At 64.8% G+C, this 57,402-nt stretch carries 53 protein-coding genes (1 of these 53 only partly in view); 30 read left to right on the top strand and 23 right to left on the bottom strand.

Annotated features, from left to right (window positions below; translation table 11 throughout):
- The 3 genes from minD to DW2_RS15480 all read right to left on the bottom strand — a co-directional run.
- Positions 1 to 138, bottom strand: the beginning of a protein-coding gene (gene minD, locus DW2_RS15490) for a septum site-determining protein MinD (RefSeq protein WP_038147983.1). The gene continues 705 nt to the left of window position 1, outside the view; 138 of the gene's 843 nt are visible here — the first part of the coding sequence; the start codon lies at positions 136 to 138; its stop codon lies off the left edge, out of view.
- Positions 135 to 881, bottom strand: a complete 747-nt coding sequence (minC, locus tag DW2_RS15485) for a septum site-determining protein MinC (protein ID WP_038147982.1) — start codon at positions 879 to 881, stop codon at positions 135 to 137. The genes minD and minC overlap by 4 nt, the downstream gene beginning before the upstream one ends.
- A 303-nt stretch (positions 882 to 1,184) precedes the next feature.
- A complete protein-coding gene (locus tag DW2_RS15480) occupies positions 1,185 to 1,628 on the bottom strand; it encodes a YtoQ family protein (protein ID WP_038148057.1) in 444 nt (147 codons plus the stop codon).
- A gap of 218 nt (positions 1,629 to 1,846) precedes the next feature.
- On the opposite strand from DW2_RS15480, the gene nthA reads away from it, so the two are divergent.
- From nthA to DW2_RS15460, 4 genes are all read left to right on the top strand, one after another.
- Positions 1,847 to 2,458 (top strand): nitrile hydratase subunit alpha, encoded by a 612-nt coding sequence (gene nthA, locus DW2_RS15475; protein ID WP_038147981.1) that lies wholly within the window; start codon positions 1,847 to 1,849, stop codon positions 2,456 to 2,458.
- Positions 2,455 to 3,111 (top strand): nitrile hydratase subunit beta, encoded by a 657-nt coding sequence (gene nthB / locus DW2_RS15470; protein ID WP_038147980.1) that lies wholly within the window; start codon positions 2,455 to 2,457, stop codon positions 3,109 to 3,111. Before nthA ends, nthB begins: the two co-directional genes overlap by 4 nt.
- A complete protein-coding gene (locus DW2_RS15465) occupies positions 3,098 to 3,397 on the top strand; it encodes a nitrile hydratase accessory protein (protein WP_238321345.1) in 300 nt (99 codons plus the stop codon). Before nthB ends, DW2_RS15465 begins: the two co-directional genes overlap by 14 nt.
- Before the next feature lie 152 nt (positions 3,398 to 3,549).
- Entirely contained in the window at positions 3,550 to 4,260 is a 711-nt protein-coding gene (locus DW2_RS15460) for a response regulator transcription factor (RefSeq protein WP_038147979.1), read from the top strand.
- Here the strand turns inward: DW2_RS15460 and DW2_RS15455 are convergent.
- A complete protein-coding gene (locus DW2_RS15455; protein WP_038147978.1) occupies positions 4,235 to 6,190 on the bottom strand; it encodes an ATP-binding protein in 1,956 nt (651 codons plus the stop codon). The two genes, DW2_RS15460 and DW2_RS15455, sit on opposite strands and share 26 nt — an antisense overlap.
- A gap of 259 nt (positions 6,191 to 6,449) precedes the next feature.
- Between DW2_RS15455 and DW2_RS15450 the strand changes: the two genes are divergently transcribed.
- From DW2_RS15450 to DW2_RS15440, 3 genes are all read left to right on the top strand, one after another.
- Positions 6,450 to 6,977, top strand: a complete 528-nt coding sequence (locus DW2_RS15450; protein WP_038148054.1) for a universal stress protein — start codon at positions 6,450 to 6,452, stop codon at positions 6,975 to 6,977.
- A gap of 69 nt (positions 6,978 to 7,046) precedes the next feature.
- Positions 7,047 to 7,328, top strand: coding sequence for a glycine zipper 2TM domain-containing protein (locus tag DW2_RS15445; protein ID WP_081875019.1), 282 nt, complete (start codon positions 7,047 to 7,049; stop codon positions 7,326 to 7,328).
- 13 nt (positions 7,329 to 7,341) lie between these two features.
- Positions 7,342 to 7,890, top strand: a complete 549-nt coding sequence (locus DW2_RS15440) for an HPF/RaiA family ribosome-associated protein (RefSeq protein WP_038147977.1) — start codon at positions 7,342 to 7,344, stop codon at positions 7,888 to 7,890.
- A gap of 65 nt (positions 7,891 to 7,955) precedes the next feature.
- Here the strand turns inward: DW2_RS15440 and DW2_RS15435 are convergent, their stop codons facing one another.
- Both DW2_RS15435 and DW2_RS15430 read right to left on the bottom strand, forming a co-directional pair.
- Positions 7,956 to 8,846 (bottom strand): Crp/Fnr family transcriptional regulator, encoded by an 891-nt coding sequence (locus DW2_RS15435; protein WP_038147976.1) that lies wholly within the window; start codon positions 8,844 to 8,846, stop codon positions 7,956 to 7,958.
- Positions 8,847 to 9,001: 155 nt separating this feature from the next.
- Entirely contained in the window at positions 9,002 to 9,982 is a 981-nt protein-coding gene (locus DW2_RS15430; protein ID WP_156102991.1) for a ribose-phosphate diphosphokinase, read from the bottom strand.
- Between the two features lie 100 nt (positions 9,983 to 10,082).
- On the opposite strand from DW2_RS15430, the gene DW2_RS15425 reads away from it, so the two are divergent.
- Both DW2_RS15425 and DW2_RS15420 read left to right on the top strand, forming a co-directional pair.
- Entirely contained in the window at positions 10,083 to 11,135 is a 1,053-nt protein-coding gene (locus tag DW2_RS15425) for a hypothetical protein (protein ID WP_051856211.1), read from the top strand.
- Between the two features lie 82 nt (positions 11,136 to 11,217).
- A complete protein-coding gene (locus tag DW2_RS15420) occupies positions 11,218 to 11,637 on the top strand; it encodes a CBS domain-containing protein (protein ID WP_038147975.1) in 420 nt (139 codons plus the stop codon).
- Between the two features lie 162 nt (positions 11,638 to 11,799).
- Here the strand turns inward: DW2_RS15420 and DW2_RS15415 are convergent, their stop codons facing one another.
- The 3 genes from DW2_RS15415 to DW2_RS15405 all read right to left on the bottom strand — a co-directional run bounded on the left by DW2_RS15415 (position 11,800) and on the right by DW2_RS15405 (position 13,681).
- Positions 11,800 to 12,225 (bottom strand): DUF2267 domain-containing protein, encoded by a 426-nt coding sequence (locus tag DW2_RS15415; protein ID WP_038147974.1) that lies wholly within the window; start codon positions 12,223 to 12,225, stop codon positions 11,800 to 11,802.
- Position 12,226: 1 nt separating this feature from the next.
- Positions 12,227 to 12,865 carry a nitroreductase family protein gene (locus DW2_RS15410; protein WP_051856207.1) on the bottom strand — a complete coding sequence of 213 codons (639 nt, stop codon included), beginning with the start codon at positions 12,863 to 12,865 and terminating at the stop codon, positions 12,227 to 12,229.
- A gap of 366 nt (positions 12,866 to 13,231) precedes the next feature.
- Complete coding sequence (locus tag DW2_RS15405; protein ID WP_051856204.1) at positions 13,232 to 13,681, bottom strand: Hsp20/alpha crystallin family protein; 450 nt, start codon at positions 13,679 to 13,681, stop codon at positions 13,232 to 13,234.
- A gap of 240 nt (positions 13,682 to 13,921) precedes the next feature.
- Between DW2_RS15405 and DW2_RS15400 the strand changes: the two genes are divergently transcribed.
- From DW2_RS15400 to DW2_RS15345, 12 genes are all read left to right on the top strand, one after another.
- Complete coding sequence (locus DW2_RS15400) at positions 13,922 to 14,761, top strand: universal stress protein (protein WP_038147972.1); 840 nt, start codon at positions 13,922 to 13,924, stop codon at positions 14,759 to 14,761.
- An 11-nt stretch (positions 14,762 to 14,772) separates the two neighbouring features.
- A complete protein-coding gene (locus DW2_RS19155; protein WP_051856200.1) occupies positions 14,773 to 15,231 on the top strand; it encodes a host attachment protein in 459 nt (152 codons plus the stop codon).
- Between the two features lie 762 nt (positions 15,232 to 15,993).
- Entirely contained in the window at positions 15,994 to 18,096 is a 2,103-nt protein-coding gene (locus DW2_RS15390) for a catalase (RefSeq protein WP_038147971.1), read from the top strand.
- 220 nt (positions 18,097 to 18,316) lie between these two features.
- Entirely contained in the window at positions 18,317 to 18,985 is a 669-nt protein-coding gene (locus tag DW2_RS15385) for a GntR family transcriptional regulator (RefSeq protein ID WP_038147970.1), read from the top strand.
- Positions 18,986 to 19,069: 84 nt separating this feature from the next.
- On the top strand, positions 19,070 to 19,627 hold the full coding sequence (locus tag DW2_RS15380) for a biotin transporter BioY (RefSeq protein ID WP_038147969.1): 558 nt from the start codon (positions 19,070 to 19,072) through the stop codon (positions 19,625 to 19,627).
- Positions 19,624 to 20,580 (top strand): biotin synthase BioB, encoded by a 957-nt coding sequence (gene bioB / locus DW2_RS15375; protein ID WP_038147968.1) that lies wholly within the window; start codon positions 19,624 to 19,626, stop codon positions 20,578 to 20,580. The genes DW2_RS15380 and bioB overlap by 4 nt, the downstream gene beginning before the upstream one ends.
- Positions 20,581 to 20,845: 265 nt before the next feature.
- Positions 20,846 to 21,496 (top strand): ABC transporter permease, encoded by a 651-nt coding sequence (locus DW2_RS15370; RefSeq protein WP_038147967.1) that lies wholly within the window; start codon positions 20,846 to 20,848, stop codon positions 21,494 to 21,496.
- Between the two features lie 33 nt (positions 21,497 to 21,529).
- Complete coding sequence (locus tag DW2_RS15365; RefSeq protein WP_038147966.1) at positions 21,530 to 22,657, top strand: osmoprotectant ABC transporter ATP-binding protein OsmV; 1,128 nt, start codon at positions 21,530 to 21,532, stop codon at positions 22,655 to 22,657.
- 11 nt (positions 22,658 to 22,668) lie between these two features.
- On the top strand, positions 22,669 to 23,394 hold the full coding sequence (locus DW2_RS15360; protein WP_038148046.1) for an ABC transporter permease: 726 nt from the start codon (positions 22,669 to 22,671) through the stop codon (positions 23,392 to 23,394).
- Between the two features lie 56 nt (positions 23,395 to 23,450).
- Positions 23,451 to 24,335 carry a glycine betaine ABC transporter substrate-binding protein gene (locus tag DW2_RS15355; protein WP_038147965.1) on the top strand — a complete coding sequence of 295 codons (885 nt, stop codon included), beginning with the start codon at positions 23,451 to 23,453 and terminating at the stop codon, positions 24,333 to 24,335.
- Positions 24,336 to 24,392: 57 nt separating this feature from the next.
- A complete protein-coding gene (locus tag DW2_RS15350) occupies positions 24,393 to 25,271 on the top strand; it encodes a nitrilase-related carbon-nitrogen hydrolase (protein WP_038147964.1) in 879 nt (292 codons plus the stop codon).
- Positions 25,272 to 25,307: 36 nt separating this feature from the next.
- The gene (locus DW2_RS15345) at positions 25,308 to 26,660 is read left to right on the top strand and encodes an MmgE/PrpD family protein (protein WP_038147963.1); all 1,353 of its coding nucleotides are present in this window, start codon (positions 25,308 to 25,310) and stop codon (positions 26,658 to 26,660) included.
- Here the strand turns inward: DW2_RS15345 and DW2_RS15340 are convergent.
- The 5 genes from DW2_RS15340 to DW2_RS15320 form a co-directional block, all read right to left on the bottom strand.
- Positions 26,649 to 27,575 (bottom strand): GlxA family transcriptional regulator, encoded by a 927-nt coding sequence (locus DW2_RS15340; RefSeq protein ID WP_202900124.1) that lies wholly within the window; start codon positions 27,573 to 27,575, stop codon positions 26,649 to 26,651. The two genes, DW2_RS15345 and DW2_RS15340, sit on opposite strands and share 12 nt — an antisense overlap.
- Positions 27,576 to 27,698: 123 nt before the next feature.
- Positions 27,699 to 30,734 (bottom strand): D-2-hydroxyglutarate dehydrogenase YdiJ, encoded by a 3,036-nt coding sequence (ydiJ, locus tag DW2_RS15335; protein ID WP_038147962.1) that lies wholly within the window; start codon positions 30,732 to 30,734, stop codon positions 27,699 to 27,701.
- A gap of 57 nt (positions 30,735 to 30,791) precedes the next feature.
- Positions 30,792 to 31,772, bottom strand: coding sequence for an alpha/beta fold hydrolase (locus tag DW2_RS15330; protein ID WP_038147961.1), 981 nt, complete (start codon positions 31,770 to 31,772; stop codon positions 30,792 to 30,794).
- A gap of 10 nt (positions 31,773 to 31,782) precedes the next feature.
- Positions 31,783 to 32,685 carry an amidohydrolase family protein gene (locus tag DW2_RS15325; RefSeq protein ID WP_038147960.1) on the bottom strand — a complete coding sequence of 301 codons (903 nt, stop codon included), beginning with the start codon at positions 32,683 to 32,685 and terminating at the stop codon, positions 31,783 to 31,785.
- A gap of 431 nt (positions 32,686 to 33,116) precedes the next feature.
- Positions 33,117 to 34,217, bottom strand: coding sequence for a LacI family DNA-binding transcriptional regulator (locus tag DW2_RS15320; RefSeq protein WP_051856197.1), 1,101 nt, complete (start codon positions 34,215 to 34,217; stop codon positions 33,117 to 33,119).
- 239 nt (positions 34,218 to 34,456) lie between these two features.
- Between DW2_RS15320 and DW2_RS15315 the strand changes: the two genes are divergently transcribed.
- The 9 genes from DW2_RS15315 (at position 34,457) to DW2_RS15270 (ending at position 47,960) form a co-directional block, all read left to right on the top strand.
- Positions 34,457 to 35,713 (top strand): ABC transporter substrate-binding protein, encoded by a 1,257-nt coding sequence (locus DW2_RS15315; RefSeq protein WP_038147959.1) that lies wholly within the window; start codon positions 34,457 to 34,459, stop codon positions 35,711 to 35,713.
- 63 nt (positions 35,714 to 35,776) lie between these two features.
- On the top strand, positions 35,777 to 36,685 hold the full coding sequence (locus DW2_RS15310; RefSeq protein WP_038147958.1) for a carbohydrate ABC transporter permease: 909 nt from the start codon (positions 35,777 to 35,779) through the stop codon (positions 36,683 to 36,685).
- Complete coding sequence (locus tag DW2_RS15305; RefSeq protein ID WP_038147957.1) at positions 36,682 to 37,512, top strand: carbohydrate ABC transporter permease; 831 nt, start codon at positions 36,682 to 36,684, stop codon at positions 37,510 to 37,512. The genes DW2_RS15310 and DW2_RS15305 overlap by 4 nt, the downstream gene beginning before the upstream one ends.
- Before the next feature lie 30 nt (positions 37,513 to 37,542).
- Positions 37,543 to 38,535: an ABC transporter ATP-binding protein gene (locus tag DW2_RS15300; RefSeq protein WP_038147956.1), complete on the top strand. Its 993-nt coding sequence runs from the start codon at positions 37,543 to 37,545 to the stop codon at positions 38,533 to 38,535.
- A 36-nt stretch (positions 38,536 to 38,571) separates the two neighbouring features.
- Positions 38,572 to 40,956, top strand: a complete 2,385-nt coding sequence (locus tag DW2_RS15295) for a glycoside hydrolase family 3 N-terminal domain-containing protein (protein WP_038147955.1) — start codon at positions 38,572 to 38,574, stop codon at positions 40,954 to 40,956.
- 30 nt (positions 40,957 to 40,986) lie between these two features.
- Positions 40,987 to 42,294, top strand: a complete 1,308-nt coding sequence (xylA, locus tag DW2_RS15290) for a xylose isomerase (RefSeq protein ID WP_038147954.1) — start codon at positions 40,987 to 40,989, stop codon at positions 42,292 to 42,294.
- Positions 42,295 to 42,661: 367 nt separating this feature from the next.
- Complete coding sequence (locus DW2_RS15285) at positions 42,662 to 43,807, top strand: alpha/beta fold hydrolase (protein WP_038147953.1); 1,146 nt, start codon at positions 42,662 to 42,664, stop codon at positions 43,805 to 43,807.
- On the top strand, positions 43,788 to 46,199 hold the full coding sequence (locus DW2_RS15280) for a plasma-membrane proton-efflux P-type ATPase (RefSeq protein WP_051856190.1): 2,412 nt from the start codon (positions 43,788 to 43,790) through the stop codon (positions 46,197 to 46,199). Before DW2_RS15285 ends, DW2_RS15280 begins: the two co-directional genes overlap by 20 nt.
- Before the next feature lie 381 nt (positions 46,200 to 46,580).
- The gene (locus DW2_RS15270) at positions 46,581 to 47,960 is read left to right on the top strand and encodes a serine hydrolase domain-containing protein (protein WP_202900123.1); all 1,380 of its coding nucleotides are present in this window, start codon (positions 46,581 to 46,583) and stop codon (positions 47,958 to 47,960) included.
- Between the two features lie 147 nt (positions 47,961 to 48,107).
- Here DW2_RS15270 and DW2_RS15265 read toward each other — a convergent pair whose 3' ends face one another.
- The 9 genes from DW2_RS15265 to DW2_RS15225 all read right to left on the bottom strand — a co-directional run.
- On the bottom strand, positions 48,108 to 49,382 hold the full coding sequence (locus DW2_RS15265) for a D-tagatose-bisphosphate aldolase, class II, non-catalytic subunit (RefSeq protein ID WP_051856252.1): 1,275 nt from the start codon (positions 49,380 to 49,382) through the stop codon (positions 48,108 to 48,110).
- 25 nt (positions 49,383 to 49,407) lie between these two features.
- Positions 49,408 to 50,487, bottom strand: a complete 1,080-nt coding sequence (locus tag DW2_RS15260; protein WP_038147951.1) for an AgaS family sugar isomerase — start codon at positions 50,485 to 50,487, stop codon at positions 49,408 to 49,410.
- 75 nt (positions 50,488 to 50,562) lie between these two features.
- Positions 50,563 to 51,618, bottom strand: coding sequence for an ABC transporter ATP-binding protein (locus tag DW2_RS15255; protein ID WP_038147950.1), 1,056 nt, complete (start codon positions 51,616 to 51,618; stop codon positions 50,563 to 50,565).
- Between the two features lie 112 nt (positions 51,619 to 51,730).
- Positions 51,731 to 52,609, bottom strand: coding sequence for a carbohydrate ABC transporter permease (locus DW2_RS15250; RefSeq protein ID WP_051856188.1), 879 nt, complete (start codon positions 52,607 to 52,609; stop codon positions 51,731 to 51,733).
- A complete protein-coding gene (locus DW2_RS15245) occupies positions 52,609 to 53,517 on the bottom strand; it encodes a carbohydrate ABC transporter permease (protein ID WP_038147949.1) in 909 nt (302 codons plus the stop codon). The genes DW2_RS15250 and DW2_RS15245 overlap by 1 nt, the downstream gene beginning before the upstream one ends.
- Before the next feature lie 17 nt (positions 53,518 to 53,534).
- Positions 53,535 to 54,788: an extracellular solute-binding protein gene (locus DW2_RS15240; RefSeq protein ID WP_038147948.1), complete on the bottom strand. Its 1,254-nt coding sequence runs from the start codon at positions 54,786 to 54,788 to the stop codon at positions 53,535 to 53,537.
- Entirely contained in the window at positions 54,785 to 55,759 is a 975-nt protein-coding gene (locus tag DW2_RS15235) for an N-acetylglucosamine kinase (RefSeq protein ID WP_038147947.1), read from the bottom strand. The genes DW2_RS15240 and DW2_RS15235 overlap by 4 nt, the downstream gene beginning before the upstream one ends.
- Before the next feature lie 2 nt (positions 55,760 to 55,761).
- Positions 55,762 to 56,550, bottom strand: a complete 789-nt coding sequence (locus tag DW2_RS15230; RefSeq protein WP_038147946.1) for a DeoR/GlpR family DNA-binding transcription regulator — start codon at positions 56,548 to 56,550, stop codon at positions 55,762 to 55,764.
- Positions 56,551 to 57,155: 605 nt separating this feature from the next.
- A partial coding sequence (locus DW2_RS15225; RefSeq protein ID WP_038147945.1) for an SDR family oxidoreductase occupies positions 57,156 to 57,402 on the bottom strand: 247 nt, incomplete at its 5' end.

Raw genomic sequence — 57,402 nt, 5'->3', positions numbered from 1 at the left:
GATCACGACGGTCCGGTAGCCCCGTTTCGCCAGTCCGGCGGAGATCGCCGCCGCCGAGGTGGTCTTGCCCACACCGCCCTTGCCGGAAGTGATCACGATCACCTTCCCGAGTGGCGTATTGTCCTTGAGTTGCGTCATTCGAACGCCTCCACGCATAGTGTTTCGTCATCGAGAAAGACCTGAATGCTCCGGCGCCGCAAATCGTCCCTGATGGTCTCGCTCGTCTTGTAAAGGCCCGCGATGGCGAGCAATTCCGCTTCGAGGCTCTGGCAGAAGATGCGGGCGGTCTCGTCGCCATGCGCACCGGCCATCGCGCGTCCGCGCAGCGTGCCGTAGACATGGATGCTGCCCGCGGCGACCAGTTCGGCCCCCGAGGCCACCGACCCGACCACGGTGAGATCGCCATGCTCGGCCACCACCATCTGCCCCGAGCGCACCGGGCTCGTGATGATCTTGTTGGCCGGCGCGGCGGCACGCGTCTCGCGGCTGCGCGATGCCGCCTGAGGTTTCGGCATGGCGGTGTCCCGGCCGACCTTGATCGGGATCAGCCCCTGGCCCTGCACCGCCTCGAGCTGCGCGTCATTGACGCTCTGTGCGCCGAAGACCAGAAGGTTTCTGTGCCGCAGGTTATGGATCAGATCTTCGATCCGGCCCCGATCGGTGAACTCCGGCACGAGGCCGAAATCGAGGACGACGGGCGCATCGTAGAGAAGCTGGGGCGTCTCGTTCAGCTGCCGGTCGAGGGCGGTGTAAAAGGTCTCATCGGGGAAAGATGTCTCGATCCTGAGCGCAACTGCGGTCAGGAAACGGCCGCGAAAATGGAACGGCCGAACCGTCGCCGGGCCACGCGCGCGCCGGCTTTGAGTGTCGTGATCGTGCACGAGAAAACTCTGCTCCTGCTCTGGATTGTCCGGGCGACGAAATCCCGCCTCTTTTCTCTCGTTTTTATTGCCTTCGACGCGGGACGCCACCCGCTACAGGAGAGCGGCGAGTAAATGGGCAAGAACTTGCTGTCAACCGGCAAACTTCCACCGATCGACGAGAGATTTTCGGCAAATTGCAGCACGCTGAAGCCGGAGCTCGGCGGGACCGGGACGGCGCCCCATTCGCACACGAATTCGTGATGCAGGAAGACACAGGTCAAGCCCCGCCACCGCCTCGCGAGCGCGGCCCCGGCCCTGCGATCAGAGCTTGGCTGTGGTGACGTAGCGCAGGGCGCGGGCCACCTGTTCGGGGGTGCGTGCCACCGCATTCGCCGCCGCGTCGACTTCCTTGAGCGCGTGGTCATGCTCGGGCGGCTGAAGCACGATGATCGGCTTGCCCAGAGCCGCCGCATAGCCCGCATCGAAAGCCGCATTCCACTGCTTGTACTTCTCGCCGAAGCACACGACGAGCACGTCGCAACGCTCGATCCCGGTGCGGATGCGGATCGCGTTCAGAGACGCGCCCTTGCGGTCATGCCAGAACTTGTCCTGCTCGGCGCCGAAGATCTCGACGCCGCAATCGTCCGACGCGCCGTGGTCGGTCACCGGCCCCGACCACTCGATATCGAGCCCCTCGCAGGCCGCGATGACCGTCTCGCGCCAATCGGTGTGAATCTCGCCCGCCAGATACACGTTCAGTTTCATCGCATCCTCGTCGTTCTCATCTGCCCTTCCGAAGTTCCCGATACGCTCGGGCCCCGCCAATCCGCGCGGATCATCGACGACGGGGCGCAGCTTTGCAACCGGCCCGCTTTTGCCGGTCTGGTTGCCGTGCGGGGGTTCGCTTGCCATAGTGAGGGAGACGGCTCCGACGGCCTCCAGGAAACCGGCCGGAGTGACGCTTCTTTCAGGAGAGTTCGCAGATGCATGACGATCCCCACCATGACAATTCCCTCGACGAGATGACCGCACGGGCGCGCGCGCTCGAGACCATTCTCGTCGAGAAGGGGCTCGTCGATCCCGCCGCGGTGGATGCGATCATCGACACCTACGAACACAAGGTCGGACCGCGCAATGGCGCCGCGGTCGTGGCGCGCGCCTGGAGCGATCCCGAATTCGCCCGGTGGCTGCGCGAGGATGCAACCGCGGCCATCGCCTCGATGGGGTTCATGGGGCGCCAGGGCGAACATATGGTTGCGGTCTTCAACACGCCCGACGAGCACAACATGGTCGTGTGCACCTTGTGCTCCTGTTATCCGTGGCCGGTGCTCGGCCTGCCGCCGACCTGGTACAAGGCCCCGGCCTACCGGGCGCGCGCCGTTCGCGAGCCGCGTGCGGTGCTGAAGGAATTCGGCGTGTCCCTTCCCGAGACCACCAGGATCCACGTCTGGGACTCGACCGCCGAGATCCGCTATCTCGTCATTCCCGAGCGCCCCGCGGGCACGGAGGACTTGGATGCAGGGGCGCTAGCGGCGCTGGTGACCCGCGACAGCATGATCGGTTGTGGCCAGCCCCGCCGGCCGGAGGCCTCGTGAACGGGCCGCAGGATGTCGGCGGGCGGCACGGCTTCGGCGCGGTGCACCCGGAGGATGAGACCGAGCGCTTTCACGCGGAATGGGAAAAGCGCGTGCTCGGGATCACCCTTGCCTCGGGCGCGCTCGGCCACTGGAATCTCGATGCGTCGCGTCATGCGCGCGAAAGCCTCGCCCCGGCTGTCTACTACAACGCCAGCTATTACGAGATCTGGCTGCGCGGGCTCGAAACGCTGCTCGAACGCGCCGGTGAGATCTCGCAAGAGGAGCTTGCCGAAGGCCATGCGCTGCGCCCCGGCCTTCGTGCCGAGCGGCGGGTCGGTGCCGCCGCCGTGCCAGAGGTGCTCGCAAAAGGCGGACCGACCGAGCGTCCGGGCCCCGCTCCCGTTTTCGCCATCGGCGACCGGGTGCGGACCCGCAATCATCAGCCCACGGGCCATACCCGGCTGCCCGGATATGCGCGCGGCCAATGTGGCACCGTCACCGCAATTCATGGCGCACATGTCTATCCCGACAGCAACGCGCATTTCGAAGGCGAAAACCCCCGCCCGCTCTACACCGTGCGCTTCACCGCCGCGGAGCTGTTCGGCGCGGGTGCGGACCCGACCCTCTCGGTCAGCATCGACGCATGGGAGCCCTATCTTGAGCACGCCTGACGCCCCTTTCGAGGAACCCTGGCAGGCCCAGGTCTTCGCCCTGACCGTCGCGCTCAACGAGGCGGGGCATTTTTCCTGGTCCGAGTGGACGGCCCTCTTCGGCCCGCGTGTGCAGCAGGCCGAGGAGCAGGACTATTGGCGGATCTGGTCCGAGACACTGATTGCCTTGCTCGAGCGGTCCGGCGTTGCGGGGGCCGGCGAGGTCCAGGCGCTCACCGAACGCTGGCAGGCCGCAGCGCGCGCCACGCCGCACGGCAAGCCGATCACGCTTTCCGCGGCGGGCTGAGCACTCTGGGGGCGAGAATGCCCGGGCGCGAAAGATGGCCGTTTGCCGCCCGGGTGGGGATACGCCCTCTTACCGCGCGCGCATGTTTCGCGCTATCGTGATCCGGGGCGGTCTCCTTTTTTGGGTGATTGTTGAGGGTGTTGTTCTTGGAAATGAAAACCATTCTTGTCGTTGATGACGAAGCTCCCGTGCGCCATGCGCTGCGGGCCGTGCTCGAAGCCGAAGGCTGGAGGGTGCGCGAAGCCGCCGACATCCGGGAGATGGCCTCGCAGATCGAACTCGGAGATGTCGATCTCGTCACGCTCGATCTCGGCCTCGGTGGCACCGATACGCTCCGGCTCGCCCGCGACCTGCGCACGAGGGAGAACCTTCCGGTGGTCGTCATCTCGGGACGCGCCGCGCCGTTCGAGCGCGCGAAATGGCTCGAAGCGGGGGCCGATGACTACGTCGTGAAGCCTTTCGACAATCGCGAGGTCGCAATCCGGATCCGGCGGGTCCTCGAGCATGCCCACTCGCAGCCGAACCTTTCGAAACGAATGAGCTTCGATCACAGCAGCGTCGACCTGAACCGCCGGGTCATCGTCCATCGCGACGGGCGCAAGGAGGAGCTGACCGGGATCGAGACGAGATTGCTCGAACTCTTTCTGAACCATCCCGCCCAGGTCCTCAGCCGCAACGACATCAATCAGGCGCTGTATGGCCGCGACTGGTCCCCCTATGACCGCACCATCGACAGCCACGTCGCGCGCCTGCGCCGTAAGATCGAGCCCGAGAACATCGAAGCGCCGACCATGATCCGCTCGGTGCGCGGGGTCGGCTATGTCTTCACCGCTGACGTCATGCCCGTGACCGAGCCGCTTTGAGCGCGCGCGCGACCGACGCGGCGAGCGCGGCGATCGAATAGGGCTTCTGGAGAAGCTCGATCTCGGGGTCCTGATCGGATCTGCGCACGAGATGGCGCGAGGTATGGCCGGAGGTGAGCAGAACCGGAATTTCGGGATGGGACAGATGCAGTTGGCAGGCTAGGTCGTATCCCGACCGCTCGCCCGGCAGCACGACGTCGGAGAACACCATATCCACCGGCTCGCCCTGCTCGATGATGGAGAGCGCCTGGGTGACGTCTCCGGCCTCGAGCACCGCGTAGCCCAGCGCCTCGAGCCGGTCGAGCACCGTCTCGCGCACCAGCGGATCATCCTCGACGACGAGGATCAGCTCGCCATCCCCCAGCGTCATGGATGCGGCCGACGGCGAACCCGGCCTGCGGGCGGCAGCCGCGACACGCGGCAGGAAAAGCGTCACCTTCGTGCCGCGATCGGCCTCGGAGTCGATTTTCATGAACCCTTGCGAACGCGCGAGCGTCACCGCCACGCTCGTCAAGCCCAGTCCGGTGCCGTGATCGGAGGACTTGGTCGTGAAGAACGGCTCTATCGCCTGATCGACCACCTCCGGCGCCATGCCCTTCCCGGTATCGGCAACCGTCATCCAGACGAATTCGCCCGGCTGCACGGTCTCCTGGGCCGCGACATCCTCTCGCTTGAGATGCGTGATGCCCGTGGTGATGGAGATCTCGCCGCTCCGTCCCATCGCCTCGCGCGAATTGACGACGAGGTTCAGAAGCGCCCCGTCCAGTTCGCTCTGGTCCATGAACACGATCCCTCCGCTGGCGCCGGGGATCAACTGGGTGTGGACGCTTTCCCCGAGCACCCGTTCGATCACGCTCCAGGTCTCGACGAGATGTTCGTCGAGCGAGAAAGCCATGGGCCGCCTCTCGCGAGAGGCCGCGAGGGCGAGCAGGCGATGTCCGAAACTCGCGCCGAGCTTGGTCGCCTCGATCGCACGCTCGATATGGTCGCGCGCGATGTCGTCGGGATTGGTGCGCGTGGCGAGTTCGAGATTGGACAGGATCACGGTGAGGAGATTGTTGAAATCATGCGCGATCATCCCCGCCATCCGCCCGACCGTCTCGAGCCGCTGCGCATGCGCGAGCGCGTCGGTCAGCCGCGCCTGATCGGTTCGGTCGAACACGACACCGATCGTCTGCTTGGCCCGCTTGTCCTCGCCCTCTCCCTCGAAGAGCACCTTGCCCTGAAGCTCGAACGTCTTGCGCTCGCCCTCCACGACCGGGTGGAAATCGACGGCGAAGATCCCGCCCCCCTTCGGGTCAAGCGAACTTGCCCGCGCGGCGATGAATTTCTCCCGCTCCGATGGGTCGACGAAGGCGAGCCAATCTTCGAACTCGCGCGGAAGCGGGTTCGTCTTGAGAAAATCGAGGATCGTCGGGGAGAAATAGGTTTCACCGGTGACATGGTCCTTCTCGAAGAGCCCGATCCCGGCGGCCTCGATCCCGTGCCGCAGGCGCAGCTCGCTGACCTCCAGACGCTGCTCGATTTCCTTGCGCTCGGTGATGTCCTCGCACAGAAGCACGAGCCCTCCGACCACGCCCTCATTGGAAAAGAAGGGGCTCATCACCCATCGCTGCCTTGTGACGCCTCCCTCGGGCGAAGGCGCGCAATACTCCTTCGAGCTTTCCATCCCCTCGGAGAGGCTCTTGCGATGCGCTTCGCGATGCGCTTGCGGCAGCCAGGGACAGGCGTCGTAAAGGCTCGTGCCGATCAGGTTCTTTCCGTCCAGACCCAGCGTCGAAAGCCACGCATCCGAGACCCCGACAAGGCGCATGCGTTGATCGCACAAGGCGATCGGCGCGGGAATTCTGGCGATCACATTCCCGGCGCAGCGTCGCAGCACGTCCAGAGGATCGAGCTCCTGTCGCTCAAGGTCGGTGGCGTCTTCCATGGAACCCCCTCGGGTCTGGATACTGGCACGGCACACGCGCGGTTCGCAGAATAACCCTCATCCTACACTGTTCCGGGCAATCGTGCAGCGCGCATGACCTTCAACAGATGCGAAAAAGCGTGCTCGCCCCGGGACCGCATTGACGGTGAACAACGCCCACCGTTCCCGGCGCTCGAAGCTCGCCCGCAATGTCGGTGCGCAATGCGCAGCCCTCGCAAGGCCGCATCATCGGAGGCGAAACCTGCGAAAGGGGATGGCCGTGAAAAAGCTCATTCTGGTGGCGACCGACGGTTCGGACATGGCGACCAAGGCGGTCGATATCGCGGCGCGGCTGTCCCGCGCGCTCGAGCTCGATCTGTGCATCATGCATGTGCTGATGCATGATGCCTCCGGCGAGCAGTGGATGCGCATGGCCGAAATCGAGCATCTGGTGGAGAACGTCGGACCGGAAGCTGGGCTCGCGCCCGGCGCGTCGCGAACCATGATCGCGGATTTTCTCGGCCGCGCGCGCAAGGACGCGATCGCCGCTCAGGCGGTGAACGCTTTGGGCGAGGAAATCCTCGAACACGCGCGCGAACGCGCCGTGAAGGCCGGTGCGCGCAATATCACGACCCGGTTCTGCGCCGGCGATTACGCCGATGAAATCCTCGACCTCGCGGAGGCCGAACTGCCCGAGTTCATCGTGATCGGGAGCCGGGGATTGGGCCGGGTGCGCGGCGCGCTTCTGGGGAGCGTGTCGCAGAAGGTCGTGCATTACGCGCCCTGCCCGGTGGTCGTCGCGCGTTGACCGCTGGCAATGAGAGCGTCGCCGAGTGCGGATATCGTTTGCTTTGATCCAAGGAAAGAGGAGCCTGCCATGTTCAACCACCTGTTCCGCGTCGCCCTGCTCGCAAGTTGCGCCGCGCTCCCGGCCTGCGAAAACCTGACCCCGCAACAGCGCACCGTGGTCGGGGTGACCGCAGGGGCCGCGGCCGGGCTCATCACGGCCGAGGCGCTCGAGGCAGACAGCCACTGGCGGCTGATCGCGGCGCTCGCGGGAGCCGCGGCCGGAACGATCGTCGCCCAGAACAGCGCGACCCAGCAATGCGCCTATGCGCGCGGCGACGGAACCTACTACGTCATGCCCTGTCCTCGCTGAGTGAGGTGTCGAGATGCAGATCGAACCGATCATTTCCTACCGCAACATCGAGCCTTCGGAGGCGGTCACCACGCTCGTGAAGCGCCGCATCTCGGTGCTCGAGCGTCTTCATGACCGGATCACCGGCTGCGAGGTCGTCCTCGACGCGCCGCAAAAACGCAAGGTGAGCGGGCGGGTCTTCGAGGCGCGGCTGACCTTGCACATTCCGGGCGAGGATTTCCACGCCGAGCGGTCCGTCGCGCAAGGCAGCGCCCGCGACGACCTGCTGCTGGCGGTGAACCGGACCTTTTCGGCCGCGGAGAAGCATCTCAAGCGGCAGAAGAAGAAGATGGGACAGGTGGAGGTGAAACATCATCCCCCTGTCCTGCACGGCGAGGTGACGCTTCTGGAGCGGGAACTGGGTTACGGCTATCTGCGTGCCGATGACGGGCGCGAGGTCTATTTCCAGCGCGACGGGCTCACCGCCGATTTCTGGGACGAGCTCGAGACCGGATCGCGCCTGAGGTTTCGGGAAATGGAGGGCGAAAAAGGGCCTTTCGCGGCCTCCGTCACCTTGGCCTGACCCAGAAGCTTCGGGTTGCCGCGCAAACGATGCGTGACCGCTAGAGGGGCGGTCACGCCTGTGGGTTACGCGCTTCGGACCCCCGCCCGATCGGGTGCCGCTTTTGTGCCGGGACGCCGGGCCGCAGGCCTTTTCGGCATCTCCACCGGCTTCGTTCCATTGAGACGATCCGCCGCCGTGGCGTTCCATTGCGTTCGCGGGGTGGGGGTGTCGGTCTGCGCCAGGGCCGCGCTCACGGCCTCTTCCTGGCATTTCGCCGCGCGCCGCAGTTTCGCGAGATCGTCGATCTCCACCAGATCCGGCGAGACGAGGCGAAGGACGTGGCGCTTGTGCAACCGATGAAGGGCGCGGCAAAGCGTTTCTGCCGTCATGTCGAGCAATGACGCGAGATCGCGGCGTGACAGGGCGATCCGGATACGGGCGCGGTCGCCGCCATGGGCATTGGGCGCCTGCTCGAGCAGCCAGAAGGCGACGCGCTGCGCCGTGTCGCGCCCGCGCAAGCGGACAACACCGCGCTGAAGATCCTGCATCTGGGACGCCATCGTCGCGACATAGGCCTGGAAATGCAGCGGACGGTCCTGGAGGAACGCCTCCCAGGCCCCTCGCGGCACCCAGCAGATCGTCGTATCGGTCGCCGCCTCATAGGAGAACTCGGAAACCGCCTGTAGGGGTGCACCGACGAGTTGCCCGCGATGCAGCACCTGCAGGATGAATTCGTCTCCGCTCTCGGTGACGTTCACGATCCGCACCAGTCCCGAGGCGATCACGCCGATCTGCTCGGACGCCTCACCCTGGCCGGCGATTTCGGCATCCCGTCTGAAATGGACCCGATGCGCATGGCTCGAGAACTCGGCGAGCGTGTCCCTGTCGAATGCGCCGCAAAACCCACACGTCTTGGCACTACAGGCACGGCAAAAATCCCCCGCCGCCGGGCGCGGTGAAATCTGGTTCAACATGTTCCCCCCCTTCACACCTGCGGCCGCACGCGATCACGGCCGAGGTGGAAACTGTTTGTTGCGACCTTCGAAAAACTTACCCGGCCACGGCGCGCGCTGTCAGTTCGGGAATTGTGCAGATTTGTTGCGCGAGGGGCGTCCGGAGCCACCGAAAATCAACCGATAGGTGTACGCGGAGCCTCCGGGTCCCGGTGGAACCGTTCGATCGTTTCGGCCAGAAGCCCAGCGACCGAAATCAGCTCGAATCGCGAGCCGAGCAGCGCTGCCGCCGCGCCCGGCATCCCTGAGGCATCGGAGAGATAGACCCGCGTGATCAACGGATCCGCCAATCGCTGGATCGCGGTCTTGTCCATCATCGCATGCGTCGCCACGAGGTTGATCTCGGCCGCCCCGCGCTCGGCACAGGCATGTGCCGCGCGCAACATCGTCCCGCCGCCGACGATCATGTCGTCGAGGATCCAGACCGCGCGGTCGCGAACCTCGCCCGCGAAGAGCGTCCCCGAGACCACATCCTGCACCCGCCGCTTCTCGACGATGGCGAGCCCGGCTTCGGGCAGCCCCGCCTCGACACAGGCCTCGCGCAAAAGCTGCGCGCGCTTGATGCCGCCCGCATCGGGCGAGACGATCACGATATCCTGCCTATCCTGAGCTTCGCATCTGCTCCTGATCGCGGCGGCGACGAGGTCGCGGATATGAAGATTGAGCGCCGGGATCCGGAAGGCATTCTCGAAAGCCTGCAGATTGTGACTGTCGATCGTCACCACCGCATCCGGTCCCATCGCCTCGAGCGCCTGCGCGACATAGCGGCTGCCGAGCGGGTCGTGAGGCTGCGTGCGCCGATCCTTGCGCGCATAGGCCAGAGAGGGCACCAGCGCCGTGATGCGCGCCGCGCCATGATCGCGGCAGGTGGCGAGAAAGAACATCAGGCGCAACAGCCGGTCATTGGCGGAAAGCGGTCCCTCCGCATGCGTCCCCGAGAGGACGAAGACGTCGTGCCCCCGCACCGGGACGAGAGGCCGTGTCTTGTGCTCGCCGCCCGTGAAATCGCGTTCCTCGATCGGGTCGAGGGGGAAGCCTCCGACCCTTGCAATCGCCTCGCCAAGCGGGCGCGAACTGTTCAAGGCGAAGAAGCGCATGGCTTGGATGATGCGCCCACCCCCGCGCGCGGCATTGTCAGCGATCAATGCCGCGCGGCGATTTCGGTGAGTTCATCTGGCGATAGCGGGAGTTCGCGTCATGAAGGATCAGCCCCTGCCGCACCGATGGACTGAGAAAATTCCCCCCGGCCGCGATCCGGAGCCGGATTTCGCGGAGAAGCTCGCCTTTCTCCGCGCACGCCTCCTGCCCGAAACGGAGATCGAGACCCATGCGGCCCATGTCTTCCTCACCCGGAAACGGGCATGGAAGATCAAGAAACCGATCGCCCTGACGTCCTTCGATCACACCGGGCTCGAGGCGCGCGAACGCGCCTGCCGCGAGGAATTGCGGCTCAACCGGCAACTGGCCGGACCGTCGGTCTATCTCGATCTGGTGGGATTGACGGTCGGCTGCGACGACCGGCTCCATCTGTCGACCGAAGGGGTCGGCGGGGCGGTGGTCGACTGGATCGTCCTGATGCGACGCCTCCCGGCCGAGCGGATGCTCGATGTGACGCTGGCGCGGGGCGAGACCGTCGCGGCGGCCGAACTCGATGCGATCGCCCGGACGCTCGGGCGTTTCTACCGCGCGCGCCGCGAGGAGCCGAACCTTCCCGGCCTCTACCTTCGCCACCTGCATGTCGAGGCGGAGGTGAACCGTCGTCACCTGCTCGAGATGGCGCATCACGTCACTGCCCCGGATATCGACGCGCTCACCCGGAAATCGCTGGCCCTGCTCGAAGCGGCCGGCCCCGCCATCGCCGAACGCGAGGCGGCACGGCTAGTGCTGGAGGGGCATGGCGATCTCAGGCCCGAGCATGTCTGTCTCACCCATCCGCCCGTCATCTTCGACCGTATCGAGACCATTGCCGCGCAGCGCCGGCTCGACGTGGGCGACGAATTGGGCTTTCTCGGGATCGAATGCGCCTTGCTCGGGGATGACCGTATCGGACCCGAGCTGGAGACGCTGATGGCGGCGGAGGGCTTCCCGCCGCCTCCGGCGGACCTGACGCGCTGCTATGGCCTGTTCCGATGCCTGACCCGGGCGCGGCTATGCCTCGATCATCTGCGCGATCCGGTCCCGCGAAAGCCCGCGCACTGGCCGCCGAAGGCCGAGGAATATTTCGCTTTCGCGCGCCGCTTGCTGGCCTGACGAGACCGCGCCTTGATGGCCGACAATGCGGCGGAGGCTTGGGCGCGGTAGGAGTTGCGAAACGCCAAGGAGGAGGCTCGCCATGGAAATCTCGAAAGCCATGCATTCACCGGCCCGCTGGGTCGAAGCCGAAACGCCGGTCGGAGAGGTCGCGAAGATGATGGCGCTCGAGGATATCGGCGCGATCCCCGTGGGTCACGACGACCGGCTGATCGGAATGGTGACCGATCGCGATATCGTCTCCCGCGTCATCGCGAAGGGGCTCGACCCGGCGAAGACGACGGCCGAACAGGCGATGACGAAGGGGATCGTCTATTGCTCGACACATGAGACGATCGAAGACGCAGTCCACCTGATGGATCAGAAGCAGATCCGCAGGCTTCCGGTGCTCGACGACAAGAAGCGCCTGGTGGGAATGCTGAGCCTCGGCGATATCTCGCATGCGGTGCCGCGCTCGATGTCGGGCGAATTGCTGCATGCCGTCTCCGCGCATCACGCCTGAAAGACGCACGCCGACGCGCCTGGGATGACCCTCGGGCGCGTTTGCGCCAATGCGGGGCAGCATCCGAACATCTCGCGCCTGAAGAGGCAAGGCGCCTGCCTTGCTCCTCCAAGCCAACTCTGACGGGACGAGTGGGCGCACCAACCGGTCGCGCCCCTGCTCTCACACCAGGAGCGCCCGCAAGGACCCGCGCATCGCCTTGGCGACCTGCTCATATTCCCCGGCGGAAATCTTGTCGTGCAAGAGATCGAACACCGCCGAGACCGCAGCTTCCGGATCGTCGAGCGGATCGTCGTGGAACACGCTGTTCACGCGGTCGAGAAATGCCTGCTTGCCGCGCGGATGGGCCGGCTGACGGGACGGGACGAACCCCTCGAAATAGATGCCGCGAAGCATCACCGGAAGCTGGGCGGCGAGATCGGCGGATTCATCGGTACTGAGAAAATCGCGGACGGCGTGAAGGGTCGCCCGGAGGAGCATATAGGTCCGGGAGCGGTTTTCCTCGCCCAGCCGTCCCTCGAGATCGTTAAGCCACTCCGCGACCACTTGCGGCGCGTGATCGAGCGAACTGATTCCGGTGGTCTTCATGTCAGCCTCCTCCTTGTGCAGGCCGTCCGATCGGCTGAATGAATGTCACGAGCGAGTCGGCGGTCAGTTTGAGCGCATCGTGGCAGGACAGGGTATCGATCCCGCCCACGAGGCAGGTCCCGAGCCCTTGGGATGCACAGAACAGATAGACGTTTTGGGCCACGATCGCGGCATCGACCGCCGCGAAATGGCGCCTCTCGGCCTCGGAGGCCTTCGGCATCTGGGCGAGGTTCGCGGAATAGAGGGCAACGACCGGCGCGGTGGCGACGAAGCGTTGCGGGCTCAGCCGCGCCCGGACGTCGCCCGTCCCGACCGGGGCGAACGCGTGGCGCGCCGGATCATAGAAGCGAATACCGCGCGCATCGGCCAGATAGAGCTGGGTCTCGGTGGCGCCGTGCCACGACGGCGCGGTGCGCAATCCCGATTGCGGCCGGTTGATCCCGCAGCCAGCCCAGGCCAGCGCAAGCAACACGTCATCGGCAATCGGAGCGGGGCGAAAGGCACGGGTCGAACGCCGCGCCTGCAACGCCTCGGTCAGGCTCGCCTCGCGCCCCGCGCGCGCCTGGGCAACCGTCGGCATGAGCCCTGCCATCGCCGCGAAACGCAGGAAATTCCGCCTGGCAAATGAGATCCCGTTCATATCCTGTCCCCTTTTCTGATCCGGGTTCAACCGCAGCCGCCTCGGCCATTTCCGCCGTCCGGGTCGGTGGGTCCCGGCCACCGAAGACGAGAATTTCAAACCCTTCTGGCCCCCGCATTGTCGACGGTCATCCCGCCGGGGCGCACATGCGCCGGAGCGGCGGCATGGTGCGCTGCGCCAGCGGAAGCGGCCCACCGGCTGGCCCGGCGCGAGATCCGGCTGGAGAAGGGCAATATCGGGCGGACACGCCGCGGCATCGGGCCGCCTCGCCCCCCGGCGCTGCCAGACGAAATTATGGGGCGGGCGGACTGCAGATCTCCCACACGAGCTTCCGCTCAGTCCACCCGCCCGGCGGTTGACGCCCCCTTACGCCGCCCGCACCTCGACATGCCGCTCCTGTTCCCGAGCTTCCTCGGTCTTGGGCAGCACGATCGTGAGAACCCCGTTTTGCAGCCTGGCCTCGACCTTGGCGGCATCGATGCTGCGCGGCAGGGTGATGGAGCGCTCCACCGACCCCGAGCTGCGCTCGTGGACGACATAGTCGCCCTCCTTCTCCTCGCTCTCCTCGGCCTTCGCGCCCTTCACGGTAAGGCGCCCGTCGCTGAGCCGAATGTCGATCTCGCTCGCATCGAATCCGGGCATCTCGACGCTCAGTTCGAACTGGCCGTCGCGCTCGACGAAATCCATCGGAGGCAGCGACGCGAGGCCCGACATCGTCATCGCCGAGCGCCGCGCGAGACCGCGCGGCCAGCTGAGCGCAGGCGTGCTGAAATCGTCGAACAGCCGGTCGATCTCGCTGCGCAAGAGATCGAACATGTCACGTCCCCGCGGGGCCGCTTCGCCTTCTTTCTTAACGCTAACTTCCTTTTTCGAATTCTTGGCCATGGTCGATCTCCAGAACTGAAAGCCCCGCCCGAGGCATGCCGGGAAAGCTCGCATGATCCCGCGCCGCCCTCATTGACCGTGCGCAATGCGCAAGTTCGCGCCGCGGGCCAACAAGTTAACTGTTCGCAGTTCGGCCCTTTTTTCGGACCGGGCAACACGGAGGGCAGTGGGATGATCCCGAAAACCATATCGACCGCATTTCTCAGTTCTTCGGAAACCCGGTGGCTCGCGCCCGCGGCCGCGCGGTTGTGCCGCCATTTCGATGCGCATCTCGTCGGGGTGCACGGGCTCGGCCCGCTCCTGCCGATGGGCGGCGATCTGGTGTCCGATCCGGTCATCCTGCCGGAAATGCTCGAGTGGCAGAGCCAGGAGGCCGAAGCGATCCGCGAGACATTCGAAGCGGCCCTCAAGGCGGAAGACATCGCGGGAGAGTTTCGCAGCCCGGCTGATGACGGCGATGCGCGCGAAGACTTCCTGATCGACGGATGCCGCAGCGCCGATGTGATCCTCTCGGCCCATATCCCGCGCCAGGGCGGGCGGGCCAATGACATCCGCCTGCAAGAGCAACTGATCCGTCAGGCGGGGCGGCCGGTCGTCGTGATGGACGAGGCCCTGCCGCTTCCCGGCCCGGCACAGCACCTGCTGATCGGCGTCTCCTGTACCCGCGAGTCGATGCGCGCGGCCCATGATGCGCTCTATCTCGCGGCGGGCGGGGCCCGGATCGACCTTCTGTCGGTGAGTTCGTCGCAATTCGAACGCCGTGCGTCGCGGGACCTGCGCGAAGATCTCGCCAGCGCACTCGATCGGCGGGGTTACAACGTCACGGTGCTCGAGGCGAGCGCGCCCACCGGCGAGATCGGCAAGGAATTGATGCGGGTGGCCCTCGAACGGGGCGCCGATCTGGTCGCGGTCGGCGCCTTCGGCCATTCGAAGCTCTTCGACTTCGTGATCGGCGCGGTCACCTCGATGCTGCTCGAGACCATCTCGGTGCCGGTCCTGTTCGCAAAATGAGGAGGTGAGCGATGAAACAGCCTGTTTCCGACGAATGGATCGTGGTGATGAATTCGAGCGCGGCGCGGGTACTGACCTCGACGCCGGAGCCGCACCACCCCGCTGAAATCGCCTTCGAGATCGAGCACCCCCGGCAGAAACCGCAAGACGTGATGGCGGACAAGCCCGGGCGGAGTTTCTCCTCGGGGGCGGCTGGCCGGCGCTCGGCGCTCGAGCCGCACGGGGATCTCGGCCATCTGCAGGACGTAGGCTTCGCCAAGGAGCTGATCGACCGGCTCGAGCAGCACCGTCAGGCGGGGGAGTTCGAAACCCTGACGCTCGTGGCCTCGCCGCGGATGCTGGGCGTGATGCGCGACACGATGCCGCCGGATCTGGCGCAAAAGGTCACGCGCGTGATCAGCCGGAACTTCGCGGCACTCAGCATTCCGATGATGCAGGAGAAACTCTCGGCGGTGCTCGCACGCCACTGACTTCGGCGACCGCCGAACGGCCTCACCACGCGATCCGCAGGGCGAGGCCGCCTAGCCCCGCTGCGCGGCCTTCGACTGATAGCTTTCGAGCTCTGAGACGAGCGCGCGTCCTTCCGGGACATCATGGCGCGCGGTCGAATTCCCGGGCGAGCATCGCATCGAACGAGGCTTCGAGCCGGTGCCCTCGGCGCGGTTCTTGGGCGGACGCGGCGCTGCGCGCGCTGCCGCCGCGCCCGCCGCCAGAACCCCAGCCCCATTCCGATCCGACGGACAGCTCCGCCCTGAGACGCCATTTCCAGCGCTGGCAGAGCGAGATCGGCAGCGTCTAGCAACCGAGAGCCTCTCGCCGCGGCCCCGCGAGGATGTAAAACGCAGGGCGCGCACGTTCTGCGGTTCAGGCTTCGGCGGCACCAACCGCAGGGCGATCGGCCATTCTCCGCCGCCCGGCGCAATGGGCCGTTCGCCCCGAACCCGGCTCGGCGATCCATCCCCCCACACCCCGCCGCGCCTTAATTTCCTCGCTCAAAAAAGCCCATGCGGAAGTTCGGTTCTTTCTCCGAAGCGAGCTCGCGGGGGCGGGGGATACAACGCCAAGCCCCCGCGCTCTCGGCGAGAGAACCCGCGCGGAACAACGCCTCGGCTGCGACGTTCCAGCTATGTCCCGTGCGGGACTTCCAGTGGATAGAGCATGCCCGGAAATTCTCTCTCTGGCCGGGTGTTTCGACCCCACGCATCTGCAACCTCCAATCAGGAAGCGATCCCATGGCCGATCAGAAAGATCTCTACCCGACGACAGCCGAGACGCAGAAGACCAACGACACCGCGAAGTATCCCACTCAGACGGGTGCCGGGGGCGAACTTCACCAGACGCGTCCCGAAGCCCCGGTGATGACGACGGCGCAGGGTGTGCCGGTCTCCGACGATCAGAACACGCTGCGCGCCGGATCGCGCGGGCCGGCGCTGCTCGAAGACTTCCACTTCCGCGAGAAAATCTTCCATTTCGATCACGAACGCATCCCCGAGCGGGTCGTGCATGCGCGCGGTTACGGGGCGCATGGCTATTTCGAGTGCACCGACCCGATCCCGGAACTCACCCGCGCCAACCTGTTCCAGGAGAAGGGCAAGCGCACGCCCGCCTTCGTCCGGTTCTCGACCGTGGCCGGCAACAAGGGGTCGTTCGACGTCGCCCGCGACGTGCGCGGTTTCGCGGTGAAGCTCTATACCGAGGAGGGCAACTGGGACATCGTCGGCAACAACATCCCGGTGTTCTTCATCCAGGATGCGATGAAATTCCCCGACCTGATCCACTCGGTGAAGCAGGAACCCGATCGCGGCTTCCCGCAGGCCCAGTCGGCGCATGACAATTTCTGGGATTTCATCTCGCTCATGCCGGAATCGATGCACATGCTGATGTGGGTCATGTCCGACCGGGCGATCCCGCGCTCCTTCCGTTTCATGGAAGGCTTCGGCGTTCACACCTTCCGCTTCGTGAACGAGGAAGGCGAGAGCCATTTCGTGAAATTCCACTGGAAACCCAAGCTCGGCCTGCAGTCGGTGGTCTGGGACGAGGCCGTGAAGATCAATGGCGCCGATCCCGATTTCCATCGCCGCGACCTCTGGGATGCGATCCGGGCGGGCGACTTCCCCGAATGGGAGCTTGGCGTTCAGGTCTTTGACGACGAATTCGCGGACAAGTTCGACTTCGACGTGCTCGATGCGACCAAGCTCATCCCCGAAGAGGACTGCCCGGTCCGGATCATCGGGCGGCTGGTGCTGGATCGCGTGGTCGACAACTTCTTCGCCGAGACCGAACAGGTGGCGTTCTGCACCCAGAACATCGTGCCCGGGATCGACTTCACCAACGACCCGCTCCTGCAGGGGCGCAACTTCTCCTATCTCGACACGCAGACCAAGCGGCTCGGCGGCCCCAACTTCACCCATATTCCGATCAACGCCCCGCGCTGCCCGTTCCACCATTTCCAGCAGGACGGCCACATGGCCATGCACAATCCGAAAGGGCGCGCGAATTACGAGCCCAACAGCTGGGACGAGGGCGGCCCGCGTGCCGACCCGAAGCGCGGCTTCAAGAGCTACCGCGAAGAGGTGTCGGGCGAAAAGCGCCGCCTGCGCGCCGAGAGCTTCGACGACCATTACAGCCAGGCGCGTCAGTTCTACCGGAGCCAGACCCCGGTCGAGCAGGCCCATATCGGCGATGCCATCACCTTCGAGCTGTCGAAATGCGTCACCAAGGATATCCGCATGCGGATCCTCGGGCATCTGCAGCTGATCGACGAAGATCTGGCCAAGCACGTCGCCGAGGGGCTGGGGCACGATCTTCCCGATCCGGCCGAACCGGCCCGCGCCCCCAAGGATCTTGCCGACTCCCCGGCGCTGTCGCTGTTGAAGAACGGGCCGGACAGCTTCAAGGGGCGCAAGCTCGGGATCCTGATGACCGACGGTGCGGACGACGCCCTCTATGAGGCGCTCGTGGAAGCCGTGGAAGCCGAAGGCGGGATGATCGAGATCGTCGCCCCCCAGGTCGGCGGGATCACCACCGCTGGTGGAAAGAAGATCGAGGCAAATCAGAAGATCGATGGCGGGCCCTCGGTTCTCTACGACGCCGTCGCGATCCTGTGCAGCGAAGAGGGCGCCGAGAAACTGTCGTCGATGCTGCCGGGCAAGCAATTCGCCGCGGACGCATTTGGCCATGCGAAATTCATCGCCATCTCGCCCGAGGCGGAGGCGCTGTTGAAAGCGGCATCGGTCGAGCCCGATGACGGCGTGGTGCCCCTGAGCGCGGCCGGGAAGGCGAAGACCTTCATGAAGAAAACCCATGCGGTCCGGTTCTGGGATCGCGTCGCCTGAGGCGGCTCCGCGCTAAGCCCAAGCAAGATCGGCGCCCGGCCTTCGATGGTCGGGCGCCGTTTCATTTGGCTGCTTTCTGCGGGCGCCCCTCAATGCGCGGGCTTCCTTGCACTGGAGGCGGAGGCAGAAGCCGGATCGGGTTTGAGGTGCGGATATCGGGCCCATACGAGCCGCCGATCCTGCCTCGACAGCGCGGCTTCGTTATTTTATCTATAAAACGATGAAGACGCAGACGAAAGAAACCAGCTCCGCCCGGATCAGCCGCATCCTCGCCGACAGGATCGTCTCCGGCGAGATTCCCCCGGGCGCCCGCTTGAGACAGGACCACATCGCGCTTGAATTCGGCGCGAGCCATGTCCCGGTGCGCGAGGCCTTCCGGCAGCTCGAAGCGCAAGGCCTCGCCGAGAGCCTGCCCCGACGCGGATTTCGCGTCAGCGAGTTCGACGTGGCCGAGATCCGGGAGGTCGCGGAAATGCGCGCAAGCCTAGAGGCCCTCGCCTTGCGGCACGCGGCTCCCAATATAAACAACGCCGTACTGGCCGAAGCGGAACGGGTGACGCGCCATGGGGACAGCGCCGAGAACGTGCGCGACTGGGAAGCCGCGAACCGCCATTTTCACCGGCTGATCCTTGCGCCATGCCGCATGCCCCGCCTCTTGCGGACCATCGACGACCTGCAGGCCGCCAGCGCGCGCTTCCTGTTCATCGCGTGGCGGCGCGACTGGGAGGCGCGCACCGATCACGACCACCTCGCGATCCTCGACGCGCTGCGCAAGGGGCAGACCGAACGCGCCTGCACGACCCTCGCGCGCCATGTCGGATGGATCGGCAAGCGCAAGGCGGCCTCGAAAAACGCCAATCCGATCGAGACTTACGAAATTTCCGGATAATTATCTATAAAGCTGATTGCGAAGAGGGCGAAGAATTTTCCTAAGTGTAGATCGCTCAGATTGCCCTCTTCAAAGGACATGCTCATGGCATCTCACACCCCGCTTCTCGCCCGCACGGCCTCCGCCTCGCGCCCCCTCGGTCTCGCGATTGCCGGGGCGCTGCTGATCACCCTTGGCGCGAAGGTCCAGATCCCGTTCTGGCCCGTGCCGATGACCCTGCACACGCTCGCGGTCTTCCTCGTTGCAGCGACCCTCGGCCCCCGGCTGGGCCTCGCGTCGATGGCGGCCTATCTCGGCCTGGGCGCGATGGGGTTCCCGGTCTTCGCAGGCTCCCCCGAGCGCGGCATCGGCCTTGCCTACATGGCGGGCCCCACGGGCGGCTACCTGCTGGGATATCTCATGGCCGCGGGACTGGTCGGCTGGCTCGCGCAAGGCCGCGGCTGGATCGGCCAGGCGGCGGCGATGCTTGCCGGACTCGCGATCGTCTATGCGGCCGGGCTTGCCTGGCTGGCCGTGTTCGTCCCGGCGCCGAAACTCCTTGCGGCGGGCTTCACGCCCTTCATCCTCGGCGACCTGATCAAGATCGCACTGGCGAGCACGCTCGTGTCGGGCATCAGCCGCGTGAGAGCGGGCCGGTCATGATCCGCACCGACTGGACGATGGAGGAGGCACGGGCGATCCACGCCCTGCCCTTCCCCGACCTGATCGCACGGGCCCAGGCCACCCATCGCGCGCATTTCGATCCGACCGCGATCGAGACCGCGAGCCTTCTCTCGATCAAGACCGGGGGGTGCCCCGAGGATTGCGGCTATTGCTCGCAATCCGCCCATCACGAGACCGGCGTGAAGGCGACCAAGCTGATGGGCACCGACGAGGTGCTGGCCGCGGCCAAGCGCGCCAAGGAGGCGGGCGCGCAGCGGTTCTGCATGGGCGCCGCCTGGCGCAGTCCGAAAGACCGCGACATGGACAGCCTTTGCGACATGGTCCAGGGCGTGACCGATCTGGGGCTCGAGACCTGCATGACCCTCGGGATGCTCTCGCCCGAACAGGTCACCCGCCTGAAGGCGGCCGGGCTCGACTTCTACAACCACAATATCGACACCTCGCCTGCCTATTACCGCGAGATCGCATCCACCCGGACGATGGAGGACAGGCTCGACACTCTCGAACATGTCCGCAAGGGCGGCATCAAGGTCTGCAGCGGCGGCATCATCGGCATGGGCGAAGCGGAAACCGACCGGATCTCGATGGTGGTGACGCTCGCGAACCTTCCCAGCCACCCCGAGAGCGTGCCGGTCAACCTCTGGAACGAGATCGACGGGGTGCCGGTGCAGGCGCGCGCGCGTCCGGTGGATCCGTTCGATCTCGTGCGTATCATCGCACTCGCACGGATCCTGATGCCGGCCTCGGTGGTGCGGCTTTCGGCTGGTCGGACCGGCATGAGCGACACATTGCAAGCGCTCTGCTTCCTTGCCGGGGCGAATTCGATCTTCGTCGGCGACCAGCTCCTGACCACGGGAAATCCCTCTGCGCAGGAGGATGCGCAATTGCTGGAGCGCCTGGGGATGCGGATAGCACCCATCGCAAAGCTCTGACCGCAAAACGCCTGCGCCGGGAAGCCTTCCCCCCGGCGCAGGCGCCCCCATCGCTGGCGCCCCAGAGCAAAGCCCCCGGAGCCTGGAAACGCGCCTGGCCTCGGATGCCACGGCCTCCACTCGCACCGCAAAGATTAAGAAATGGCGGTTTAATGCTATTACGTGGCGGAACTCTGTCAGCGGCACATCAATTGATTGGTCTAACGTCCTTCGAAATCGAACGCGTATTGGCGGAGATGCGCGGCTTTTCGAGTTCGGAGGACGAATGGAGATCATCCAATTCATCGCGAACAACTGGTCGTCGATCCTGGGTATGGCCTTTGAGCATATCACGATCGTCGGCGTAGCTGTCGGGCTGGCCATTCTCACCGGCGTGCCGATCGGAATCGCGATCACGCAGAACAGGCGGGTTGCGGATACGGTTCTCTACGTCGCCTCGATCATCGTCACGATCCCCTCGATCGCCCTGTTCGGCCTGATGATCCCGATCCTGTCGCATATCGGCCAGGGCATCGGCTGGTTGCCCGCCGTGATCGCGATCCTGCTCTATTCGCAGCTGCCGATCGTGCGCAACACCTACACGGCCATCACCAATGTCGACCCGGCCCTGCGCGAAGCAGCGAAGGGGATGGGCATGACCGCGGCCCAGCGCCTCTGGCAGGTCGAGATCCCGATCGCCGTGCCGGTGATCATGGCCGGGGTGCGCACAGCCGTGGTGATGAATATCGATGTCGCCGCGATTGCCGCCTATATCGGCGCCGGCGGTCTGGGCGTGCTGATTTCGCGCGGGATCAGCCAGACCGATCCGCGCCAGCTCATCACCGGGGCGCTGGCCGTCTCTCTTCTCGCGATCGTTGCCGATTGGGCGCTGTTGCAGCTTCAAAAGCGCCTCACGCCCGCCGGGCTGAAGCACTGACCGGCCCCGCCAAAGTTTCGAAGGACCAAATCCATGATCCAGCTTGAGAACCTGACCAAGACCTTCACCTTGCCCAGCACGACGATCGTGGCGGCCGACAAGGTCAACATGACGGTCCCCAGCGGCGAGATCTGCGTGCTGCTCGGTCCTTCCGGCTGCGGCAAGACGACCGCACTGAAGATGATCAACCGGCTGATCCCGCCGACCAGCGGACGGATCCTGATCAACGGCGAGGATACCTCGGGGCTCAACGATATCGAGCTGCGCCGCCAGATCGGCTACGTGATCCAGCAGATCGGCCTCTTCCCGAACATGACGGTTGAACAGAACATCTGCGTCGTGCCGAAAATGCTCGGCTGGGACATCAAGCGCGCCAAGGCGCGCGCGGCGGAGCTGATCGACCTCGTGGGTCTCGACCCGCGGCAATTCCTGCATCGCTACCCGAAGGAACTTTCGGGCGGCCAGCAGCAGCGGATCGGCGTGATCCGGGCGCTGGCGGCCGATCCGCCGGTAATGCTGATGGACGAACCCTTCGGTGCAATCGACCCGATCAACCGCGAGATCATCCAGGACGAGTTCCTCAAGATGCAGGCAGAGCTGAAGAAGACGATCATGTTCGTCAGCCACGATATCGACGAGGCGGTGAAGATGGGCGACAAGATCGCGATCTTCCGCGCGGGAAAGATCGAGCAGTTCGACGCCCCCGACAAGATCCTCGCACATCCCGCGAACCCGTTCGTGGCGGATTTCGTCGGAGCGGATCGGACGCTCAAGCGGCTTCGGCTGGTCACGGCCGAAGAGGTCACGGATCGCAATTGCCCGGTCGTGTCGCGCCGCGCCACCCCGCAAGAGGCCCGCAACGCCGCACGCAGCAGCGACAGCCGCATCATCGTGGTGATCGACGCCGATCACCGCCCGGTGGGCTATGTGACCGCCGAGGAGATGGAGGGCGCGGACGGCTCGATCACCGATTTCGCCCATGCCCTGCCCGCGACCGTTCCGGTGCGCGCCGATCTTCGCGCCGTGGTCTCGGAGATGTTCGCCAATGACGTGATGTGGCTGGCCTGCACCGATGACAAGGGCCGTTTCGCCGGGATCGTCACCCAGCCCGCGGTCACCGCGGCGCTCGGTGAGACCTACAAGCGTTCCGAGATGAACTGAGGACAATGGGCATGGTGCGACAGGCAACGGGGATAGGCCGCAACGTGCAATTGCTCGTCATGTTCGGCCTGGGGATCTGGGTTTGCAGCTCCGGGCTGCTCGGGCAGATCGCGGATAACTGGGACGACATCGTCTATCTCTCGAAACAGCATATGGTGCTTGTCGGCGCCTCGGGTGCCGCCGCGATCCTCCTGGGCATTCCCGCGGGCATCTGGCTCTCGCGCCCGGCGATGGAGCGTTACGCCGAGACGGTGATGCAGGTCTTCAATATCGGCACCACCATCCCGACCCTCGCGGTGATCGCATTGTCGATGACCATCCTCGGCATCGGCTTCGCCCCGGCATTCTTCGGCCTCTTCGTCGCCTCGCTGCTGCCGATCGTGCGCAACACCTATACCGGCCTGCTCGCGGTGCCGCCGCATCTGAAGGAAGCCGCAACCGGCATGGGCATGACCCCGCGCCAGATCCTCTTTCGGGTCGAACTTCCCAATGCGCTCTACGTCATCTTCTCGGGCGTGCGCACGGCGCTTGCGATCAATGTCGGCACCACGCCGCTCGCCTTCCTGATCGGCGGCGGCGGCCTGGGAGAGCTGATCTTCACGGGGATCGACCTCATGGATACGGGGATGCTGCTCGCGGGGGCGATCCCGACCGCCGCGCTCGCCGTGATGGTCGATTTCATGATGGGACAGGCACAGCTGCGGCTGGTGCCCAAGGGAGTGAACCCGCTGCGCTAGAGCCGCGGGCCAACTGAAACAAGAAGAACCAATTCACACAACACGGAGGGAACGACATGTTTCACTATCTCAAGGCGGCCTTTCTGAGCGCAGCGCTGATCGGCGCGGCGGGCAGCGTTCAGGCCGAGGAAATCGTCGTCGGCGGCAAGAACTTCACCGAACAGCAGATCCTGGCCTCGATCACCGAGCAGTATCTGAGCGCCAAGGGCTATTCCGTCACCGACCGCTCGGGGATGGGGTCGGCCGCGGTGCGGCAGGCGATGGAGAACGGCCAGATCGACATCTACTGGGAATATACCGGCACCTCGCTGATCACCTATAACAAGGTGACCGACAAGCTGAACGCGCAGGAGACCTATGACAAGGTCAAGGAGCTCGACGCGAAGAAGGGTATCGTCTGGCTCAAGCCCTCGGAAGCGAACAATACCTATGCGCTGGCGATGCGCGCAGCCGAGGCCGAGAAACTCGGGATCTCCTCGATCTCCGATCTCGCGGCGAAGGAGAACGGGGGCGCGAACCTGACCCTCGCCTCGAACGCCGAATTCTACGCCCGCCCCGACGGGCTAAAGCCCCTCCAGGACGATTACGGCTTCGATTTCGGCCGCGCCAATATCAAGCGGATGGATTCCGGCCTCGTCTACCAGGCGCTGAAGGACAAGCAGGTCGATGTCGGCGTGGTCTTCGCGACCGATGGCCGCATTCCCGCCTTCGATTTCGTCACGCTCAAGGATGACAAGGGCTATTTCCCGGCCTATGCGCTGGCCCCCGTCATCCGCAAGGACGTTCTCGACGCGCATCCGGAACTCGCGGAACTGATGAACGCGGTTTCCGACAAGCTGACCGACAAGGTGATGTCCGGCCTCAATGCGAAGGTGGATGTCGACAAGGTTTCGGTCGAGAATGTCGCAGACGGGTTCCTCAAGGAAAACGGTCTGATCTGACACATGACGGGCGGGGCGCAGGAGCGTCCCGCCCTCCTCCCATCGAGGTGCACGGGCATGGACAAGCGCATTCTACGGGTCGGCGCAGCACAATTCGCCAGCGAAATCGGCGATGTGGATGCGAATATGGACCGCCATCTCGACTGGATCGCGCAAGGCCGCGCGGAGGGGCTCGATCTGCTGGTGATGCCGGAACTGTCGCTCACCGGTCACTACGGGCCCGAGCGGCTCCTCGATGCCGCGATGAAGCGCAACGATCACCGCCTCAAGCGGCTCGCGGACGCGGCGGGCGACATGGCGGTGGTGCTCGGGTTCATCGAGGAAGGCGCCGCGGCGCAGTTCTACAATGCCTCCGCCCTCCTGCAGAACGGCAAGATGCGCCACCTGCACCGCAAGGTGAACCTGCCGACTTACGGCAAGCTCGAAGAGGGCAAATACTACGCCTCCGGCCGTTTCGTCGAGACCCACAACCTTGACGAGGACTGGTGCGCGGGCCTGCTCATCTGCGCCGATCTCTGGAATCCCGCGCTCGTCCATCTGAGCTTCCTGCATGGCGCGACGCTGCTGATGTGTCCGGTCAGCTCGGGCGTCGAGGCGGTGGGGATCGATTTCGACAATCCCAGCGGCTGGGCGCTGACGATGCGCTTCTATTCGATGATGTATGGCGCGCCGAGCATCATGGTGAACCGCACCGGCGTCGAGCGGGACCTGACCTTTTGGGGCGGTTCTCGGATCCTCGACCCGTTCGGGCGCGAACTCGCCGTCGCCGGGAGCGAGGAAGAACTGATCACCGCGGAACTGAACTTCAACGAGGTTCGGCGCGCGCGCCACCTCCTGCCGACCGTTCGCGACAGCAATATCTCGCTCGTGATGCGCGAGACGGACCGGTTGATCGAGAAACTCGGCGTGCCCGATTTCGTGCGCAACGACGACTGACCACGCCGCTTCTCACCCCTCTCCTCAGGTCGCATCATGGCCCAGCCCTTCTCCGAATTCGTCCACGATCTGCGCTGGAACGACCTCACCCCCGATATCCGCGATTTCGCGCGGCGCTGGCTTCTCGACCTGATCGGCGTGGCGGCAGGCGGGTCTCGAACCGCGCTCTCGCGGATCATCCGCGACCACGCTTCCGCGCAGTTCGGCGCGGGCGCGAAAGGGGCGCGCCTCCTCTTCGACGGGCGCGTCACCAGCCCGGCGGGCGCTGCGCTCGCAGGCGGCATGACCATCGACGCGCTCGACGCCCATGACGGGCACAAGCTCACCAAGGGCCATGTCGGATGCGGCGTCCTGCCCGCATTGCTCGCGCTCACCGAGGCCCAGGGGAGCACCGCGCCCGAGGAATTCCTGACCGCGCTGGTGATCGGCTACGAGATCGGAACCCGGGCGGGCATCGCGCTGCACGCCTCCGCGACCGACTACCATACCTCGGGTGCCTGGATCGCGCTCGCCACGGCCGCCTTGGGGGCGCGTACGCTTCGACTGAATGGCGCGCAGACCCGCGAGGCGATCGGCATCGCCGAATTCCACGGCCCGCGCAGCCAGATGATGCGCTGCATCGACCACCCGACGATGCTGAAGGACGGCTCGGGCTGGGGCGCGATGGCGGGCGTTTCGGCGGCCTATCTCGCCCAGGCGGGTTTCACCGGTGCCCCGGCGATCACGGTCGAGGCCGAGAACCAGGCGGAAACCTGGGGGGACCTGGGTCAGCGCTGGCGCATCTTCGAACAGTATTTCAAGCATTTCCCGGTCTGCCGCTGGGCACAGCCCTCGGTGCAGGCGGCGCTCGATCTGCGCAGGGCGCACGGGGTGAAAGCGAAAGATATCGCCCGCATCGAGATCACCACCTTCCATCAGGCGATCCGTCTGGCCGTGCGCCATCCCGCCACGACGGAAGAGGCGCAATATTCGACCGCCTTCCCTGTCGCCGCCGCATTGGTGCGAGGACGGCTCGGACCGGCAGAGGTCGCCCCCGCGGCGCTGCAGGACGAGGAGATAAACGCCCTCGCCGACCGCATCCATTTCGCCGAATCTGACAGGTTCAACGCGGCTTTTCCCGCGCGGCGCTTTGCCGATGTCACATTGGTCCTGCATGACGGCCGTCACCTGTCCTCGGGCCCCTCCGAGGCGCAGGGCGACCCCGAAGATCCGGCGCCGCCGGAAACCGTCTGCGCGAAATTCCGCGACTACGCCACACCGGTTCTGGGCGCTGCGCGCGCGCAGGCCATCGAAGCCGCGGTCATGGACCTGGGACCGGCGACCGACCTGCCCGCCCTTCTCGACCTTCTGCTCGCACCTGCGGATCGGTTGCGCGTCTCAGCGGCGTGAGATCACCCGGCGTTCCTCCCCGGGGCTGCGCCCGAAGGCGCGGCGATAGGTGCCGCCCAGATGCGAGGCCGACACGAAGCCGCAGCGCAGCGCGATGCCGGCGATCGGCTCCGAGGTTTCCTTGAGCAGACGCTGCGCCTCCTTCAGGCGAAGCCGCATGTAGAACTGCTTCGGCGTCATGTCGAAATGCTTGTGCCAGAGCCGCTCCATATGGCGCAGCGAGAGGTTGCATTTCTGCGCGATGTCGCTGATCTCGACGAGCGTCTCGAGATTGTGCTCCATGCAGCGGATCGCCGCGTTGATCCGCTCGTCGCGCACCCCGTAGCGCCATTTCGTCTCCATGCGCTGGAATTCCTCGGGGCCGCGAATGCGGCTGTGCAGGAACTGCTCGGCGACCTCAGCTGCGAGGTTGCCGCCAAAATCGGTCGCGACCTGTTCCAGCATCAGATCGATCGCGGCGATCCCGCCTGCGCAGGTCCAGCGGTTGCGGTCGCGCACATAGATTTCGCGGCAGGTCTCGATCAGCGGAAATTCCTCGCCGAACTCCGCCAGGGATTCCCAGTGAAGCGTGCAGCGATACCCGTCGAGAACCCCCGCGCGGGCGAGCACGAAGGACCCGTTGCTCAGCGCCCCGATGGGTTTTCCGGTGATCGCGAAACGCTGCAGGAAACGGGTCGCGGTCTTGTCGTGCAACTGCTCGATATCGAGGCTCGCCACCACGAAAAGCCGATCGAGCTCGGGCGCGAAGGCAAGCGCCTGCGTTTCCAGCTTGAAGCCGCTGCTCGAACTGATCGCGCCGCCGGTGCTGGAGAGGATATGCAGATCATAAAGCGTCTCGCCCGCAAGCCGGTTCGCGGCGCGAAAGGGCTCGCTCGCCGAGGCGCAGGCCATCATCGAGAAATTCGGAAACAGCAAAAGCCCGATGCGAATAGGGCGGCGCCGGCCTTCGCTGGACGCCGTTGAGCAGGGTTTCGTCTGGGGCGTCGTTTCGGCCATCCGCCATTCTTGTTCTTGGGACAACCCGATTGCAAGCGGCGCTTAACGCGCCGTCACCGTCTCCCCAGCGCGCAAGACGTCGCGCAATGCCTGCACCGGATGACGCAGCGTGACCGCGTCGATCTCGCGGACCTGGCAGCGACAGGAAAACCCGTCGGCAAGAAGGTTGCCCGGGCCGCCTCCGGCGCTCACCTGTTCGGCCCAGCTCATCGCATAGATCTTCTCGGAGAGCGCCCGATGCTCGGCCTCGTGGCCGTAGGTCCCCGCCATCCCGCAACACCCCGCGCGCCGGATCTCGAGACCGAGCCCGCAGGCCGCGAAGATCGCCTGCCAGTTCGCGACCGCACCGGGCGCAAGCGCGCGCTCGGTGCAATGCGGCAGGAGCGCGAACCCCTCTTCCGCAGAGACGCGCGGCAGATCGGAGAGCCGCTCGGCCAACCATTCCTGCAAGAGACGGACCTTCGGCGCCGCGCCCTTCGGCAATATCGCCGCATATTCCGAGCGGTAGGTCAGCACCATCGAGGGATCGAGGCCGACAAGATCGACCCCGCTTTCAGCCAGCGCCCGCAACTCGGCGGCATGGCGCGTGGCGACTTTCCGGAACGCGCCGAGAAAGCCGTGGACATGGAGCGGCTTCCCGTTCGGGCTGTAGCGCGCCAGCCAGGGCCGGTATCCGAGCATCGCCAGCAACTCGAGCGCATCGAGCAGCAAGGGCGTTTCGTAATGCTGGATGAAGGCATCTGGCACAAGCACGACGCTGCGCTTCCGGTCCGCCTCCGGCAGCGCGGCCAGGGTTTCGGGATCGGCGAAGCTGACACCGCGCCGCATCAGTTCGCGCCTGAGGTTCACGGTCGAGAGTTTCGGCGTGTGAACGAGCCCGACCAGACGGGTGAACGGCTCGGCCGAGGCCATATTGCTCAGACGCGGGAGCCGCGAGAGAAGCGGAAGCATGCTTTCCAGCCGTGCCACGAGATGGTGGCGCAGCGGCCGAAGGTAGCGGCCGTGATAGATCTCGAGGAACTTCGCACGGAAGCTCGGGACATCGACCTTGATCGGGCAGGCCCCGGTGCAGGATTTGCACGCAAGGCAGCCCGACATCGCCTCCATGACCTCATGCGAGAAATCGTCCTCGCGCCGCCGCAACGTCGCCCAGATCCGGGCAGGAAGCGCGCGCCAAGCGGGTCGCGCACGCAAGCCCCGTGCCTCGGCCAGCGGGTCCACGCCTTGCTGGGCCAGCCGGCGCAGCCAATCGCGCATCAGTTGCGCCCGACCCTTCGGGGAATGCCTGCGATCGCGCGTCGCCTTCCAGGACGGGCACATCGCGTCATCGGGATCCCAGTTGAAACAGGCGCCGTTGCCGTTGCAGTGCAATGCATTGTCGGTCGCCTCGCGCCACGCCTGCGGGATCGCGCGGTCGTTCTGCCCCTTGGTCGGCACCGCGTCGATCGCGAGAAGGCTCGATCCTTCGGGCGCTGCGATCTTGCCGGGATTGAACTGGTTGCGCGGATCGAAAGCCGCCTTCACCGCCTGAATCGCGGGATAGAGCGGGCCGAAGAAGGCGGGCGAGAATTCGGACCGCACACCTTTGCCATGTTCGCCCCAGAGCAGCCCGCCATAGCGTTTCGTCAGCGCCACGACCTCCTCTGTGATCTCCCGCACGAGCGCCTCTGTCCCGGCTTCGCGCATGTCGAGTGCGGGACGCACATGCAGCACGCCCGCATCGACATGCCCGAACATCCCGTAGGCCAGCCGGTGCCGGTCGAGAAGCGCGCGGAACTCGGCGATGTAATCGGCCAGATGTTCGGGCGGGACGGCGGTATCCTCGACGAAGGCGACGGGGCGGCGGTCACCCTTCATGTTGCCCAACAACCCAACCGCACGCTTGCGCATGTCCCAAAGCCGGTTCGTCTCCTCGCGCCCGCGCGCGAGCGTGTAGCCGCGCCGCGCCGGGTTGGGCGCCCGGCGTGTCCCCTCCTCGAGGGCGTCGAGCGCACGCTCCACCTGCTCCTGGCTCTCCCCGGTGAATTCAACGAGGTTCACGCCCTTCGCGAGCCCCTGCGGATCCTCGGGGAAGAAAACCTCGACGCTGGCCCAGACCGCGTCCTCCTGGGCCAGAGCAAGCACATGTTCGTCCACCGTTTCGATCGAGGCCGGGCCGAACCCCATCAGCACCTGCGCATCGCGCAAGGCGGCATCGAAACTGTCATAGCGCATCGTCGCGACCGCCGAGTAGGCAGGGATCGGCACGACGTTCAGTTCGGCCTGCGCGATGAAGCCGAGCGTCCCTTCGGACCCACACAGCACCACGTTGAGATCGAGCCCGCCATCGGGCAGCCGCAGATGCGCCAGATCATAGCCGGTCAGGCAACGATTGAGGCGCGGGAAGGTCCGCGCGATCAGATCCGCGTTCTTGGTCTCGATCCGGTCGAGAGCGTTGCAGACCTTGCCACCCAGACCCGGCTGTTGGCATGCCCTGTCCAGCTCATCGCGCGACAGCGGGCCCGAACGGAACACAGATCCGTCCGCGAGAACCATGGTAAGCCCGAGAACATGATCGCGCGTCTTGCCATAAAGGCACGAACCCTGCCCGCTCGCATCGGTGGAAATCATTCCGCCGATCGTGGCGCGGTTCGAGGTCGATAGCTCGGGGGCGAAGAACAGGCCATGCGGCGCGAGCGCGGCATTGAGCTGATCCTTCACCACGCCCGGCTCGACGCGCACCCGCCGCGCGGCCACGTCGATTTCGAGGACCCGGTTCATGTGCCGCGACAGGTCGACCACGATCCCGTCGGTCAGCGACTGGCCGTTCGTGCCCGTCCCGCCTCCGCGCGGCGCGACATGGATCCCGGCGAACCGATCCTGCGCGAGAAGCTTCGCGATCCTGACGAGGTCGTCGCGATTGCGCGGGTAGAGCACCGCCTGCGGCGTGACCTGATAGATCGAGTTGTCGGTCGCCATGACCGTCCGGTCCCCGCCGCCCGTGGAGATGTCGCCCGCGAAATCGCGCAGTCGCAATTCAGCGCAGAACTGCGCCACGCGCGAGAGGACAGGAGCGGAAGGCGAAAGTGCAGGGATCATGGCAACGCGAAACAGGGAAAGGAGCGGCCCGGATTGCACTCCGGGCCGCGAGGTCGTTTAGCACGTGTGAGCGCGGATCGCATCGTCGATGCGCGAGATCATCGACTGGAAGACCGGATTGTCGGCCTGCATCTGCTGGCCGTGCTCCATTCCCTCGATCACGACGGCCGCATCGCCCTTCTCGCCGGGATAGGCGGCGGAGAGGCGCTCGGATTCCTCGGGCATATGCAGGGTGTTCTGCTTGCCGTGGATGATCAGCGCGGGCGGGAAGCGGCCCCCGACCGAGGCGAGCTCGGCTTCGGGATCGAAGGCGACGTAGCTCTTGTAGGATTTCGCGGTGACATGGCTGCAGCCGGGCCAATGATCGACGCCGCCGACATCGGTGTAATTGCCCAGCTGTTCATCGACATAGGCCTGCGTGGCCGGGTCGAGCGGGTAATAGCCCAGCTTCGTCGCCTCGGTGCCGGTGTCGAAGGGCGGGATCGCCGCATCGTCGTCGAGCGCTTGCAGGGCCGCATCCGCGCCCGCCTTGTCCGCACGCAGACCCTGCAGCGCGGAAAGCCGGGTGTAGTTCATCGGCACGTAGAACGGCACCTGCTCATCGCCGTTGCGCGCCAGTTCGGTGATCGCCGCAAGGCTCGCCACCGAGCCCATCGCCCAGGAGGCCACGGCCGGCATCCGGCCGAAATGCGCACGCGTCCAGTCGATCAGCGCGAGAAGTTCGGTCTTCTGGTCCTCGAGGCTGACATTGGTCACGGTCTGCTCGCCAGCGCGCATCGTGTTGCGCGCGGCCTTGTTGGTGAAGAAACCCGACACGTCATAGGTGGTGACGCGGTAGCCGCGGTTCGCCAGCGCCTTGCCGACGAGCTGGCCATACATCGACACGCCCCCAGTGAAGCCCGAGTTGAACACGACGGGCGGCAGGTCCCGGCTGTTCTCGTCCAGCTCGGCGGGCCGGAAGATGAAGCCGCGCAGCGTGCATGTGCCATCCGCGAATTCGACCGGGAAGGTGAATTCCTCTTCGATTACCTTGGTCATCGTTCTGCTTTCATTGATGAGGTGGGAAGATCTCCGTCCGTGCGCCGTTCAGAAGGCGCCCGGACGGTATGCCGGTGCGTGCCGCGGCGAGCTCTGCGAGCCGCGAGACGTAATCAAATGCGGAGCGCGGATCGAAGGTCGCGCTGTAGGCGCGCCCGGACTGATCCTTGCCGACATGCGGCGCGTCGCTCGCCTGCAGCAGAAGGCGCTCCGGACCCAGCCGGTCGAGGATCCGCAACACGAAAGGCAAGGTTCCCTCCGGCTTGGTCGTGGTGCGGTAGCCCGGCCCCTTGAACCAGACATTGCCGCGCGCAACCGCCTCGTCGAGGAGCGCCACATAGGCGGGGTCGTCGATACCCCGTTCCGGACGGCAGGTGCCCAGATGGTCGATCATCACCGTCCGGCCGCGCGGAAGCTGGCGCAGCACGCGCAGGTTCGTCTCGGGCTCCTGTGCGTAGATATGGAGGTGCTGATCGGGGCGCAGACGCGCGAAGAGCGCCTCCCAGTCCCGCGAGGCGTAATCCTCGGGCCCGACCGTTTCGGGCGCAGCATCATGCAGCACGAAGCGCAGCCCCATGACCTGCGGGTGGGCAAGCCGCTCGGCGGTCGCATAGGCGGGGTCGGCGAGGATCGTGCCCACGAGCCGCACACCGCCATAGCGCTGAGGGTTGCGTGCCGCGAGCGCCTCGAGCTCGGCGAAGGAGGCGAAGACATTCTCGGAATCGGGAAGGATGCTCAGATGCACGTTGTTGATCAGCTGCGGCACCAGCCCGGCATCGATCAGCGCATCCAGATAGCCCGTGAGCGGATGCGGGTCAGGAAGGGCATAGGGAAGCGACGCCGAGATCCGCGCGAGATCGGAGCCCGTGAAGAAATGGACATGAGCGTCTATCAGAGTATCGGCCAACTGCATCACCGGTTTCCCTTGTGTTTGCAGCAGAATAGCTGGGCCGATGAAGGAGACGCTCCAATCGTTCGACGCGGAATATCATACAATCGACATGTTGTCGGGAAATAGGGGGAGACCGATCGGACCCATCGGTCCGCCGCGTTCCCGGGGGCCTGTGTTCCGGGAGAAGATTTGAGGTTCGAGTCAGGTTACGGACGCGGAGAGAACTGGGATGAGGCGGTGCCCGCTCCCGCTCTGAATATTTCGCTCCGCCTCGTGCCTTTTAAGGCTTTCCGCGGGGTGCGGTGTGGCACGGCAGCCCTTTCGCCGTCCGTCTCAGCCAGGATGGACCATGTCGGCCATCCGGCACGATTTGGGTCTCCTGACCACGCCCGGACCCCGATTTTGAGCGAACGCAGGCTGTTCGGCTCCCAGCCGCCATCGTTGCCGCTCAGTCAGCGCCTCAAGCCATCCCCGCGCGGCGGCGCGGTCGTTTCGCGCCGGATCAGTTCCACCGGCAGCGTGATGTGACGGGTAGCCGCCTCAGGATCGCCCGCGCGCAGATCGAGCAGCAGTTGCACTGCGGCCGCGCCGATATCGGCGAAAGGCTGGCGGATCGTGGTCAGCCCGCGACGCGCCTGCGAGGCCAGAGAGACATCGTCGAAACCGACCACGGAAATATCCTCCGGCACCGACAATCCAGCTTGCTCGATCGTGGAAATCGCGCTGAGCGCGCTCGCGTCGTTGCCCGCGAAGATCGCCGTGGGCGGGTCGTCGAGCGCCAACAGGCCTTCGGTCGCCGGGCGCGCGGGTTCGGGAAGGAAGCCCGCCTCGACCACATATTCCGCGCGATAAGCGAGACCTGCTTCGCGCAGCACATCGCGATAGCCGCGCAATCGCTCCTGTGCGGAAAGACGGCGGGCTTCCCCTGCCAGAAACGCGATCTTCCGGTGGCCCAGCTCGATCAGATGCCGCATCGCGCAGCATGCCCCGCCATAGCTGTCGGCCGCAACGGAGGGCATGTCGATCGTCTCCTTCAGAGGATCGACCACGACCATTGGAACCCCCGCCGCGGCCAGCATGTGAAAGTCGCGCGTATCGCGCGGGATGACCGCGATCACGCCATCGACCGCGTGCAAAAGCAGGTCGAGCACGTTTCCCGGGAAACTCTTGCCCGGATCGGGCAGCGAGTAGACGAGCATGTCGCGGCCCTGATCGCGCACCGCGCCACTGATGGCGGAGACCACCTCGCCCATGAAGGGCGTGTGGATTTCCGCGATCACGCCGATGATCCCGGTCTCCGAGCCGCTGCGACTGTCCGAAAGCTTCTTGGCGACCCAGTTGGTGACATAGCCCTTTTCACGGGCGATCTCGCGGATCCGTTCGCGCATGTCATCGGAAACACCGCCGCGCCCGTTGAGCGCGTTGGAGACGGTCATCCGCGTGACGCCCGCGGCCTGCGCGATATCGGCAAGCGTCGGGCGCGCGCCCGCCCGCCGCTCCTTGCCCGAAGGCGGGGCCGCAGCCGCATCCCGCGAGGTCGATTCTTCCGTCATCCAGGGCCTTCCCGCCTGATCGCAGCTCCCGTTTGCCAAGTTTCCCAAGGCGTTCGCCGCTCACTCATAATTCACTAGCATGTAGTCGGATTTATCGGTAAACACAATTACTATACCGGTAAAGCTTCAGCGGAATCGGGAAACGGACCGGCAGACCTTCCTTTGAGGAGAGGAAGGAACGCACGCCTCGCCCGCAAGCGGGGCACCGGAGCGACATGAAACGGGAGGAGACCCAAACAATGCGCTATTACGCCACCAGCATGCTTGCCCTCGCCCTCGCCCTGGGCGCGACGACGGCAAGCGCCCAGACCACGATTGAGGTCCTGCGCGCCGAAACCACCAACGTCGAGAAGGCGATCAACGAGCAGGCCGCGAAGGATTTCGAGGCCCTGCACCCCGATGTGGACGTGAAATTCGAATATCTCGCGAACGAGGCCTACAAGCAGAAGCTGCCGACGCTGCTGCAATCGGATGCGCGCCCCGATATCTATTACAGCTGGGGCGGCGGTGTGCTGCGCGATCAGGCCAAGGCCGGCTTCGTCGAAGACATCACCAGCCAGGTCGGCGATGAATGGGCCAAGACCTACTCGCCCGCGGGCATCAAGGCCTTCACGGTGGACGGCAAGATCGTCGGCGCCCCGATGAATGCCACCGAGGTCGTGTTCTGGACCAATCTCGCACTCGCCAAGAAGGCGGGCATCGACATTTCCAAGATCAAGACTTGGGATGATTTCCTGGCCGCGGTGAAAAAGGCCAAGGATGCCGGCGTCACGCCGATCATGGTGGGCGGCAAGGACAAGTGGCCGCTGCATTTCTTCTACGGCTATCTCGCGGTGCGCGAAGCGGGCGAGGAGGGCTTCAAGGCCGCGATGGCGGGCGACGGCAAGGGCTTTGCGGCCGAGCCCTTCGTGAAGGCGGGCGAGGATTTCAAGAAGCTCGTCGATCTGCACCCGTTCCAGCCCGGCTTCATGGACACGACCTATGAACAGGCCTCGGGCCGGTTCGGCGATGGCGAGGCCCTGTTCCACCTGATGGCGGATTTTGACTATCAGGGCGCAAAGGACCGGTCGCAAAGCGGCAAGGGTATCCCCGACGACCAGATGGCGATCCTGCGCTTCCCGGCCGTGACCGGCGGAAAGGGCGATCCGAAAGACACCTTCGGCGGTGTGAACGGCTGGGTGGTTTCGAAAGGCGCGCCGAAAGAGGCGGTCGATTTCCTCGCCTTCTGGAACGGGCCGAAATACCAGTCCGAGGCGGCTGCCCAAGGCGCCTACATCCCGACCGCGCTGGCGGCCACTTCTGCGATCAAGAACCCGTTCTTCCGCCAGATGGCGCAGGATCTCGCGCAGTCGCATTACCATCAGGTCTTCCTCGATCAGGATCTCGGGGCTGATGTGGGGGCGACCTTCAACGACGCTTCGGCGGATCTCGCGCAGGGCGTGATCACCCCCGAACAGGCCGCGAAGGAAATCCAGGACGCCTGGTCCTTCCACTGAGCCGCGTGACCGGGCCCGCGCCCTCCTCCCGGCGCGGGCCCACCCGTCTTTCGAGGTGAGCCGATGACACCCCCCGACAAAGCCGCCACCCGCCGGCGTCCGCGCACGAGCGGCAAGCTGCGGGCCGTGGCCCTGATGCTGCCCCCGGCCCTGATCCTGTTTTCGCTCTTCGTGATCGCGCCCTTGCTGAACGCGGGCTATTACAGCCTGTTTCACTGGAACGGCTACGGCACGCCGCAGGATTTCGTGGGCCTCCGCAACTACGAGCGCGCTTTCGACCATTCGATCTTCTGGGTCTCGGTGCGCAATACGGTCGTGCTGCTGCTGGTGTCGATCTTCATCCAGATGCCGATCGCGCTGGCGCTCGCGCTCGCGATCTATCGCAAGACACCGACGAATGCGGTCTTCCGTCTGATCTTCTTTCTGCCCTTCATCCTCGCCGAGATCGCCGCGGGCCTGATCTGGAGCTTCGTCTTCGACGGCAATACCGGTCTCGTTGCCGAAATCACCCAGGCGCTCGGAATCCCGCCCGTCTTTATCCTGTCGAACCGCGACTGGGCCTTCTACGCGATCTGCCTCGTGGTGGTGTGGAAATATTTCGGCTTCCACATGATGATCTACATCGCAGCGCTGCAAGCCGTCCCCTCCGAGCTGATCGAGGCCGCGCGCATCGAGGGCGCGAAACGCTGGGCGGTCATCCGCCATGTCCTGATCCCGCATATCCGGCCGGCCATCGTGGTCTCGGGCTTCTTCGCGGTGATCGGCTCGCTGCAGCTTTTCGACCTGGTGATCCCGCTGACCAATGGCGGCCCGTCGAACCAGACCCATACCATCGTGAGCTACCTCTACACCTTCGGCCTGACGCGGCTGAACATCGGTTATGGCAGCGCCGTGGGGGTGATCCTCTTCGTGGCCGCCGTGATCGTGGCCGTCCTCTACCAGTGGCAACTCAACCGGGAGCGCGCAAAATGAGCCGCAGCAATTTCCTTCTCGGGCTGGCCAAGGTGGTCGTGCTGCTCCTATGCGCGGGCTTCGTGCTCGGGCCGATCATCGCGACCGTTCTGGGCGGTTTCAAATCGACCGGCGATCTGCGCACCAACCCGCTGGGCCTGCCGAAAGTCAGGGAGACGCAGTTCTATCTCGACCTGATCACCGACCCGGCCTTCTGGCGCTACATGGGCAACTCTCTGGTGATTTCGCTCGCGGCAGTGGGTCTCACGCTGATCGTGGCCGCCGCAGCCGCCTATGTCTTCGCGCAGATCCGGTTCTTCGGCAGCCGGTTCCTGCTGTCCTACCTGCTGCTTGGGCTGGTCTTTCCCTTCGCGACGGCGATCCTGCCGCTGTTCATCACGGTACGCGATCTGGGGCTGCTCGACACCTATTGGGCGGTGATCCTGCCGCAGGCGGCCTTCGGGCTTTCGCTGGCGATCCTGCTGTTCAAGACCTTCTTCGACCAGCTCCCCCGCGAATTGTTCGAGGCCGCCTATGTCGAGGGCTGCGGCTATATCCGGTTCTTCTGGCGGTTCACCCTGCCCCTTTCGACCCCGATCCTCGCGACCGTCGGGGTCTTCGTCTTCGTGCAAAGCTGGAACAACTTCCTACTGCCGCTGATCGTGCTCAACAGCCGCGAAGTCTTCACCTGGCCCCTCGGCATGATGCAGTTCCGCGGCGAATACCTGACCGAGTGGAACCGCACGCTGGCCTTCATCTCGCTCACGCTGGTTCCGGCCATCGTCTTCTTCCTCGCCGCCCAACGCTACATCGTCGCCGGCCTGACCGGCGGGGCGGTGAAGGGATGACCCACATTCTCAAGAACGGAGACCTTCCCAATGACTGAAGTCCGGCTTTCGCGGATCAGGAAAGTCTTCGGCGCGGTCGAGATCTTCGCAGATCTCTCGCTCACCGTTCCCGAAGGTTCCTTCACCGTGCTCGTCGGCCCCTCGGGTTGCGGCAAATCCACCTTGCTCCGGATGATCGCGGGGCTGGAGGAGCCGACCGAGGGCCGCATCGAGATCGGCGGGCGCGACGTGACCGATGCCGAGCCCTCGGATCGCGGCATCTCGATGGTGTTCCAGTCCTACGCGCTCTTTCCGCATATGACGGTCGCGCAGAATATCGATTTCGGGCTGCGGCTCGCGAAGGTGCCCGCCGCCGAGCGCGAGCGCCGCGTCGCGCAGGCGGCCCAGATCCTCGACCTAGAGCGCTACCTCGATCGCAAGCCGGCGGCGCTTTCGGGCGGGCAGCGCCAGCGGGTCGCGATCGGGCGCTCGATCGTGCGCAACCCGGCCGTGTTCCTCTTCGACGAGCCGCTGTCGAACCTCGACGCGGCGCTGCGCAACCAGATGCGGGTCGAACTGGCCGAGCTTCATAACCGGCTCGACGCGACGATGATCTACGTCACCCATGATCAGGTCGAGGCGATGACGCTCGCCGATCAGATCGTGGTGATGAACGCGGGCCGGATCGAGCAGGTCGGCAGCCCGAGCGAACTTTACGAGCGCCCCGCGACCACCTTCGTCGCCCGCTTCATCGGCTCGCCCCGGATGAACCTGCTCGAAGGGGCGGTGGCGGCCGAGCACGGCGCCGCGATCTGCGGCATTCGCCCCGAACACCTGACGCTGACCGAGGACGGTCCCTGGGCGGGCACCGTCACCGTGGCCGAATATCTCGGCAACGAGACGGTGATCCATGTCCAGTCCGATCTGGGCGATCTCATCGTGCGCCAGCCCGGTCAGGTGCGCCTCGCCGCGGGCACGCCGATCCGCCTCACCCCCGATCTGAGCCAGATTCACCGCTTCGACGCCGAGGGCAAGCGCCTCTGAGCGCGCCCGTTCCGAATTCCAGACAAAGGCAGACCCATGACCGACCGCTACAAGAACGCCGCCCTCCCGATCGAGGAGAGGGTCGAAGACCTGCTCGCCCGGATGACCCTCGACGAGAAGATCGCCCAGCTGCACGCGCTCTGGCTGGTGCTCGACCCCGAGGGCCGGCACCGGATGCGCTCGGACCGGTTCACCGGCGGCGATCCCGATCTCGACGTGTTCGACCGGCTGCGCCACGGGCTCGGGCAGGTCACCCGCCCCTTCGGCACCCGCGCTATCGCGCCGATCGATGGCGTGCGCGCGCTCAATCACCTGCAGAAACATCTGGTCGAGCAGACCCGGCTCGGCATCCCGGCACTCGCGCATGAGGAATGTCTCTCGGGCACGATGGCGCGCGGTGGCACGCTCTTTCCGTCCTCGCTCTCCTTCGGCGCGACCTGGAACCCGGAGCTGGTCCGGGAAGTCGGCGCCGCGATCGGCGCGGAGCTGCGCTCGATCGGCTGCCGGCAGGGCCTCGCCCCCGTGCTTGATGTCGCGCGCGATGCGCGGTGGGGGCGCACCGAGGAAACCTTCGGTGAGGACCCCTACCTCACCGGGGTGATGGCGCTTGAATATGTACGCGGATTGCAGGGGCCGAAGCGCGACCTGCTCGCCACGCTCAAGCATTACGCAGGCCATTCCTTCAGCGAGGGCGGGCGCAACCACGCCCCTGTCCACCTGGGCTGGCGCGAGCTGAACGACGATTTCCTGCTGCCTTTCGAGATGGCGGTGAAACTCGGCAATGCGGGTTCGGTCATGCCCGCCTATCACGACATCGACAACGAACCGCTGCACGCCTCGCACCACCTGCTGACCGAGGTGCTGCGCGAGCAATGGGGCTTCGACGGTCTCATCGTGGCCGATTACATCGGCATCACCCTTCTGCACAGCCATCACGGCGTGGCCGCCGATCCCGCCGAGGCTGCGGCGCTGGCCTTCCGTGCCGGTCTCGACGTGGAACTGCCCGGCGACGACTGCGCGCCGCAGCTGAAAACCGCGCTCGAGCGCGGCCAGATCGACATGGAGACGATCAACGCTGCCGTCCGCCGCAATCTTCGCGAAAAATTCCGCCTCGGCCTCTTCGAGCAACCCTATGCCGACGAGGGCAAGATCGTGATGCAAGGCGCATCGGCAGTGGCGCTCTCGCGTGAGGTGGCCACGCAATCGATCACGCTTCTCGACAATGACGGCATCCTGCCCCTCGCGCCGCAGGCCCGCCTGGCGGTGATCGGCCCGACCGCCGACGACCCGATGGCACTACTGGGCGATTATGCCTTCCCGGTTCACCTGATCAACACCGACCAGAGCGATGACGTCGCCCATGTCGTGACCCCGCTGGCGGGGCTGCGCGCGGCGCTCGGCGCGGATCGCGTGACCTATGCGCGCGGCTGCAACATCTTCGACAGCCGGTCATCGGGCAACCCGGTCTTTCCGGGCGACGTGGAGGACAACACGAACCTCGAAGTGAGCGAGCGCTTCTCGACCCGGCGCGACATGATCGGCGAGGCCGTCGGTGCAGCCTGCGCCGCCGATGTCGCGGTGGTCTGCGTCGGCGACCTCTCGGGCATCTTCCTCACCGGCACGGTCGGCGAAGGCTCCGATGTGGACACGCTCGAACTGCCGGGGCTTCAGCAGGAGCTGCTTGAAGCGGTGGTGGCGACCGGAACGCCGGTCGTGGTCGTGCTCTCGAGCGGTCGGCCCTACAATCTGGGCGGTCTGGAAGACGAGATCGCCGCCCAGGTGATGAGCTTCTTCGGCGGCGAACAGGGCGGCCACGCGCTGGCCGATGTGCTGACCGGGCAGGCCGAACCCTCGGGGCGGCTGACGCTTTCCGTGCCGCGCTCGGCCGGCGCCGCGCCCTATTTCTACAACCACAAGTTCAAGAGCTCGGGCACCCCTGTGGCGCGGCATTTCGGCTCCCGCTACCCGTTCGGCCACGGCCTGTCCTATACCGATTTCGCCTATGAAGACCTCGCGCTCGACGCCACGCAGGTCGATATCGAGACCGGTGAGGTCGCGCTCTCCTTCACCATCCGCAATACCGGCCCGCGCCCGGGCGTCGCGGTGCCGCAGCTTTACGTGCGCGATCTGCAGGCGTCGCTGGTGCGCCCCGTCAAGGAGCTCAAGGCCTTCGCCCGCGCCTCGCTCGATCCCGGTGCTGCGGCGCGCGTCACGTTCCGCGTGCCCACCGACATGCTCAACTTCACCGGCCCCGAGGGCGTGCGCATCGTCGAGCCGGGCGAAGTCGCGCTGATGGTCGGCACCTCGAGCGCGGATATCCGGCTCGAGACCCGCGTGACGCTCACGGGCGAGACCCGCAAGCTGCCGCGCGACTGGCGGATGCTGAGCGAAAACACCGTCGCCGAGCTTGCCTCTGCCTGACCCTTTCCCCCATCTCCGAGAGGACAATCCATGACCCGCTTCTTCCAGGATATCGAGCCGATCCGCTTCGAGGGGCCCGACAGCACCAACCCCCTCGCCTTCCGCCATTACGACCCGGGCGCGGTCGTGGCCGGAAAAACCCTGCGTGACCATCTGCGCTTCGCGGTCGCCTATTGGCACTCCTTCGCATGGGAGGGCGGCGATCCCTTCGGCGGGCGCACATTCGAGCGCCCGTGGTATCCGCAGGACTCGATGGAGAGCGCTAAACTGAAGGCCGACACCGCCTTCGAGATGTTCCGCATCCTGGGTGTTCCCTATTTCTGCTGGCACGACCTCGATGTTCGCCCCGAGGGCGCAAGCTTCGCCGAAAGCCGCGACCGCCTCTTCGAATGGGTGGATTACGTCCTGCCCAAGATGGAGGAGACCGGCGTGGGCTGTCTCTGGGGAACGGCCAACATGTTCACCCATCGCCGCTGGATGGCCGGGGCGGCAACGAACCCCGACCCGGATGTCTTCGCCTATGCCGCGGCCACGGTGAAAAGCTGCATCGACGCGACGAAACGCCTTGGCGGGCAGAATTACGTCCTCTGGGGCGGGCGCGAGGGCTATGAGACGCTGCTCAACACCGACATGGCGCGCGAGCGCCAACAGGCCGGGCGCTTCCTGCAGATGGTCGTGGACTATGCCCGAAAGATCGGCTTCGATGGCGCGATCCTGATCGAACCGAAACCGCAAGAGCCGTCCAAGCATCAATATGATTTCGACGTGGCGACCGTCTATGGCTTCCTCAAGGAGTTCGGGCTGGAAACCGAGGTGAAGGTGAATATCGAACAGGGCCATGCCATCCTCGCGGGCCACAGTTTCGAACACGAACTGCATCTCGCGCGCAGCCTCGGGATTCTCGGCTCGATCGACATGAACCGCAACGATTACCAGTCGGGCTGGGATACCGATCAGTTCCCCAACAACGTCCCGGAGGTCGCGCTAGCCTATTACGAGATCCTCAAAGCGGGCGGTTTCACCACGGGCGGCACCAATTTCGACGCCAAGCTGCGCCGTCAGTCGCTCGACGCGGAAGACCTGATCCTCGCCCATGTCGGGGGGATGGATACCTGCGCGGCGGGGCTGAAAGCGGCGGCTCGGATGCTCGGGGATGGCGCGCTCGAAACCGCGCTCACCGAGCGCTATGCCGGCTGGGAGACGCAAGCGGCGCAGTCGATGCTTGCAGGTGATCTGGAGACCGCGGCGGCACGCGTCGAGGCCGAGGGGCTCGACCCGCAGCCCCGCTCGGGCCGGCAGGAGCGGCTCGAGGCGATCGTGAATCGTTATGTGGGGTGACACCTCGCTCTAGAAGCGCGACGAGGGAGCGAGGCGAACGCTGTTTCCTTGTCCCTTGCGCCTCTTTTCACCGGAGACAGGAGCGGGATGCCCGCCCCTGAACCGTAGTTGAGTTGGAGCCAGGTCTGGGGGGCGGGTTGTCGGCGCCGTGGGTTGCGACCGGCCCCTTCACCCCGGCGCCTGACGGCGCCGGCTGCAACGATCGCGCGCGTTCCTAACGCCCGTCCGAACCGGCATCCACGCCACTCACCCGGTCACACGCAACATTCACGTTCCCGCGCTTCCATCGGGCTTTGCTTGCAAAACCGTTCGCCTTCCCGTTTCGCTAGGGAACGGCTCTGCGAAGTTCATCTTGCGAGCGTTAATCATGAGCGATGCCGGCACGACCTACGAACACAGCGTTCCTCTCTTCTGGCCGATGGCCGCAGCGATGGAACTGCAGAAGATCGGCCTCGATGCGGTCGAGAAAGGTCTGACCTATCTCGACGAGGCGGCACGGATCACTGCCCCGCCCGCCCCGGAATGGGCGACGGAGAACCATGTGCTCCTCGATCTCGACACGATGCGGCTACGCGACTTCGGAGGAACGGGAGGCGGCGTCCCGGTGCTGGTCGATGCGCCCTTCGCCGGGCATTCCTCGACGATCGCGGATTACGCGCCGGGCCAGAGCCTGATCGAGACGCTGCTGGGTGCCGGGCTGGGGCGCGTGCTCTGCACCGACTGGAAAAGCGCCACCCCGGAGATGCGCGATTTCGACATCGACAAGTATCTCGCCGAAATCAATGTCGCAGTCGACGATCTTGGCGGGCGCGTGATGCTGGTCGGACTGTGCCAGGGAGGCTGGACGTCGGCCATGTATGCCGCGCGCTTCCCCGAGAAAGTCGCCGCTCTCGTTCTCGCCGGCTCGCCGATAGATACCGATGCCGGGCACGGCCCGATCCGCGAGCTCGCCCATCGGATGCCGCTCTCCGCCTACCAGGAGATGGTCGATGCCGGAGAGGGGCGGATGCCGGGGCGTTTCATGCTGGCCGGATGGAAGAACATGCATGCCGACGAACAGTATTTCGGCAAGTTCGTCGATCTCTATGAGCATATCGGAGACCGGAACTTCATGAAGCGTACCGAGCGCTTCGAGAGCTGGTATGAGAACCCGATCGATCTCCCGGGGCGCTATTATCTGCAAGCCATCGACCTTCTGTTCAAACAGAACCTGTTCGCGGGAGGCAAGTTCGTCGGCCTCGGACGAAGGCTCGATCTCGGCGCGATCACCTGCCCTGCCTTCCTGCTCGCGGGCAAGGATGATGACATCACGACACGCGAACAGGTTTTCGCAGCCGAGAGGCTGCTCGGCACCCCCCGAGACAAGATCGTCTCCCGCCTGGTCGAGGGCGGACATATCGGGCTCTTCATGGGCCGCCATACCCTTTCGGAGGTCTGGCCCGAGATCGGTCGGTGGCTCGGAAGCCTGGGGGCCAGAACGGGAGACGCAACAGATGGAAAAGGCCGTCGCTGAAGCGCAAGTGTCGGAGATCTTGCCGAAGACGGACCGGACGACCGGTCTAACTTCGGCGGAGGCGTCTGCACGGCTCGAGCGATACGGCTCCAATGCGCTCAAGAGTGATGAGAAGACCCTGCTGCAAAGGATTGCGGGGTATTTCTGGGGACCTATTCCCTGGCTGATCGAACTTGCGGCACTCCTGTCCCTCATTTTGCGCGATTGGTCCGATTTCAGCGTGATCTTCGCGATGCTGCTGATCAACGCGGCAGTGGGGTTCAAGGAGGAAAGCAAGGCCAGCTCGGCGATCGCGGCATTGAAGGCGCAGCTGGCTCCGAACGCACGGGTCAAGCGAGAGGGCCGCTGGCAGGAAATCGCGGCCCGGGATCTTGTCCCGGGAGACATCGTGCGGCTCTCCATCGGGCAGATCGTTCCGGCTGACCTGACACTTTTCGAAGGGAAATACCTCTCGGTGGACGAAGCCGCGCTCACCGGCGAGTCCCTCCCTGTCGACAAGGTGCCCGGCGACAGCGCCTATTCGGGTTCGGTGGTCAAGCTGGGCGAGATGAGCGGCGAGGTGACCGCGACGGGGATGGACACCTATTTCGGTCACACCGCATCGCTGGTGCAAGGCCCTACCGGCAAGTCCCATTTCCAGAAAGCGGTGATGCAGATCGGGAATTTCCTGATTGCCGCGGCGCTCGTGCTGGTGGCGATGATCGTGATCGTCTCGCTCCAGCGGCACAACCCTCCGCTCGAGGTGATCCAGTTCGCCCTGATCCTGACGGTCGCCGCGATCCCGGTGGCCTTGCCGACCGTACTGTCGGTCACGATGGCGGTCGGGGCGGAGCGCTTGGCGCGGATGAAGGCCATCGTCTCCCGTCTCGTCTCGATCGAGGAACTCGCCGGGGTCGATGTGCTGTGCTCGGACAAGACCGGGACACTGACGCTCAACGAACTGACCGTCGAGGGGCCGCGTCCGGCAAAAGGCGTCGCGGTCGAGGATCTGTTGCGCGCCGCAGCCTTCGCCTGCGACCGCGACGCCCCCGACGCGATCGACACGGCGGTTCTCGCTGCGGCGGAAAAGATCTCGCTTGGGGCATTCCAAACGCTCAGCTTCACCCCTTTCGATCCCGTCAGCAAGCGCAGCGAAGCTGAAATCACCCTCGAGGCGGTCCGATGGAACGTCGCGAAGGGGGCGCCTCAGGTGATCGTGGAACTCGCCGCACTCGCCGATCGGGCGCGCAAGGCGGTGGAGGACGAGGTCGAGCAGCTTGCACAGCAAGGTTACCGGGCACTCGGGGTCGCACGAAAGGTGGCCGGGGGAGAGTGGGAATTCCTCGGCCTGTTGCCGATCATCGACCCGCCACGACCCGATGCGGCCCGAACGATCGCCCGCGCGCGCGACATGGGGATCGCGGTCAAGATCATCACCGGAGACCACGAGGCCATCGCCCGCCAGATCGCGGGAAAACTCGATCTCGGCCAGAAGATCTTTCCCGCTGGCGAGCTGCTGGAGGGGGATCCCGCCACGGTCGAGGCCAATGTCCGCGCCGCCGACGGGTTTGCGCGGGTCCTGCCCGAGCACAAGTTCCGTATCGTCGAAGCCTTGCAGAATGGACAATCAATCGTCGCGATGACGGGGGATGGGGTGAATGACGCCCCTGCGCTGCGCAAGGCGGATGCGGGCATCGCCGTGAGCGGAGCCACCGATGCGGCGCGCGCGGCCGCCGATCTCGTGCTGACGGACAAGGGCCTGTCGATCATCACCACCGCGATCGAGGAGTCGCGCCGGATCTTCGCACGCATGACGAGCTACGCCACCTTCCGCGTGGCCGAGACGATCCGCGTGCTGCTGTTCATGACGCTCACCATCCTCGTCTTCGACTTCTATCCCGTCACCGCGATCATGATCGTCCTTCTGGCGGTGCTCAACGACTTCCCGATCATGATGATCGCCTATGACAATGTTTCGGTGTCGCCGCGCCCGGTGCGATGGGACATGCGCCGCGTGCTCACAGTTGCGGCCACGCTCGGCGTGACAGGGGTTATCGAGACTTTCCTGCTGTTCTGGTTCGTCGATACCCGGCTCGGCCTGCCGCGAGAGCAGATCCAGACGATCATCTTCCTGAAACTGCTCGTCTCGGGTCACATGACACTGTTCGTCACGCGCCATCAGAGCTGGTTCTGGCGCAGGCCCTTCCCTGCCCTTCGCCTGTTCGCGACGACCGAAGCGACGCAGCTCCTGGGCACCTTGATCGCGGTCTATGGCCTGTTCGTGACGCCGATCGGCTGGACCGCAGCCTTGCTGGTCTGGCTCTACTGTCTCGCCTGGCTGCCGCTCGAGGGCGCGGTAGCAGTGCTCGTGCGCGGGATCTATGATCGCAGAGCGAGCTTGCGGGGGAAGTGAGGAAGCAGATTTTCCCCGCAAGAACTCCCCGGGCAATGCCCAAGTGAGACTCGACCGAAAGGCTGAGCTCAAAGACCGACCGCGCTCCAGCCATACTTGGACGAAACACGCTTGGCAGGGCAGTTCGCCGAACGCTGGCTCCAATGGAAGAAACGCTGTGCGCGAATGGGGGCAACCTAATTTTCAGATCCTGCGCAGCCTCTATGGCTCCCTGGATTTCACGAAACGGATCCAGGAAACCCTGCATCCCCCGTTCTTCCTCGATAAAACGTCCATGCCACGAGCGACGGGGATGACCTTCCGTCAGGCAGACGAGAAACCCTTTGCGCGCCCCGCGCGCTCAAGCAAGACTGCGACCGGGAAAGGTTGAGGATACGGATCTTGCGCAAATTTCTGTCCGGACTATTGGTCCTCGTCGTGGGCGGAATTACCACGGCAATAATCTACATATATCTGGTGCCACCCACCTTGTTGCGCGTGGGCGCGGGATACAGCTCAAAAATTGTCTGCTCGGCGAGCTACCTGCAGGGGCGTGACCCGCGAGAGGTCCTGAAGTCCGACGTGCAAGCTCCCGGCAACCCTTTGCTGCGCGCCTTCACCGCGAATAGCGACAACGCGAAGGGGCAGGTGCATGCGGCCTTTCTCGGGCTGATCGCGCCGATGACGGCCGAACGCCGCCCGGGACTGGGCTGCACGGCACTGCCCGACGGCAATCTGGCGCAAACCGGCAATCATGTTGTCCCGACCCCGCCTGGGTCAGGTGGGGCGCACGCACTCTGGCCAGAGGGAACTGCGGTCGATCTGCCGCAAAATGCCGAACTGGCGCGGATCGTCGCGGATCCATCTCTGGCGGGGCCGGGAATGCGCGCAATCGTCGTCGTCCAGCGGGGCCGGATAGTGGCCGAACGCTATGGCGCGGGGTTCAGCCAGCAAATGCCTCTGCTGGGTTGGTCGATGACCAAGACGGTCACGGCCGCGCTCGTCGGCACGGTGATCGAGGCGGGCAAGCTGCGGCTCGATCAAGACCGGCTGCTGGCGCAGTGGAAGGGTGACGGCCGCGCCGACATCACGTTGGCGCAGCTGATGTCAATGTCGAGTGGGCTGCATTTCAACGAGGATTACGGCGATGTCTCGGATGTGACCCGGATGCTCTATCTCGAACCCGACATGGCAGATTTCGCCGCAGCCCAACCGCTGGCCGACAAACCGGGTACGACCTTCCACTATTCGAGTGGGACGGCGGTGATCCTGTCACGGATCTGGCAGGACGCGATCGGTGATCGGCAGGCCGCGCTCGAATGGCCGCGCAAAGCGCTTTTCGGCCCGTTGGGAATGGACAGCGCAGTCCTCGAAACCGACGAAGCTGGTACTTTCGTCGGCAGCTCCTACCTCTACGCCACCGCGCGAGACTGGGCGCGGTTCGGACAATTCCTGTTGCAGGGCGGCACATGGGAAGGGCGCCAGATCCTGCCCGAGGGCTTTGCTGCGATGATGCATGCGCCATCTCAGCCTGATGCGGTCTACGGGCAGGGAATGACTTGGCTGGCCGGACCTGCGCCGACACAAAAAGCAGGCGATGACCTGACCTATGGGCTTCCCGCCGATACCTATTGGCTCGAAGGGCATGACGGGCAGACGGTCACGGTGATCCCATCAGCCGACCTGGTCGTGGTGCGGATGGGGCTGACGCCGTCGGATCTGGACTACCGGCCGCAAAGGCTGGTTGCGTCACTGCTCGAGGCACTTGGCCCGGGGCGATGAGCACCGGTCTCGTGCGCCGGCAGGAAAGGCGATTGGGATCGCCCTACCGGCTCCTCTCGAGGCCGGGGGGCGGCGCAAAGTTTTACACTCGTGCCGCTGCGGCTCTTTGCGCTCTCACCCCCTGACTTGTCAGCCCCGGTATCACGGTCATTCGCACCCGCTGATATAGTCCTGCACCATATCCGACACGGCGGCCAAGACCAGGGAACGGGCTTCGGCCTTCAGTTCACCTGCGCGCACCTCCTCATATCTGGCCCCAAGATACTGACCGATGAGTGTTTCCGGGATCTCGACGCCGTCGAAGATCCCCATCAGTTCATCGACCGCGCGCGCAGCTTCCGCTTGTGGCCAGTAATACCGGATTCGATCGCTGTAGGAAAAATGGCGCTGGAGGGCCTGCTCCTCAGCCGAGCCCGGGTAATACTTCTCCCAGTGCTGCGGCGCGGCCAACATCAAGCGCTCCATCGTCTCCTTCAGCGTCTCGGCGCGCTTTCCGGGGAACAGGCGCGACGCTATTTCATCGAGCCCGTAGAGGGCCTCGCGGAGACGGAAGGTCAGGCCCGGCCCCACCTTCAGGATCGCGAACCCATCCTGAACGAGCTGCTTGAGGTTGTCTCGAGTCTGGTAATCCGTCGAATGACACTCGAATACTAGGCCGGGCATCTCCTTCAGGCTGGCACGAAGCTCATCTGTGCGCGCGTGATCATAGTCGACCACGTTGTGGTTGCCGAATTCGACCCCAGGCTGAACGACGATGCCGATCACGCGCTCGAACGCGTCGGATTGACCGGCCGAAAGGAACGCGGAACGCGTCACCTCATAGGTCTTCGAGGCCGCCTGCGCTTGCGTCACTTCGAGTTCATCGAGTTCGCTCATGGCGCCACCGGGAACGGGAACCTCGGTGCCCACGATATAGACCGGTGGAGACTGACCTTCGCGAACCGATGCCTCTGCGGCCACGGCAAGACGTGCCGCCCGGGCTGCTGTTTCCTCGTCGCCCAATGCCACCGGCTCGCCTGCGCAGCCCATGGAGCAATCGAGATGAAGCTTGGTGAATCCTGCCGCAACATAGGCGCGGATCATCGCCTCTGCCTTGTCCATCGCCTCCGATGCCGGAAGCGCTTTCCACGGGTTCGGCCCCAAGTGGTCACCGCCCAGAACGAGCCGATCGAGAGGGAAACCGACCTCCGCTGCGATGCGCTCAACGAAGGCACGGAAATCATCGGGCGTCATGCCCGTGTAGCCCCCCTCCTGATTTACCTGATTGCAGGTTGCCTCGACGAGAAGAGGAAGCGCGCTTGGCAAGACAGAGCGCATCGCCGCTTCCAGAACGACGGGATGGGCTGAACAGATCGATGGGATTCCGGAGGGACCGGATCTCTCACGCCATTTCGCGATATCCGCCAGGACATGCTTCGTCATGATCGTTGTGCCTCGCATTGCCGTCTCATGCCGCGGGGTAGAGTTTCACGCCCGTCACGACGCGCGACAGGTTGCCCATGTCGACGAACGGGTTGTCGATGTTCAGGCCCAGCGCCTCGGCCCAGCGAACCGCCCAGATCTGGGCGACCAGGACGTAGAGCGGGGCATCCCAACGCGCATCTCCGAGGCAGGACACATCCAGATCGGCAACGTCGTCGCCCAGCGTGATCACGCGCGCCTTCGGAAACTGCGCCCGGATCTCGGTTGCGACGTCATTGTCGTAGAGCTTGGTATGGGCGTCAGGGTGGATCATCACCACCACCAGATCCGCCCCGGTGATCACCGATTTCGGCCCATGCCGGAACCCGAGCGTGCCCTCATGGCTCGAAACCGTCTCGCCTGCGGTGAGTTCAAGCACCTTGAGCGCAGCTTCATGCGACGCGCCCTTGAGCGCGCCCGAGCCGAGAAACACGATCCGCTCGGGACGAGGAGGCGTCATCGCGTCGATCTGCGGCATGAGCTGTTCCGCCTTGGCCGCGAGCTTACCCAGCGCTTCGACGAGGATGTTCCGGGGCGCGAAGCAGGCCAATGCCGAGAGGAGCATCGTGGAGAAACTCGAGGTCATCGCGAAGCCCTTGTCGTGGGTCGCTTCGGGCAGAAGAAGCACGCGCTGTTCCCCCGTTCCCGCGGGGGCCCGGGTCGCCAGTGCGCCGCCTGGGTTGCAGGTGATGTGCAGCCTGCCCACGGAGGGGAACAGACCGTCGAGCAGGTCGAGCGTGCCGACGGTTTCCGAACTGTCGCCGGAACGTCCGAATTGCACCACCAGAAGCCGAGGGTCGTCGCGCAGGCACTCCCGCGGGTTCGAGACGATGTCGGTCGTCGGGACCGCGCGCAGCCTCAGGTTCCCTTCGGCTGCGAAGGCCGCGATTTCGCCGATGAACGCAGAAGTCCCCGCCCCTGCGAAAATGATTTCCTCATACCCCGCATCTGCAATCCAGCGGCGCAGCTCGTCGGTTTGGCTCGCCAGTTCAGGCGCCCAATTCGACCAGATCCCGGGCTGGGCATGAATCTCGCTCCAGGTTTCGCTATCGGCTGCCAATGTCATAAGTGTCTCCTTGCTGCCCTCGAGGGGCGGTCATTTCAGGGAAAGCGAGGGCGGGTCGGCCGCTCGCGGCGGGCGTCAGTCGAGGCGCAGCCCGGTTTCCTTATCGAACAGGTGGTAGATTTCGGAGGGATTGGTGAGCCACAGTTTGTCGCCTGGCGCGCCGCTCAAACGGCCGGCATGGGTCATGATTCCCTGCGCTCCTGCGATGGTTCCGTAGACATGCGTTTCGGCGCCGGTCATCTCGAGAGCCTCCAAAACCATGGGCAAGGCCCCCGGCCCTTCCACCCCGAGCGAAAGATGTTCGGGCCGGATTCCGACGATCAGCGGTGTGCCGGCGGCACGCGGCGCGGCGATGGGCAAAAGGGTGTCCCCGACCATCACACCTTCGCTCGTCACGACACCCTCGATCAGGTTCATCTTGGGCGAGCCGATGAATTGCGCCACGAAGATGTTGCGCGGCGTATCGTAGATCTCGACCGGGGTGCCCACCTGCTCGATCCAGCCGCCATTCAGAACGACGATCCGGTCGGACATGGTCATCGCTTCGAGCTGGTCATGGGTGACGTAAAGGGACGTCGTTCCCAACCGCATCTGCAACGCCCGGATCTCGGAACGCATCTGCACACGGAGCGTCGCGTCCAGGTTTGACAGCGGTTCGTCGAACAGGAACACTTCGGGTTCACGCACGATCGCGCGGCCCATCGCGACACGCTGTCTCTGCCCACCAGACAAGGCTTTGGGATATCGATCAAGGTAAGGCGTGAGCCCCAGAAGATCGGCGGCGCGGCGCACTGCCGTATCGATTTCCGCGCGGGGAACCGAGCGCAGCTTCAAGCTGAAACCCATGTTCTCCGCGACGGTCTTGTGCGGATAGAGCGCGTAGTTCTGAAAGACCATCGCGATATCGCGGCTCTTCGGCGCGACGTCGTTGATCACCCGATCATTGAGAATGAGCTGACCGCCACTGATATCTTCGAGACCCGCGACCATGCGCAGCAAAGTCGACTTCCCGCATCCGGACGCCCCGACCAGGGAGATCAGTTCGCCATCGGCGACATCGAGGTTGATATCATGAAGCACTTCAACCGCGCCGTAACGCTTCTTGAGACCTTCGAACTTCAGAGTTGCCATGTATTGTTCTCCATGGTCTGGCAGCGCTGCGTCGCGAGACCGCGAGGCGGCTGCTTCTTTCCTTTTGAGTGATCGCGTGTCACCCGGCTGCGGCCTTCTTCACGCGACGAGATCATTTCTGCGCACCGGCCATCAGGCCGCTGACGAGATAGCGATTGAGGAAGATCACCAGGGCCACGGGCGGAATGATCGCGAGAATGCCCGCCGCGTTCATGAGCCCGTAGTCGATATTGGACCGGGTCGCGAATTCGGGGATGAGGACGGTAAGCGACTTGCTCGCAAGCGTCGGCGAGAAGACAAGCGGCACGATGAATTGCCCCCAGGCATTCAGGAAAGTCAGGATCGCCGCCGCGATCAAGCCAGGGGCCGCCAGTGGCAGAACGATCGCCACGAGCGTGTAAAGACGCCCCGCCCCATCCAGCCACGCAGCCTCTTCAAGCGAAAGCGGCATCGCCTCGTAGACCGTCCGCATCAGCCAGAGCGCAAGCGGCAGGAAAGCCGAGACATAGATGAGCGTGATCCCCAGATAGGTGTCGATCAGGTTGAGACTGATCATCAACCGGTAGAGCGGGATCATCACGGTGTAGGCGGGGATCGCCATCGTGGCGACGACAAGGGCGAAGAGGATGTTGCGCCCCGGAAACCGCAGACGGACGAAGGCATAGGCCCCGAAGGCCGCGATGGCGACAGTGACGATGGTCGCCAAGCCCGAGGTAACGATGCTGTTGATCATTGCGGCCCGGAACTGGGGCCAGACCGACTGCACCTCGTTTCCATGCGCGGTGCTGGCCGCGCCCAGAAGCTTCGCATAATGTTCAAGCGTCGCGTGAGCGGGCCAAAGCCTCAGGCTTTTCGAAATGATCTCGTTGGACGGGGTGACGCTGGTCGCGAAAGCCCAATAGATCGGCCCCAGCGACCAGATGACCAAAAGCAGGACTGCAAAGGCCTTGGCGATCGAGAGTATTGGATTTGAGACGGCTTTCCAGGACATCAGCCCATCCTCGTATCGCGTGAGACTTTTGCGACGTAGATCAGGGAAACCAGCAGCGAGGCGATCATCGCGAGAAGCGAAAGAGCCATGCCGTAGCTGAAGCGGAGATCCTGAAACGCCGAGAGGTAGGTCTGGATGATCACCGAACGCGTTCCCAAACTCGCTCCGCCCATGATCCAGGCCTCGTCAAAGAGGTTGAACGCGAAGACCGTGGACTGACTGAGCGCGATCGCGAGGCCACCGGAGATCAACGGCAAGGTGACCTGCTGGAAACTGCGCAGCGGCCCGGCCCCGTCGAGTTTGGCGGCTTCGTAAAGTTCGCCGGGAACGCTTTGCAGGGCCGCGAGAAGGATGATCGCGGTCAGTGGCGCCATGCGCCAAACATGGACCAGCGTCACCATCACGAGCCCGCCGATCCTGTCATTGGACCAGACGACAGCCTCGTTGATCACCCCAAGCGACATGAGCACCTGATTGAGGAGACCGTAATTGGGATGATAGATCCACATCCACACGATCGCATTGACCACCGGCGGGAGGCACCAGGGCAGGACCGCAATGGCAAGAAGCCATTTCCGCCCCAGGCGCACCCGATTGAGGAGCAAGGCCATTCCCAGACCGATCAGCGTTTCAGCCACCACTGCAAGGACGACATAGAAGGCGCTGTTCGCCCAGGATGTCTGAACGTCCCCATCCGCGATCAGCCTGGTGTAGTTCTTCAACCCGATGAAGGGTTCTCCGGGCTGCATCGGATCGATGCGATAGAAGCTGTCGACCACCGTGTTGACGAGCGGACCGAAAACCAGTCCGCCCATGATCACGATGATGGGCACGATGAAGGCGAAGGCGAGTATCGTCTCGTCCCGCCGATATGGCTTGCGGGTCCGCAAGCCGGATTGGCTGGCCATGCTCCTCGGTCCTTCGCTTAGCGGTCCATGGCCTTCTTGGCCTGCGACGCGATCTCTGCGATCGCTTCCTCGACGCCGTATTGGCCCTTCGCGGCCGCGTTGATCGTCGAACAGACCGCACTGGAGAATTGCGGATACCAACCGGGCGTGCCCTGCTTGAAAAGCGGCTCGGTCGTCTTCGACTGCTCGATGAGAACGTCGCCGGCAAAGAGTTTGCCTTCGCTATTGAGCTGCTCGAGCACGCTCAGCCGGGGCGGAAGGTCGCCAAGGCTGCTGTAGATCTCGATCTCGTTCTCGGGCTTCGCGATCCAGTTGATGAAGGTCGCGGCCGCTTCCTTGTTCGCCGCGATGCTCGGGATGCCGACGGCTTCGGGAAGGCCGAAGGTCCGGGACTTGCCCTCGGTCGACGGCATCAGCCCGGCCGCGACCTGATCGGCGATCTTCGACTTCTCGGGATCGCTGTAGACCGCCAGGTTTCCTGCCCAGCCCGCGACGTCGAAGGTGATCTCGCCGGTCTGGAACAGTTCCTGGACCTGGGTATCCTTGAGACCGGTCGCAGCAGGATCGATCAATCCCTCTTGCAGGGCGGTCAGGATAAACGCGAGGGCTTTGTAGCCGCCCGAATTCGGGTCAGTGAAAAGCGGATTGAAATCTGCGTCGAACAGGTCGCCGCCGAACGCCATCGTCATCAGATACCAGGCCGTCGAGGTGCCCTCGGTCGCCGAAAGCGGAATGCCGATCGGGAACTTCGCGATTCCGGCCTTCTTGACCGCCCGCGCAGCTTCCAGCATCTCGTCGGGTGTCTTCGGCGCGGCAGCGACACCGGCCTGCTCGAGGTGAGCCTTGTTGTAGATCAGGATGCGGAAGTCATTGTTGTAGGGGATCGCAAGCAGATTGCCGTCATACTGAAAGATCTTCGCGGTCGGAATGTCGGCAACCGTTTCGGCCGGAACCAGATCGTCGAGGCTCTCGAACCAACCTGCTGCGCCGAACTGACCGACCCAGGACCAGTCGAATTCAACGCCATCGGCGGGCGCCGTATTCGCGACCATCGAGGTCACGACCTTCGTGCGGATATCATCCCAGCCCATTGTCTGGATCTGAAGCGCGATCCCGGTCTCTTTCGTGAATCGGTCACTCATTGCCTTGGGCAAGGTTCCCCAAGGCGGCAACAGCACGCTGAGCTGGTTGTCGGCGGCAAACGCCACACGCGGCATCGCTGCGGCGAGGTTGGCCGCACCGAGCGCCGCGAGGAAAGATCTTCTCTTCATTTCAGGGTCTCCTGTTGGGTGTGTTGACGCATTTGCGCGCTTAGTTGTTGTGAGAGTCTTTCGATCCACGTCGGATCGATGGGCAGCTTGAGCTGCTCCGCCGCGCGCCAAAGCGCACCCCCAAGCGGCGGAAGGATGGCGGGAAGAGGCTGGGCCCCAAGGGAGAGAGTGACCGCCTCGCGCACCAGGGCGTTTTGCATCACGCCCCCCGCGTAGCTCCAACGCAGCGCCGTTCGCGGATCGGCCTGCTTCCAAGCGGCCTTCGCGGCCAATGCCAGATGGTGGGCCGCCCGCTGCAAAAGCTCGACCGCGCGCGGCTGCCCCTCATCGGCCAGATCGCCGACGAGACGCGCAAGCCCGGCGATGGTCCGCCGAGGGTTCTCCAACCGGTAGGTCCAGTCGATCACTTCGTCGGCGCCGATGCCGATACGGGCGAGCATTTCTTCGGAGAAGCCCGAGTTCGGAGCGCGACCGTCCAATTCGTGCGAAATCATGGCGAGGGCTTCACGGCCGATCCAGAATGCGCTCCCTTCATCCCCGAAGAGATCGCCCCAGCCCCCCGTGCGAACGTGTGGCGCATCGGAGCCGGCCGCGCTCGCCCATGCCATCGAACCGGTGCCGGCAAGCACCAAGACACCGCCCTTGCCCGTGAAGGCACCATCGAAAGCGATGCGAACATCGTTCTCGACAAGAACATCACAGGAAAACAGTGACGAAACCGCTTCGTTCTGCGCGTGACTGACAGACCGGATTTCGGTGTGAAATGGCAGCCCGAGTACGGCGCAGGAAACAGGCTCCTCCAGACCAGCCGTCAGAGAATGGACGATCCTGGCAAGACTGTCGCGCCAGCCCGGCATTGAGAAAGGGTCGAGACCGGGCCCGTAGACGAGGCGAACAACCTCGCCACGCCCGTCGGCGAGCGCCGCTACGGTCTTCGTGCCACCGCTATCCAACCCAAACAGTAGCGGCATGATCAGACATCCTGCCCATTCTGGAGGGAGGCGAGCGTAACGCTCACCCCCATCTCGGCGAGGCGGTCGCTCCATTCCTGCGACAGGGCGCCGTCACTGATCACGCTCAGGACATCCTTCAAAGGCGAAACCCGATAGGTGAGGTTTCGTCCGAATTTCGTGGAATCGATCAGCAAATGGCGCGTCGAGGAGCGCGCGATCATTTTCGCGTTCAAGCGCGCCTCCGCCTCCTCGAGAGTGTAGATACACCGATCCGACGCCAGCGCTCCGGCGCCGAGAAAGAGCTGGTCGAACCAGAGTTCGTCGAGCATCCGCTCCGCGAGACCTCCGACCATAGAGGCGTTTTCGGCCCGCAGAACGCCGCCGAGCAGCGTCACCTTCACCTCGGGGAGATCCGCCAGAACCTGCGCCACCGGGATGCAGTTGGTGAACACCGAAAGCGGCATCGGCCGCAGGCGAATGCAGCGGGCGAGTTGCAGAACCGTAGTGCCGGCATCCATCAGCACCGAGCTGTGAGGGCGCAAATGGGCGTAGGCCACTTCGGCGATCGCCCGCTTTTCCGACAGGTTCTGCTGCTCGCGAAGCGCGAAGGCGACCTCCTGGCCCGACGTGTCCGAAATCTTGGCGCCGCCCCGAGTGCGCTCAATCATGCCCTGCGCCTCGAGATCGATCAGATCCCGCCGCACCGTCGCCGGCGAGGCGCCGATCGCGTCGGAAATCTCCTGAACCGAACAAGCGGCCCCGGCGGCATAGAGCAACCGACGGATCTCATGCAGGCGATCATCTCTCAATGCAGGCTCTCCCGATACAGGTCATGCCCGGAGATCAGCACAAGCTACAGGTCAGCGTCAATCATATTTTTGATTGATTCTGATTTTTTAAGACGATTTTTTGGATTTAGTTGATTTTTTCACCGAACTCCGCGGATGCCTCACCCTTCGACATCTGAGGCCGACGAAGCTCCCCCGCTTGGAAGGCCGGGCCATGCGCCCCCTCATCCTCCCTTCTTCTTTGGCCGTTCATCCGTAGCCCCTCCTGAACGGAACCCTGCTCGGATGCACAGCTTCGGCGAAAGAACCGGAACACGGTGGCGCAGGCCTTCACGCAGATCATCGCATGCGGGGAGCCTGAAATGACCGAAGGCAAGAGCCCCCTCCTCCACCGCATCTCGGCGAGCAAACGGGGGGCCGGGCCGCCCATACACCCGACAGGGCCGTACCAACCGGTGATCAGGAGCTTTCCGAAAGTTGGCGGGGCGTGCGATTTCCGATCCGGGTGACCTCACGCAGTCCCAGAAAGCTGCTGCCTCCTCATCGGCACCGGTCGCGAATGATCGTGCGAGTTCCCGGCGCGAACCGCACGTTATGCATCGAGACATCCATCTGCATCAAGAGGATCAGAGAACTGCGGTCATGCCGCCGTCAACATACAACATCTGGCCGTTCACATAATCCGAGGCGGGAGAGGCGAGGAAAACCACCGCGCCCTGCAGTTCCTCCGGGTCGCCCCAGCGCCCGGCCGGGGTGCGGCCACGGACCCAGCCGTCGAAGGCCGGGTCGTCCTGCAGCACCTGCGTCATATCGGTCTTCATGTAGCCCGGCCCGATCGCGTTGGCCTGCACGTTCGCCCCGGCCCATTCGGCG

The organism is Thioclava atlantica (assembly GCF_000737065.1).
Lineage (GTDB): Bacteria > Pseudomonadota > Alphaproteobacteria > Rhodobacterales > Rhodobacteraceae > Thioclava > Thioclava atlantica.
This window is presented reverse-complemented; position numbering and strand designations above follow the sequence as displayed.

Excerpts from the sequence above, each read along its gene's own strand:
- DW2_RS15480 (WP_038148057.1), bottom strand. The coding sequence starts at position 1,628 with ATGAAACTGAACGTGTATCTGGCGGGCGAGATTCACACCGATTGGCGC.
- nthA (WP_038147981.1), top strand. The coding sequence starts at position 1,847 with ATGCATGACGATCCCCACCATGACAATTCCCTCGACGAGATGACCGCA.
- DW2_RS15460 (WP_038147979.1), top strand. The coding sequence starts at position 3,550 with ATGAAAACCATTCTTGTCGTTGATGACGAAGCTCCCGTGCGCCATGCG.
- DW2_RS15455 (WP_038147978.1), bottom strand. The coding sequence starts at position 6,190 with ATGGAAGACGCCACCGACCTTGAGCGACAGGAGCTCGATCCTCTGGAC.
- DW2_RS15445 (WP_081875019.1), top strand. The coding sequence starts at position 7,047 with ATGTTCAACCACCTGTTCCGCGTCGCCCTGCTCGCAAGTTGCGCCGCG.
- DW2_RS15440 (WP_038147977.1), top strand. The coding sequence starts at position 7,342 with ATGCAGATCGAACCGATCATTTCCTACCGCAACATCGAGCCTTCGGAG.
- DW2_RS15435 (WP_038147976.1), bottom strand. The coding sequence starts at position 8,846 with ATGTTGAACCAGATTTCACCGCGCCCGGCGGCGGGGGATTTTTGCCGT.
- DW2_RS15430 (WP_156102991.1), bottom strand. The coding sequence starts at position 9,982 with ATGCGCTTCTTCGCCTTGAACAGTTCGCGCCCGCTTGGCGAGGCGATT.
- DW2_RS15425 (WP_051856211.1), top strand. The coding sequence starts at position 10,083 with ATGAAGGATCAGCCCCTGCCGCACCGATGGACTGAGAAAATTCCCCCC.
- DW2_RS15420 (WP_038147975.1), top strand. The coding sequence starts at position 11,218 with ATGGAAATCTCGAAAGCCATGCATTCACCGGCCCGCTGGGTCGAAGCC.
- DW2_RS15415 (WP_038147974.1), bottom strand. The coding sequence starts at position 12,225 with ATGAAGACCACCGGAATCAGTTCGCTCGATCACGCGCCGCAAGTGGTC.
- DW2_RS15410 (WP_051856207.1), bottom strand. The coding sequence starts at position 12,865 with ATGAACGGGATCTCATTTGCCAGGCGGAATTTCCTGCGTTTCGCGGCG.
- DW2_RS15405 (WP_051856204.1), bottom strand. The coding sequence starts at position 13,681 with ATGTTCGATCTCTTGCGCAGCGAGATCGACCGGCTGTTCGACGATTTC.
- DW2_RS15400 (WP_038147972.1), top strand. The coding sequence starts at position 13,922 with ATGATCCCGAAAACCATATCGACCGCATTTCTCAGTTCTTCGGAAACC.
- DW2_RS19155 (WP_051856200.1), top strand. The coding sequence starts at position 14,773 with ATGAAACAGCCTGTTTCCGACGAATGGATCGTGGTGATGAATTCGAGC.
- DW2_RS15390 (WP_038147971.1), top strand. The coding sequence starts at position 15,994 with ATGGCCGATCAGAAAGATCTCTACCCGACGACAGCCGAGACGCAGAAG.
- DW2_RS15385 (WP_038147970.1), top strand. The coding sequence starts at position 18,317 with ATGAAGACGCAGACGAAAGAAACCAGCTCCGCCCGGATCAGCCGCATC.
- DW2_RS15380 (WP_038147969.1), top strand. The coding sequence starts at position 19,070 with ATGGCATCTCACACCCCGCTTCTCGCCCGCACGGCCTCCGCCTCGCGC.
- bioB (WP_038147968.1), top strand. The coding sequence starts at position 19,624 with ATGATCCGCACCGACTGGACGATGGAGGAGGCACGGGCGATCCACGCC.
- DW2_RS15370 (WP_038147967.1), top strand. The coding sequence starts at position 20,846 with ATGGAGATCATCCAATTCATCGCGAACAACTGGTCGTCGATCCTGGGT.
- DW2_RS15365 (WP_038147966.1), top strand. The coding sequence starts at position 21,530 with ATGATCCAGCTTGAGAACCTGACCAAGACCTTCACCTTGCCCAGCACG.
- DW2_RS15360 (WP_038148046.1), top strand. The coding sequence starts at position 22,669 with ATGGTGCGACAGGCAACGGGGATAGGCCGCAACGTGCAATTGCTCGTC.
- DW2_RS15355 (WP_038147965.1), top strand. The coding sequence starts at position 23,451 with ATGTTTCACTATCTCAAGGCGGCCTTTCTGAGCGCAGCGCTGATCGGC.
- DW2_RS15350 (WP_038147964.1), top strand. The coding sequence starts at position 24,393 with ATGGACAAGCGCATTCTACGGGTCGGCGCAGCACAATTCGCCAGCGAA.
- DW2_RS15345 (WP_038147963.1), top strand. The coding sequence starts at position 25,308 with ATGGCCCAGCCCTTCTCCGAATTCGTCCACGATCTGCGCTGGAACGAC.
- ydiJ (WP_038147962.1), bottom strand. The coding sequence starts at position 30,734 with ATGATCCCTGCACTTTCGCCTTCCGCTCCTGTCCTCTCGCGCGTGGCG.
- DW2_RS15330 (WP_038147961.1), bottom strand. The coding sequence starts at position 31,772 with ATGACCAAGGTAATCGAAGAGGAATTCACCTTCCCGGTCGAATTCGCG.
- DW2_RS15325 (WP_038147960.1), bottom strand. The coding sequence starts at position 32,685 with ATGCAGTTGGCCGATACTCTGATAGACGCTCATGTCCATTTCTTCACG.
- DW2_RS15320 (WP_051856197.1), bottom strand. The coding sequence starts at position 34,217 with ATGACGGAAGAATCGACCTCGCGGGATGCGGCTGCGGCCCCGCCTTCG.
- DW2_RS15315 (WP_038147959.1), top strand. The coding sequence starts at position 34,457 with ATGCGCTATTACGCCACCAGCATGCTTGCCCTCGCCCTCGCCCTGGGC.
- DW2_RS15310 (WP_038147958.1), top strand. The coding sequence starts at position 35,777 with ATGACACCCCCCGACAAAGCCGCCACCCGCCGGCGTCCGCGCACGAGC.
- DW2_RS15305 (WP_038147957.1), top strand. The coding sequence starts at position 36,682 with ATGAGCCGCAGCAATTTCCTTCTCGGGCTGGCCAAGGTGGTCGTGCTG.
- DW2_RS15300 (WP_038147956.1), top strand. The coding sequence starts at position 37,543 with ATGACTGAAGTCCGGCTTTCGCGGATCAGGAAAGTCTTCGGCGCGGTC.
- DW2_RS15295 (WP_038147955.1), top strand. The coding sequence starts at position 38,572 with ATGACCGACCGCTACAAGAACGCCGCCCTCCCGATCGAGGAGAGGGTC.
- xylA (WP_038147954.1), top strand. The coding sequence starts at position 40,987 with ATGACCCGCTTCTTCCAGGATATCGAGCCGATCCGCTTCGAGGGGCCC.
- DW2_RS15285 (WP_038147953.1), top strand. The coding sequence starts at position 42,662 with ATGAGCGATGCCGGCACGACCTACGAACACAGCGTTCCTCTCTTCTGG.
- DW2_RS15280 (WP_051856190.1), top strand. The coding sequence starts at position 43,788 with ATGGAAAAGGCCGTCGCTGAAGCGCAAGTGTCGGAGATCTTGCCGAAG.
- DW2_RS15265 (WP_051856252.1), bottom strand. The coding sequence starts at position 49,382 with ATGACGAAGCATGTCCTGGCGGATATCGCGAAATGGCGTGAGAGATCC.
- DW2_RS15260 (WP_038147951.1), bottom strand. The coding sequence starts at position 50,487 with ATGACATTGGCAGCCGATAGCGAAACCTGGAGCGAGATTCATGCCCAG.
- DW2_RS15255 (WP_038147950.1), bottom strand. The coding sequence starts at position 51,618 with ATGGCAACTCTGAAGTTCGAAGGTCTCAAGAAGCGTTACGGCGCGGTT.
- DW2_RS15250 (WP_051856188.1), bottom strand. The coding sequence starts at position 52,609 with ATGTCCTGGAAAGCCGTCTCAAATCCAATACTCTCGATCGCCAAGGCC.
- DW2_RS15245 (WP_038147949.1), bottom strand. The coding sequence starts at position 53,517 with ATGGCCAGCCAATCCGGCTTGCGGACCCGCAAGCCATATCGGCGGGAC.
- DW2_RS15240 (WP_038147948.1), bottom strand. The coding sequence starts at position 54,788 with ATGAAGAGAAGATCTTTCCTCGCGGCGCTCGGTGCGGCCAACCTCGCC.
- DW2_RS15235 (WP_038147947.1), bottom strand. The coding sequence starts at position 55,759 with ATGCCGCTACTGTTTGGGTTGGATAGCGGTGGCACGAAGACCGTAGCG.